This is a genomic window from Pseudorhodobacter sp. W20_MBD10_FR17 (assembly GCF_052119765.1).
In the GTDB taxonomy this organism is placed as follows: Bacteria; Pseudomonadota; Alphaproteobacteria; order Rhodobacterales; family Rhodobacteraceae; genus Pseudorhodobacter.
Genome location: NZ_JBGQOQ010000001.1, coordinates 53,235 through 110,242, shown reverse-complemented (window position 1 = coordinate 110,242; position 57,008 = coordinate 53,235). Strand labels below are relative to the sequence as shown.

The 57,008-nt window shown below is 57.2% G+C and carries 53 protein-coding genes and 1 tRNA gene (1 of these 54 only partly in view); 30 read left to right on the top strand and 24 right to left on the bottom strand.

The window, feature by feature from the left end; all coding sequences use genetic code 11:
• Positions 1–51: 51 nt before the first annotated feature.
• Positions 52–1,860, top strand: coding sequence for an autotransporter assembly complex protein TamA (locus tag ACEN2J_RS00570; RefSeq protein ID WP_442102395.1), 1,809 nt, complete (start codon positions 52–54; stop codon positions 1,858–1,860).
• Positions 1,860–5,993 carry a translocation/assembly module TamB domain-containing protein gene (locus tag ACEN2J_RS00565; RefSeq protein ID WP_442102393.1) on the top strand — a complete coding sequence of 1,378 codons (4,134 nt, stop codon included), beginning with the start codon at positions 1,860–1,862 and terminating at the stop codon, positions 5,991–5,993. The genes ACEN2J_RS00570 and ACEN2J_RS00565 overlap by 1 nt, the downstream gene beginning before the upstream one ends.
• Here the strand turns inward: ACEN2J_RS00565 and ACEN2J_RS00560 are convergent.
• The 5 genes from ACEN2J_RS00560 to ACEN2J_RS00540 form a co-directional block, all read right to left on the bottom strand.
• On the bottom strand, positions 5,987–6,826 hold the full coding sequence (locus ACEN2J_RS00560; protein WP_442102391.1) for a YihY/virulence factor BrkB family protein: 840 nt from the start codon (positions 6,824–6,826) through the stop codon (positions 5,987–5,989). The genes ACEN2J_RS00565 and ACEN2J_RS00560 overlap by 7 nt on opposite strands.
• A 113-nt stretch (positions 6,827–6,939) precedes the next feature.
• Positions 6,940–7,167, bottom strand: a complete 228-nt coding sequence (locus tag ACEN2J_RS00555) for a hypothetical protein (RefSeq protein WP_442102389.1) — start codon at positions 7,165–7,167, stop codon at positions 6,940–6,942.
• 80 nt (positions 7,168–7,247) lie between these two features.
• Positions 7,248–7,925, bottom strand: coding sequence for a YjbF family lipoprotein (locus tag ACEN2J_RS00550; protein ID WP_442102387.1), 678 nt, complete (start codon positions 7,923–7,925; stop codon positions 7,248–7,250).
• A complete protein-coding gene (locus ACEN2J_RS00545; protein ID WP_442102386.1) occupies positions 7,922–10,159 on the bottom strand; it encodes a YjbH domain-containing protein in 2,238 nt (745 codons plus the stop codon). The genes ACEN2J_RS00550 and ACEN2J_RS00545 overlap by 4 nt, the downstream gene beginning before the upstream one ends.
• Positions 10,160–10,244: 85 nt before the next feature.
• Positions 10,245–12,140 carry a polysaccharide biosynthesis protein gene (locus ACEN2J_RS00540; RefSeq protein WP_442102685.1) on the bottom strand — a complete coding sequence of 632 codons (1,896 nt, stop codon included), beginning with the start codon at positions 12,138–12,140 and terminating at the stop codon, positions 10,245–10,247.
• 231 nt (positions 12,141–12,371) lie between these two features.
• Between ACEN2J_RS00540 and ACEN2J_RS00535 the strand changes: the two genes are divergently transcribed.
• Positions 12,372–13,319, top strand: a complete 948-nt coding sequence (locus tag ACEN2J_RS00535; RefSeq protein WP_442102385.1) for a 2-hydroxyacid dehydrogenase — start codon at positions 12,372–12,374, stop codon at positions 13,317–13,319.
• A 113-nt stretch (positions 13,320–13,432) separates the two neighbouring features.
• A tRNA-Gly gene (locus ACEN2J_RS00530) sits at positions 13,433–13,507 on the top strand.
• Between the two features lie 23 nt (positions 13,508–13,530).
• Here the strand turns inward: ACEN2J_RS00530 and ACEN2J_RS00525 are convergent.
• On the bottom strand, positions 13,531–14,340 hold the full coding sequence (locus ACEN2J_RS00525; RefSeq protein WP_442102383.1) for a tyrosine-type recombinase/integrase: 810 nt from the start codon (positions 14,338–14,340) through the stop codon (positions 13,531–13,533).
• Between the two features lie 416 nt (positions 14,341–14,756).
• On the opposite strand from ACEN2J_RS00525, the gene ACEN2J_RS00520 reads away from it, so the two are divergent.
• The 4 genes from ACEN2J_RS00520 (at position 14,757) to ACEN2J_RS00505 (ending at position 19,344) form a co-directional block, all read left to right on the top strand.
• A complete protein-coding gene (locus ACEN2J_RS00520) occupies positions 14,757–15,140 on the top strand; it encodes a hypothetical protein (protein WP_442102381.1) in 384 nt (127 codons plus the stop codon).
• 1,295 nt (positions 15,141–16,435) lie between these two features.
• Positions 16,436–17,416 carry a Bug family tripartite tricarboxylate transporter substrate binding protein gene (locus tag ACEN2J_RS00515; protein ID WP_442102380.1) on the top strand — a complete coding sequence of 327 codons (981 nt, stop codon included), beginning with the start codon at positions 16,436–16,438 and terminating at the stop codon, positions 17,414–17,416.
• Positions 17,417–17,419: 3 nt separating this feature from the next.
• Entirely contained in the window at positions 17,420–17,860 is a 441-nt protein-coding gene (locus ACEN2J_RS00510; protein ID WP_442102379.1) for a tripartite tricarboxylate transporter TctB family protein, read from the top strand.
• Positions 17,857–19,344: a tripartite tricarboxylate transporter permease gene (locus tag ACEN2J_RS00505; RefSeq protein ID WP_442102377.1), complete on the top strand. Its 1,488-nt coding sequence runs from the start codon at positions 17,857–17,859 to the stop codon at positions 19,342–19,344. Before ACEN2J_RS00510 ends, ACEN2J_RS00505 begins: the two co-directional genes overlap by 4 nt.
• A gap of 81 nt (positions 19,345–19,425) precedes the next feature.
• Here ACEN2J_RS00505 and lpdA read toward each other — a convergent pair whose 3' ends face one another.
• From lpdA to ACEN2J_RS00460, 9 genes are all read right to left on the bottom strand, one after another.
• A complete protein-coding gene (gene lpdA / locus ACEN2J_RS00500; protein WP_442102376.1) occupies positions 19,426–21,159 on the bottom strand; it encodes a dihydrolipoyl dehydrogenase in 1,734 nt (577 codons plus the stop codon).
• A gap of 13 nt (positions 21,160–21,172) precedes the next feature.
• Complete coding sequence (locus ACEN2J_RS00495; protein WP_442102374.1) at positions 21,173–22,411, bottom strand: 2-oxo acid dehydrogenase subunit E2; 1,239 nt, start codon at positions 22,409–22,411, stop codon at positions 21,173–21,175.
• A gap of 24 nt (positions 22,412–22,435) precedes the next feature.
• Positions 22,436–25,093 (bottom strand): pyruvate dehydrogenase (acetyl-transferring), homodimeric type, encoded by a 2,658-nt coding sequence (gene aceE / locus ACEN2J_RS00490; RefSeq protein WP_442102373.1) that lies wholly within the window; start codon positions 25,091–25,093, stop codon positions 22,436–22,438.
• Positions 25,094–25,552: 459 nt separating this feature from the next.
• The gene (locus ACEN2J_RS00485) at positions 25,553–26,833 is read right to left on the bottom strand and encodes a TRAP transporter large permease (protein ID WP_442102371.1); all 1,281 of its coding nucleotides are present in this window, start codon (positions 26,831–26,833) and stop codon (positions 25,553–25,555) included.
• Between the two features lie 2 nt (positions 26,834–26,835).
• Positions 26,836–27,366: a TRAP transporter small permease gene (locus ACEN2J_RS00480; RefSeq protein WP_442102370.1), complete on the bottom strand. Its 531-nt coding sequence runs from the start codon at positions 27,364–27,366 to the stop codon at positions 26,836–26,838.
• Positions 27,367–27,453: 87 nt separating this feature from the next.
• Positions 27,454–28,443: a TRAP transporter substrate-binding protein gene (locus ACEN2J_RS00475; protein WP_442102369.1), complete on the bottom strand. Its 990-nt coding sequence runs from the start codon at positions 28,441–28,443 to the stop codon at positions 27,454–27,456.
• A 270-nt stretch (positions 28,444–28,713) separates the two neighbouring features.
• On the bottom strand, positions 28,714–30,024 hold the full coding sequence (locus ACEN2J_RS00470; protein WP_442102368.1) for a TRAP transporter large permease: 1,311 nt from the start codon (positions 30,022–30,024) through the stop codon (positions 28,714–28,716).
• Complete coding sequence (locus tag ACEN2J_RS00465) at positions 30,021–30,512, bottom strand: TRAP transporter small permease (RefSeq protein ID WP_442102367.1); 492 nt, start codon at positions 30,510–30,512, stop codon at positions 30,021–30,023. Before ACEN2J_RS00465 ends, ACEN2J_RS00470 begins: the two co-directional genes overlap by 4 nt.
• Positions 30,513–30,589: 77 nt before the next feature.
• Positions 30,590–31,582 carry a TRAP transporter substrate-binding protein gene (locus ACEN2J_RS00460; protein WP_442102366.1) on the bottom strand — a complete coding sequence of 331 codons (993 nt, stop codon included), beginning with the start codon at positions 31,580–31,582 and terminating at the stop codon, positions 30,590–30,592.
• A gap of 295 nt (positions 31,583–31,877) precedes the next feature.
• On the opposite strand from ACEN2J_RS00460, the gene ACEN2J_RS00455 reads away from it, so the two are divergent.
• Entirely contained in the window at positions 31,878–32,597 is a 720-nt protein-coding gene (locus tag ACEN2J_RS00455; protein WP_442102364.1) for a ribonuclease activity regulator RraA, read from the top strand.
• Entirely contained in the window at positions 32,573–33,337 is a 765-nt protein-coding gene (locus ACEN2J_RS00450) for a FadR/GntR family transcriptional regulator (protein ID WP_442102362.1), read from the top strand. The genes ACEN2J_RS00455 and ACEN2J_RS00450 overlap by 25 nt, the downstream gene beginning before the upstream one ends.
• On the opposite strand, the gene ACEN2J_RS00445 is transcribed toward ACEN2J_RS00450, so the two are convergent.
• On the bottom strand, positions 33,338–34,342 hold the full coding sequence (locus ACEN2J_RS00445; RefSeq protein WP_442102360.1) for an SIS domain-containing protein: 1,005 nt from the start codon (positions 34,340–34,342) through the stop codon (positions 33,338–33,340). It abuts the gene before it with no gap.
• A gap of 96 nt (positions 34,343–34,438) precedes the next feature.
• Positions 34,439–35,554: a cytochrome C gene (locus tag ACEN2J_RS00440; protein ID WP_442102359.1), complete on the bottom strand. Its 1,116-nt coding sequence runs from the start codon at positions 35,552–35,554 to the stop codon at positions 34,439–34,441.
• 202 nt (positions 35,555–35,756) lie between these two features.
• Between ACEN2J_RS00440 and ACEN2J_RS00435 the strand changes: the two genes are divergently transcribed.
• The 9 genes from ACEN2J_RS00435 to ACEN2J_RS00395 are packed head-to-tail and all read left to right on the top strand — an operon-like array spanning position 35,757 to position 42,609.
• The gene (locus tag ACEN2J_RS00435; RefSeq protein ID WP_442102358.1) at positions 35,757–37,010 is read left to right on the top strand and encodes a Na(+)-translocating NADH-quinone reductase subunit A; all 1,254 of its coding nucleotides are present in this window, start codon (positions 35,757–35,759) and stop codon (positions 37,008–37,010) included.
• The gene (locus ACEN2J_RS00430; RefSeq protein ID WP_442102356.1) at positions 37,007–37,783 is read left to right on the top strand and encodes an RnfABCDGE type electron transport complex subunit D; all 777 of its coding nucleotides are present in this window, start codon (positions 37,007–37,009) and stop codon (positions 37,781–37,783) included. Before ACEN2J_RS00435 ends, ACEN2J_RS00430 begins: the two co-directional genes overlap by 4 nt.
• Positions 37,776–38,573 (top strand): FMN-binding protein, encoded by a 798-nt coding sequence (locus ACEN2J_RS00425; RefSeq protein WP_442102355.1) that lies wholly within the window; start codon positions 37,776–37,778, stop codon positions 38,571–38,573. Before ACEN2J_RS00430 ends, ACEN2J_RS00425 begins: the two co-directional genes overlap by 8 nt.
• Positions 38,574–38,576: 3 nt before the next feature.
• On the top strand, positions 38,577–39,242 hold the full coding sequence (locus tag ACEN2J_RS00420) for an NADH:ubiquinone reductase (Na(+)-transporting) subunit D (protein WP_442102354.1): 666 nt from the start codon (positions 38,577–38,579) through the stop codon (positions 39,240–39,242).
• The gene (gene nqrE / locus ACEN2J_RS00415; protein WP_442102352.1) at positions 39,239–39,847 is read left to right on the top strand and encodes an NADH:ubiquinone reductase (Na(+)-transporting) subunit E; all 609 of its coding nucleotides are present in this window, start codon (positions 39,239–39,241) and stop codon (positions 39,845–39,847) included. The genes ACEN2J_RS00420 and nqrE overlap by 4 nt, the downstream gene beginning before the upstream one ends.
• Entirely contained in the window at positions 39,844–41,064 is a 1,221-nt protein-coding gene (nqrF, locus tag ACEN2J_RS00410; RefSeq protein WP_442102351.1) for an NADH:ubiquinone reductase (Na(+)-transporting) subunit F, read from the top strand. Before nqrE ends, nqrF begins: the two co-directional genes overlap by 4 nt.
• 4 nt (positions 41,065–41,068) lie before the next feature.
• Positions 41,069–42,043, top strand: a complete 975-nt coding sequence (locus tag ACEN2J_RS00405) for an FAD:protein FMN transferase (RefSeq protein ID WP_442102350.1) — start codon at positions 41,069–41,071, stop codon at positions 42,041–42,043.
• Positions 42,044–42,055: 12 nt separating this feature from the next.
• Entirely contained in the window at positions 42,056–42,220 is a 165-nt protein-coding gene (locus tag ACEN2J_RS00400; RefSeq protein WP_442102348.1) for a hypothetical protein, read from the top strand.
• Positions 42,217–42,609, top strand: coding sequence for a CBS domain-containing protein (locus ACEN2J_RS00395; protein WP_442102347.1), 393 nt, complete (start codon positions 42,217–42,219; stop codon positions 42,607–42,609). The genes ACEN2J_RS00400 and ACEN2J_RS00395 overlap by 4 nt, the downstream gene beginning before the upstream one ends.
• Positions 42,610–42,615: 6 nt before the next feature.
• Here ACEN2J_RS00395 and ACEN2J_RS00390 read toward each other — a convergent pair whose 3' ends face one another.
• From ACEN2J_RS00390 to ACEN2J_RS00375, 4 genes are all read right to left on the bottom strand, one after another.
• Positions 42,616–43,068 (bottom strand): GNAT family N-acetyltransferase, encoded by a 453-nt coding sequence (locus tag ACEN2J_RS00390; RefSeq protein ID WP_442102346.1) that lies wholly within the window; start codon positions 43,066–43,068, stop codon positions 42,616–42,618.
• Positions 43,069–43,138: 70 nt separating this feature from the next.
• Positions 43,139–43,717, bottom strand: coding sequence for a hypothetical protein (locus ACEN2J_RS00385; protein ID WP_442102344.1), 579 nt, complete (start codon positions 43,715–43,717; stop codon positions 43,139–43,141).
• A 61-nt stretch (positions 43,718–43,778) separates the two neighbouring features.
• Entirely contained in the window at positions 43,779–44,483 is a 705-nt protein-coding gene (locus ACEN2J_RS00380) for a winged helix-turn-helix domain-containing protein (RefSeq protein WP_442102343.1), read from the bottom strand.
• Positions 44,455–44,745 (bottom strand): hypothetical protein, encoded by a 291-nt coding sequence (locus ACEN2J_RS00375; RefSeq protein WP_442102342.1) that lies wholly within the window; start codon positions 44,743–44,745, stop codon positions 44,455–44,457. Before ACEN2J_RS00375 ends, ACEN2J_RS00380 begins: the two co-directional genes overlap by 29 nt.
• 224 nt (positions 44,746–44,969) lie before the next feature.
• Here ACEN2J_RS00375 and ACEN2J_RS00370 point away from each other — a divergent pair, with 224 nt between their 5' ends.
• The 3 genes from ACEN2J_RS00370 (at position 44,970) to ACEN2J_RS00360 (ending at position 47,504) form a co-directional block, all read left to right on the top strand.
• A complete protein-coding gene (locus ACEN2J_RS00370) occupies positions 44,970–45,506 on the top strand; it encodes a hypothetical protein (RefSeq protein WP_442102341.1) in 537 nt (178 codons plus the stop codon).
• Between the two features lie 142 nt (positions 45,507–45,648).
• Positions 45,649–46,287: a ribonuclease HII gene (locus ACEN2J_RS00365; RefSeq protein ID WP_442102339.1), complete on the top strand. Its 639-nt coding sequence runs from the start codon at positions 45,649–45,651 to the stop codon at positions 46,285–46,287.
• Between the two features lie 86 nt (positions 46,288–46,373).
• Entirely contained in the window at positions 46,374–47,504 is a 1,131-nt protein-coding gene (locus ACEN2J_RS00360) for a site-specific DNA-methyltransferase (protein ID WP_442102338.1), read from the top strand.
• A gap of 98 nt (positions 47,505–47,602) precedes the next feature.
• On the opposite strand, the gene ACEN2J_RS00355 is transcribed toward ACEN2J_RS00360, so the two are convergent.
• Positions 47,603–48,742, bottom strand: coding sequence for an alkane 1-monooxygenase (locus ACEN2J_RS00355; protein WP_442102336.1), 1,140 nt, complete (start codon positions 48,740–48,742; stop codon positions 47,603–47,605).
• 45 nt (positions 48,743–48,787) lie between these two features.
• The gene (mutY, locus tag ACEN2J_RS00350; protein ID WP_442102335.1) at positions 48,788–49,810 is read right to left on the bottom strand and encodes an A/G-specific adenine glycosylase; all 1,023 of its coding nucleotides are present in this window, start codon (positions 49,808–49,810) and stop codon (positions 48,788–48,790) included.
• Between the two features lie 81 nt (positions 49,811–49,891).
• Here mutY and ACEN2J_RS00345 point away from each other — a divergent pair, with 81 nt between their 5' ends.
• The 8 genes from ACEN2J_RS00345 to ACEN2J_RS00310 all read left to right on the top strand — a co-directional run bounded on the left by ACEN2J_RS00345 (position 49,892) and on the right by ACEN2J_RS00310 (position 56,852).
• A complete protein-coding gene (locus ACEN2J_RS00345) occupies positions 49,892–50,425 on the top strand; it encodes a DUF721 domain-containing protein (RefSeq protein WP_442102333.1) in 534 nt (177 codons plus the stop codon).
• A gap of 35 nt (positions 50,426–50,460) precedes the next feature.
• Positions 50,461–51,042: a DsbA family protein gene (locus tag ACEN2J_RS00340; protein WP_442102683.1), complete on the top strand. Its 582-nt coding sequence runs from the start codon at positions 50,461–50,463 to the stop codon at positions 51,040–51,042.
• A gap of 3 nt (positions 51,043–51,045) precedes the next feature.
• Positions 51,046–52,179 carry a CaiB/BaiF CoA transferase family protein gene (locus tag ACEN2J_RS00335; protein ID WP_442102332.1) on the top strand — a complete coding sequence of 378 codons (1,134 nt, stop codon included), beginning with the start codon at positions 51,046–51,048 and terminating at the stop codon, positions 52,177–52,179.
• 154 nt (positions 52,180–52,333) lie between these two features.
• Positions 52,334–52,942 carry a CDP-alcohol phosphatidyltransferase family protein gene (locus tag ACEN2J_RS00330; protein ID WP_442102330.1) on the top strand — a complete coding sequence of 203 codons (609 nt, stop codon included), beginning with the start codon at positions 52,334–52,336 and terminating at the stop codon, positions 52,940–52,942.
• A 12-nt stretch (positions 52,943–52,954) separates the two neighbouring features.
• Positions 52,955–54,145 (top strand): ABC transporter substrate-binding protein, encoded by a 1,191-nt coding sequence (locus tag ACEN2J_RS00325; RefSeq protein ID WP_442102329.1) that lies wholly within the window; start codon positions 52,955–52,957, stop codon positions 54,143–54,145.
• Positions 54,146–54,174: 29 nt separating this feature from the next.
• Positions 54,175–55,848, top strand: a complete 1,674-nt coding sequence (locus ACEN2J_RS00320; RefSeq protein ID WP_442102327.1) for an ABC transporter permease — start codon at positions 54,175–54,177, stop codon at positions 55,846–55,848.
• Positions 55,845–56,474, top strand: coding sequence for an ATP-binding cassette domain-containing protein (locus ACEN2J_RS00315; RefSeq protein ID WP_442102325.1), 630 nt, complete (start codon positions 55,845–55,847; stop codon positions 56,472–56,474). The genes ACEN2J_RS00320 and ACEN2J_RS00315 overlap by 4 nt, the downstream gene beginning before the upstream one ends.
• Positions 56,475–56,510: 36 nt before the next feature.
• The gene (locus ACEN2J_RS00310) at positions 56,511–56,852 is read left to right on the top strand and encodes a DUF2794 domain-containing protein (RefSeq protein WP_442102324.1); all 342 of its coding nucleotides are present in this window, start codon (positions 56,511–56,513) and stop codon (positions 56,850–56,852) included.
• Position 56,853: 1 nt separating this feature from the next.
• Here the strand turns inward: ACEN2J_RS00310 and ACEN2J_RS00305 are convergent, their stop codons facing one another.
• On the bottom strand, positions 56,854–57,008 hold the 3' end of the coding sequence (locus tag ACEN2J_RS00305; protein ID WP_442102323.1) for a molybdenum cofactor biosynthesis protein MoaE. It continues 289 nt past the right edge of the window; only the last 155 of its 444 coding nucleotides appear in the window; its start codon lies off the right edge, out of view — the gene reads right to left on this strand; it ends in the stop codon at positions 56,854–56,856.

Below are 57,008 nucleotides of genomic sequence, written 5' to 3'. Positions count from 1 at the left end.
AGTGCAATACATGTAGTAGTTAAGTCGTATGAACGTCGGGCAGGAGACAGGATGCAGTGGTTTAAGCACAAAGGGTTGGGCGTTGTTACGCTTTTGCTTGGCGCCACGCTTGCGTTTCCTGATCCTGTCAAAGCGTTGGATAAGTTGGACTTTAATGTCGCCGGTGGTGATAAGGATGTAGAATCCGCCCTGCGCGGCGCGTCTTTGCTGCTGGCCGCGCAAGATGAGGGCACAACCAACCCCCAAGACCTTTTGGCCTCGGCGCGGGCGGAATACGGGCGGCTGGTCGGCGCGCTTTATGCGATGGGCCGCTATTCCGGCGTTGTGACTATTCTGGTTGATGGGCGTGAGGCGGCCGATATTCCGCCTTTGGATGCTCCCAGCACGATCGGCACGATAACCCTTAACGTCGATCCGGGCCCGGTTTTCACCTTTTCCAAAGCCAACATTACGCCGCTTGCTGCTGATACCAAGCTGCCCGAAGGGTTTCGCATCGGGGGGGCTGCGGAAAGCGATGTTATTTCGGGTGCGGCCTCGGCTGCTGTGGATGGCTGGCGCAATGCAGGCCACGCCAAGGCCGATGTGACCGGCCAAGACCTGACGGCAGACCACAAGGCCAACACGTTATCCGCCGACCTGACGGTAACTGCTGGCCCGCGTCTGCGCTTTGGTGAATTGCGTGTAAGCGGCCAAGAGCGGATGCGCCTGAACCGGATCATTAAGATCGCGGGTCTGCCAAGCGGCGAACAATACAGCCCCAAAGAACTGGAAGATGCCGCTGAGCGTCTGCGCCGCACGGGGGTTTTCAGCTCGGTCGCGCTGGTTGAAGATGAAAAAATTACCGTGCCTGATGTGCTGGGGATTTCGCTGAAAGTGGCCGAAGAAAAGCTGCGCCGCTATAGCTATGGTGCCGAGATTGGCAGCAGCGAAGGCGCAAAGCTGACGGGGTATTGGTTGCACCGCAACCTGTTTGGCGGCGGCGAACGCTTTAAGGTCGAAGGCGAGGTTGCCCAGATAGGCGCACAAGATAGTGGCGTCGATTATGCGCTTGGCTTTACCATCGATCGGCCGGCAACCTTTAGCCCCGATACCACAGGTACGGCCTTTTTGAATTTCGGGCATGAGGATGAAGCGGATTACGTCTCGGATTATGTCGAAACGGGCCTTGGGTTTACCCATTATTGGTCACGCGAAATCACGGCGCGGGTCGGGCTGGAGTATTCGCAATCACGGGTGCAATACACCTCGACCACCGAAAATTACAGCAACCTTGCGCTGCCGGTTGGGGGGAATTGGGACAAACGCAATTCAAAAACCGACGCGACCCAAGGGTTTTATGTTGATGCCGAGGCCGCGCCGTTTTTGGGGTTTGGCACCACAGATTCCGGCTTTAAGCTAGAGGTGGATGCCCGTGCCTACCGTGGGTTTGGTGAAAATGACCGTGTTACCTTTGCGGCCCGTTTGCAGGCCAAAGGTGTGTTTGGGGCGTCGATCGATAACCTGTCGCCAGATTATCTATATTATTCGGGCGGCGGCGGTACAGTGCGCGGGCAGTCCTATCAATCGCTTGGCTTTACCTCGTCCGTCACGGGTGACACCACAGGCGGCACCGGCTTTTTGGGCGCGTCGTTTGAAGTGCGTGCCAAAGTGACCAACAGCATCGGCGTTGTAGGCTTTGCAGATTTTGGCCAAATCGCGAATGACGGCATGTTTGGCGGTGACACGCTTAGCCATGCAGGCGCTGGGTTTGGTTTGCGGTATGCCACCGGTTTTGGGCCTATCCGGCTTGATGTTGGGGTTCCGGTTTCGGGTGGGGGCAGCGGTGCCCAAGTCTATGTTGGCATAGGACAATCTTTCTGATGCGCAAAATATTGATTTCATTTCTGGTATTCCTGCTGCTGCCCTTTGCGGCATTGGCCCAATCCGATGATCGTGACACGCTGACCGCGTTTCTAGAAGACAACCTGTCAGGCAGTGGCCGCAAGGTAACTGTCACCGGCTTTACCGGCGCGTTTTCATCGCAGGCCCAGATTGACAGCCTGACCATCGCCGATAGCGAAGGTGTTTGGCTGACCCTAAACAAGGTCGTGCTGGATTGGAGCCGCGCGTCCCTATTGCGCGGCGTGGTGAACGTGACCGAACTGACGGCCGATGAGGTGATCGTCGCGCGCAAACCTGTTGCGGATCCGGATGCCATTCCCAGCCCCGAGGCGACAGGCTTTACCCTGCCCGAGTTGCCGGTCTCTGTTAGCATCAAAAAGCTAGAGGCCAAGCGTCTTGTGCTGGGGCCGACCGTGCTGGGCGAAGACGTCGAAGCGACACTTTCAGCCTCGTTAGAGCTGGACGGTGGCGAAGGCAGCACGGTTCTTTCGCTGGTGCGCACAGGCGATGGGCCAAGTGGCGCGCTGACGCTAAAGGCCAGCTATGCCAACGCAAACAAGCAGCTTGATATTGACCTGAACATGACCGAAGCCGCCGGTGGCCTTGCCAGTACCTTGCTTGCCCTGCCAGACAGCCCCTCTATCGTGTTGAACGTGCAGGGCACTGGCCCGCTTGATGATTTCGCGGCCAATCTGAACCTGCAAACTGACGGCCAAGAGCGCCTGTTGGGCGAGGTGGTGCTGAAGGGTCAAACCGACGGTGCGCAAAAGTTTACCGTTAGCCTGAATGGTGATGTCGCGCCGCTGTTCGTACCCGAATATGCTGAATTTTTTGGCCCCGAGGTTAACATAAAAGCCGAAGGTCAGTGCAGCACCGCAGGCCAGCTTGACCTGACTGCACTGTCGGTTGATGCGCGCGCGTTGCAGCTTGATGGCGCGGCAGTGATCGCCGCCGATGGCTTGCCACAAATGCTGACCTTGGTTGGGCGTTTAGGCCTGCCGAGCGGCGAGCCTGTGCTTTTGCCCTTTGGTGGCACGGATGAGACCCGCGTTGCCGCAGCCGATTTGCGCCTGAATTTTGATGCAAACAAAGGCGAAGGCTGGAGCGCGGCTGTGAATATGACCGAGATGGTGCGCAGCGATGTCACGGTTGGCACGGCACAAATTATCGGCTCGGGGCGGATTAACCGGCGGTCGGGTATTGGCGGTACCATCGTTGGTGGTACGCTGAACATTGCAGCCGAAAATGTGATTTTGGCCGATGCGGGGCTGGCGCAGGCTTTGGGCCAAGATATCAACGGCAAGCTGATCTTTGATTGGCAAAAGGGCGGGCTTGGTTTTCATATTGGTCGGCTGGAACTGATTGAGGACGGCTATAAAATTGCAACTTCGGCGCGTTTGGGCACCTTTGAAAGCGGCTTTCGGTCGCGTGGGATTGTTGATGCCGAATATGACGATCTGTCGCGTTTATCCATTTTGGCAGGGCGCCCGCTGGGGGGCAAAGGCGCGTTTCGCATAAGCGGCCAAATCGTGCCGTTGGGCGGCGAATTTGATGCCACGGCAGCGGTAAAGGGCACCGATATCAGCGTTGGCATTGATGAGGTTGATAGCCTGTTGCAGGGGGACTCGACGGTAGATTTTGCGATTGCGCGGTCGAAAAAGGGGACGTTCCTGCGCAGTCTGAATATCAAGGCGCAGCAGCTTGTTGCCACCGCCAAGGGGACTCTGGCGACGGATGGCAGCGATGTGAAAGGCAATTTGACCTTTGCCGATCTGGGCGCGCTGGGCGCGAAATACGGCGGCAGCCTGAACGCGGCTGCAAGCTTTACTGGCACAGTTGCCGATGGCCGCATCACGCTGGATGGCACGGCGATTGACCTGCGGGTTGGCCAGCAACAGGCCGATGCTTTGATCGCGGGGGTAAGTGAGCTGTCGGTGGCAATCGGTATTCGCGATAAGCGGTTGGAGCTGGAAAAGGCCGATATCCGCAATCCGCAACTGAACGCCCAAGCAACAGGCTATTTAGATGCGGCGGGCAGTGATGTGACGGCCAACCTGTCTTTGCCCGATTTGTCGCCTTTGGGCGCGGGCTATGGCGGCGCATTGCAAGCGGTGGTGACGGCAAAAGGGACGGTCGAAAACGGGCGTATCACGTTGAAAGGGCAGGGCAATGGGCTTGCCGTTGGTGTGGCGCAGGCTGATGGGTTGCTGCAAGGGGCCAGTATTCTTGATACAGCGGTGAACATTCGCGATGGCCGAGTTGAGATTGACACAGCCAGCCTGTCAAACCCGCAAATCAGTGCCAATCTTGATGGCTATTATGACCCCGCAGGCAGCGATATTTCGGCCAATCTGTCCTTGCCCAGCCTGTCGCCTATCGGCGGCGGCTATCGTGGCGCATTGCAGGCCGTGGTTACGGCCAAAGGCACGCTTGATGCAGGGCGCATTGAACTGTCGGGCCAAGGCGATAACCTTGCGATTGGCAATGCCGAGGCGGATAGCCTGCTGCGGGGACAAAGCACAGTTAAGGCGGCGGTGAACTTCCGCGACCGCAAGCTGGAGATTGAAACGGCGACCCTGTCAAACCCGCAACTTTCGGCAAGTGCGACGGGCTCTGTGACCGAGGCCGTGCGTACCGTGCAGCTAGAGGCGCGGCTGGCCAACTTGGCGCTGATTATATCCGATTTTCCGGGGGCTGTAACGGTTTCAGGAACAGCCATTGAAAACGGCGAAGGTGTTACGCTTGACCTTACGGGCACCGGCCCCGGTGGCATTGATGCGCGGATTGCAGGGCGGATTGCGCCAAGTTTCAATAGCGCAGATTTGGCGATCACAGGGTCGGCCCAAGCGGCACTGGCGAACGCCTTTCTTGGCGCGCGCACGATTTCCGGGCAAACCCAGTTTGATTTGCGGTTGAACGGGCCGTTTGCACTGTCGTCGCTGTCGGGGCGTGGCAGCCTAAGCGGCGGGCGGTTTTCGGCGCCAAATCTGGCGTTTAGCTTGCAAGATATTGCCTCGACCGTCACGTTGGGGGGCAATGCACTGCAACTTAGCCTGACGTCAGCCCCCAGCACCGGCGGTACGTTGGCGGTGGATGGCAGCATCGGTTTGGCGTTGCCCAATACGGCCGATCTCCGCATCACATTGCGCAATGCGGTGCTGAAAGATCCCAATCTTTACTCTGTTTCCTTGGGTGGCGATGTGACCATTCAAGGGCCGCTGACCGGTGGCGCAGTGATTGGCGGAACCATCCGCATTTCCGAAGCCGAGTTGCAGGTGCCGACGACGGGGTTTTCGTCAATCGGGTCGTTGCCGGGGCTAAAGCACATGAACGAGCCTGCTGCGGTTAAAGAAACACGCTATAAGGCGGGGCTTATTGACCTTGGGCAAAGCGATGGTGCCGAAAGCGCTGCGCGCCCCTTTGGCCTGAACCTGACGATCGATGCCCCTCGCAGTATTTATCTGCGCGGTCGTGGCATTGATGCCGAGTTTGGCGGCAATGTGGTTATCCGTGGTACCACCAACAGCCCTGCACCGAGCGGCGCGTTTGAACTGATCCGCGGCCGGCTTGACATCTTGGGCAAACGGCTGGATCTGACCGAGGCGCAAATGTTGTTGCAGGGCGATCTTATCCCCAGCTTGAATATCATTGCGACCAATGAGGGCGATGATGTGACCACCTCGGTTGTGATTTCTGGTCGCGCCGATGATCCCGAAATCACCTTCACTTCAAGCCCGGACTTGCCGCAAGAAGAGGTGCTGGCACAGCTGCTGTTCGGCCGTGACCTGTCATCAATTTCGGCGCTGCAAGCCGCGCAGCTTGCATCTGCGGTGGCCAGCCTTGCCGGTAAAGGTGGCGATGGTATCGTGGGGAACCTGCGCAAAAGCTTTGGCTTGGATGATCTTGATTTGACAACAGATTCCGAGGGCAATGTTTCGCTAAAAGCCGGTAAATACCTGACTGAGAAAGTCTATACCGAGGTTGAAGTGGATCAGCAGGGGCAAAGCCAAATCAACCTGAATCTTGACCTGAAGAAAAACGTCACCGTGCGCGGCTCGGTTTCGGCCGAGGGCGAGACGGGGATCGGGATATTCGTGCAAAAGGATTATTGAGGCGCGGGGTAACGGCGGCCTTCGATTTCGGCATCAATGGCGGCCCCTAGTAATACGGAAAATGCCGAAAGGTAGAACCACATCAGCAAGGCTACAACGGCCCCGATAGAGCCATAAACTTGGTTGTAATTGGCAAAGTTTCCAAGATAGAAAACCAACCCGCGTGACACGGCGATCCAAAGTGCGAGCGCAAAAAAGGCGCCAATTGTCAGGAATGGCGAGCGCTTCTCGCGGCGTGGGCGGTTTGGCCCAAGCCGGTAGGCAATCGCGATGCTAAGCATTACCAACAATACGCCGACAAGAAAGTTCGTCAGCCGCAACGCGTTGGCAGTGGCGGCGCCCAAGGGCAGGAAGTCGATGATTAGGGGCATTACAACGGCCAATGTCATGCCGGAAAGGACTAGGCCAATCAGGACCAGCGTGACAATAAAGGCCCTCAGCACATGATGCACGCCGCTGCGGCTTGGCAGGCCGTGAATGGCATTGATACCGCTAATCAGGGCGCTTACCCCCGCCCGCGCCGACCACAGTGCAAACACCGTAGATAAAACTGTCGCTACCCCAAGGCTCCGCGAATTCGTGGCTAAAATGCGCTGTACTTGGCCATATAGCAGATCATAAGCCTCATCCGGTAAATAGCTTGCTGCAAGGTTGAGTTCGGTTTGCACGACGGTCGGATCGGCGACAAAACCCCAAATAGTGATGACAGCCGCCAAGGCTGGAAAAACGGCAAGAAAGCCGAAGAAGGCGATACCGGCTGCAATCAGGCCAATCTGTGCATTTGACACACGGTTCCAGACCCGCAATGAGTGTTGATAAAATGCCTTGATCACTCTGGCCCTTTTGTTTGGTTAGGGCAGACATAATACTACGGGCTAAGTATAGCAAACCAATACGGCCCGCCAAAAGCGGGCCATTTCAATTTTGGGGGTATAACAGGCCAGAATTAGTGGCTGCCTGAACCGCTTTTCGACCCGGCGCTTACAACGCCCATAACAACGACTGAGCTTGCAATAATGCTGAGTGTAGTGGTCGCACCCAAGGTGCCAAAACCAACACCAACACCACCAGCAGGGACCGAAGTGACAATGGCTGGAGTTATAGTTTGAGCAATCGCTACGGTTGAAGACGCAGCAATTGCGGCGGCAGTAATTATTCCAAAACACATTTTCATAGGCGCTCTTTCTCGTTAAAAAATCCATCGTCAAGCTTGCATGGACGTAATAATGTCAAAAATCCCTGTTCAAATCAACGCTATTGTAGTTGTTCGACCGTGACATAACCGATTGAATTACTTAAAAATTGATGTGATTTTCGTATTTTTCCACCAGCTTCGATCCAAAATGTGTTTGAGAATCTGCCAGACGGACCACTACAGGTTTCGGTCGTGCGGTGGGTTGCATAATTGCGTTCAACCACTGTAATCGTTTCCGCCACTTGGCCAATCATCCTGCATTCGAATTGGAGCTGAACAGGTTTATCCTCGCCATCCAAGACAGTGTGAACGCGTAGATGTGTCGTGTTTTCGTGCTGCAGTTGCGCAACTTTCGGCACTGCGGCAGACATCAGGTCCTCACCCAAACCACGCGATGCGACTATGATACCATTGCGCATCGAAAGAGATTTTTTGTCTTGTGACGCCCAAGTTTCAACGTTGCCATTTGCACCGATTTTAAAAATTGCAGCTTGGGCGCCACGACTTTCAATCGTGACGAGTTTAAGTGGCACGGCAATACTTTGAAGTGCTGCACGCGTTACCCCAAGACTGGCGCTCGCAGGCGAATCTTTCGCACCCATGCCAGCCTGAGTTGCGGCGATCACCGCTTTATACATAACGGCTGTACCTGTACCTTCAGTTTCAGAACTGCAGGCAGACATGCCGAAGATCGCAAGCAGCAGTTGCAAGACCATCCGGGGAACGTTCAGCTTCATTTCCAGAACCTTCCGAATTGATCATTAATTGCATCGGCTTGATAGCCGCGAACGGATTCGTAGAGCCGACCATCGACGTCAAGGCGTGCGCCACCATCCCGCAGGAAAGGTCGTAATTCGATCGGTGCTGTCGTTGGTGACGGCTTGCCAAGAATCCAATTCATAGGGACAACAATTCTTATGCCCTTATCAAAGGAGCCGCTTCCAAAATCCTTTGCTGAAACATTGGTCTTGGTTGCAAAAGCGCCTACCCGCCAGCCGTTTCCAAACAGGCGGTCAATTGAAAATGTGGCACCAATGTCGCCCGCAAGATACTTGCCAAAATCTAGTTGGGCATGAAATCCTTGTCCGATTTCATAATAGGCCGAAACATGGGCGCTAACGGTGGAATACCTGTTTGGCCCATTTACGGGGCCGGAATCGGTTTCGTACATATAAGTAGGCAGTTTAAAGCCAAAGTGTTGGTTCGGCGCGCGTTGTTTTACGTAGTTCACTTCGGCCCCTAGTGCCCAGCGGGTGCCTGCTGGCTTCCACAACACTTCTGTAGAGATGCCCCCAAACATACGTTCAAGGTAGCCGATGGAAACCCGTGTAAACAGGTCACGCGAGATCTTGGAATGCCAGTGCAGTGCTAGTTTTTCAATCGCAGTGCTGCCGTCTTTATCATAGAAATACACGGCGGACCGTACGGCTTGTAGGTGCCCGCGATCTGGCAATGGTGGGCGGTCTTTCAAGTTGCCTGCGATAACATGTGTCACCTCTCCCGACAGCACCAAGCCGGGACTGAACTGATAGCTGGCTTTTGCCGAAAGCCCGACGTCGATTTTGAACGGTGCCTTTTGATCAAAGAACCTAAACCGTGCGTTGGGGGTGATCGACCATTTATACTTTGGATAGAGATCGGGGTCGTATATCATGCCTTCTGGGGGCGTATTTTCGCCAGACACAACGATGCGTTGCGACATTTGCGCAATCGAGTCAGGTGAAAATTCCAACGACTCTAAATCGGCTCGTTTAACCGTAATCTTTGCGGCCGGAACGCCGTTGGCCAAAGGCACGATCTCAAACGTTTCAACCGAGGCTGGAAGTGTTTGGCTTAACGCGCGCGCTGTGCGCCCAATGGCCTGGGCTTTGTTATAGTAACGGGTGTTGCGAATGCGAACTTGCGCCGTCGTTGCCGAGTAGGCAATCGACTCTATAACAATGCCATCATCGTCAAGAAGTTGCGCTGTATTGCTGCGCAAAATCGGCGCCGCATCATATTGTGCAATCCACCCGGTCCCCCACGACTCTGGGTCTTTTGCACGGTTGGGCCGTGGCCTAATGGGCGTGGGCGCACTGTCAAGGATCCCACCACCTGCGCGTTTCTTTGGGTTGATGAAAAATTGGCCGGTAATGCCGAGTGTACTGCCATACATGTAATAGGCGCCAAGCCTGTAACTGTCGTTTTGTTGATATTCCACGCCAAAGTTATACGAACTTTTGCGTTTGAATGTGCCTCGGGTGGCAGCCTCTTCTGTATAGTTATCCGAAGAATACTCGCCTTTCAGCGTCCACGTGTCAGCCACTTCCCACTCCGCACCAGCAAAGGGTGCTGCGGGACCGCGAAACCACTGCTTAAGGTTAAAGTTGCCGCCGTACCCAACAATGATCGGGGGGCGGGCACCAAAGGGCGAACCAATGTCGCCGTGGCTTCCCAATCGTCCCCAGCCCAAGCCGGCGGTGACCTTTATGTTGGGTGATATGTTTTTGGTTGCCGCTATATATTCGCCAGACAGAACGCCCGTGCCGGCAAAATCCTGAAGCCCAATCGTGGCCGCCGGCACATAGCGGCCTTCATTCATCACCTGAAACCGTAAATCAAAGCTTCGATCATAATAGGTTTTGAACTGGTTGACGCCTGTTGTGCAAGACGGTTGGCAAGCGGCGGTCTTGTTCCAGTCGCGTATCCCTAAAAAACGAAAACTGGCCGAAATTCGAGGTGTAATCTGAAAAGAGAGCGTATTGCGGCTGATTGGGCCAAAATGGCTACTGGTGACGGATAGCATCCCATCTGGTTGCGCCTCAGCCGAGGGCATATCGATCATGCCAGTCGCGCCATAGAGGTTTAGGGACGGTTTGACGTCGGCCTGCACCTGAGACGTGGCGATGGATACAATAATCAAAGCCGTGCTAACGCATAACAAGCAGCGCGCCGCAAATGGATGGCGGAAAAGATTAGGAATAAACTGCATTTGGCCTCATTTTCCGAGGGCGCGCGAAGTCGCCGCCGATAGGGTAAACAATGTTTCAAATAGGTCGCGCGGTTTTAGAAACGGGCTATTGCGCGGCTGCAAATTGCTCCTCTAGGTGATAGCCATCTGCAAAAGCGACGACGACATTGCGGGCTGCATCTGCATCGCCAATTGCAACAGCCGCCCGCAACGCGCGCAGGGCCGAGGCCATTTGTAATTCGGTCAAGCTTTGCTCTTGGGCGCGCAGAATTTTTGGGTGCGGTGTTTTCAAAAGTCGCTCGCCGATCAGCAGTTCTTCATGCAGCTTTTCCCCTGGGCGCAGGCCGGTCACCAAAATAGGGATGTCGCCATTGGGGTGCTCGGCATCGCGCACGGTCAGCCCTGCTTCTTCGATCATCTGCCGCGCCAGATCGCGGATTTTTACGGGTTCGCCCATATCCAGCACAAAAACATCGCCACCACCGCCGCCGTCAGAAAATGATCCGGCCAACAAAACAAGCCCCGCCGCCTCGGCTATTGTCATGAAAAAGCGTGTGACGTCTTCATGGGTCAGGGTTATCGGTTCACCATTTGCGATTTGTGCTTTGAAAAGCGGAATAACTGACCCAGAGGAGCCCAACACATTGCCAAATCGTACCATCGAAAAGTGCGTGCATTTGGAGCGCTTCGCCAAGTCTTGGATAACCAGTTCGGCCAACCGCTTGGACGCCCCCATAATATTCGTCGGGCGCACCGCCTTATCTGTCGAAATCAGCACAAACTTTTCAACGCCGGTCTCGATAGCTGCATCTGCAAGCGTGCGGGTCCCCAAAACATTGTTGGCCAGACCCGCGATTGGGTTCGCCTCAACCAAGGGGACATGCTTGTAGGCGGCAGCGTGAAACACGATATCCACTTGGTGCTGTTTCATAGTCATTCGCACCACGCGGCTATCTGTGACCGAACCAAGTACGGCGACGACGCGCGTTTCTGTGCCTGACATAAGCTTGGTTAACATGCGTTCAATCGTGTAAAGCGCGATTTCGCTTATCTCGAACAGCACAATGCAAGCGGGTTTTGCTGCCAAAAGCTGTTGGCAGAGTGCCGTGCCAACCGAGCCCCCCGCACCGGTTACCAGAACGGTTTTGCCACGATAGGCCTCGCTTGCGAAGGGCATCGACGGTTCAAGCTGTGCACGGCCCAAGAACTTTTCTGGATCAACCGGGGCCAAAGTATCCACCAGCTGTTCAACCCCAACAAGCTGCGCGAACGACGGCACGGACATGACCATCAGGCCCATAGCTTGCAGTTTTCGGGCGATTTTAACCAGCTTCATTCCGGGAATCGACGGCATGGCAAGCAAGACGCGATCAGCGTCAAAGCGTTTGGTCAGATCGGCAATGCGATCAGAGCCGTAGATGGTCAGCCCTCCGACCGACATCGACAACAGCGCTGGGTTGTCATCGATAAAAGCAACGGGCCTGATCGTGTTATGGGTGCGCAATGCGGCAAGCAGCTGCATCCCGGTTCGGCCTGCGCCATAGATCAAAACGCGCTGGCGCTGTTTTCCTGCGCGCAAAATCCACAAAAGCATATGAAGCAACGCAAAACGCGCACCCACAGCCAGCAGGAAGAATATTAACCCGAACAAAATGATGCCCAGACGTGGAAAACTAAGGTTCGACGCCGCGACCACAGCACTGAATGATAGCGTGACCAAAAGGGCCATGACCCCAGTGCGCAAAATGCCCGAGGTTTCATAGGCGTTTAGCTTGATATTCGGCATTCGCAGCGCGATGGTTCCCACCGCGGCTAAAGCCAGCAATGTGATCGCCACCGGCCAGAAGTGCTGAAATATTGCACCCGTTGGAAGGGCTTCGTACAGCAAGATCCAAGCCACTAAATATGCAATCGGCGCAAGCAACATGTCTACCAAGGCCAAGCAGAGCTTTTTTTCCTGTCTGGAAAGCCTGTCTACGAAATGAAAGAGTTGTCGCCTGATCACTGACACGAGTGCCCTCTTAGTGGTAGAATTTTTACCCGACACGCATCAGCGGTGTCTTGTTAAATGTGCCCTGTTTCCGATTGATAATTGGTTAACGCGTGCGCGATCTTTCGCTAAAAAGAGAGTCCAACGTGCGTTAACCTGTTACGAGATTGGTCCCATTTGGCTGTTGTGTGCTGCGGCGCTTTGGGTGACCATTGGGCGCAACATTCAAATAAGGACTCTGCAATGGCGCTACCCCTACTTCTTGCTGTCGGAACCTATGGCAGCGCTGATATCACTGACATGCAGGTCGGGTTTGATGTGATTGCAATGCCAAGTTTGGCGGATTTGCCGAGTATTGATGCGGCCCGTCGCGCGGCGATAAAGGCGGTGGCGTACAAAGGGCACAAAGCCTTTGGCGGCGCCGAGATGGACGCCTTACCCAGCCTGGAAATTATAGCAAATTACGGTGTGGGCTATGATGCGATTGATGTGGTGGCCGCCAGTGCGCGCGGCGTGCGTGTCACCAATACGCTCGATGTTCTGAACGATGATGTTGCCGATTTGGCGGTGGGTATGCTGCTGTCGTTCAACCGCAACATGGTGGCCAATGCTGAATGGTTGGCGCGGGGCGATTGGACAACCAAAGGCGACCCGCCCCTTGCCCGCAAGTTTAGCGGTGGTCGGGCGGGAATTATGGGGCTTGGCCGCATTGGCCGCGAAATCGCAGACCGGTTGGCCGCGTTCAAGATGGAAATTCACTACCATAGTCGCAGCGCTAAAAACACACCCGAAGGCTGGGTTTGGCACGCCACACCGCAGGCCTTAGCCGCCCATTGCGACTATCTGGTCGTGGCGCTTGTTGGGGGCACGGAGACCCAAGGCTACGTGTCGCGTGACGTGATCGCCGCCATGGCCCCCGATGCGGTGATTGCCAATATCTCTCGCGGCTCGACCATAGATGAGCAGGCCTTGCTCGAGGCCTTGGGGACTGGGCGTATTCGCGGTGCGGCATTGGATGTGTTTAGCCGTGAACCGCAGCTTGATCCGCGTTTTATGGGGCTGGCAAATGTGTTTCTTCAGCCGCACCAAGGCTCTGCCACGATCGAGACTCGCAAGGCTATGGCAGCGCTGCAACGTGCCAATATTCACGCCCATTTTGCCGGTACGGCTTTGGCGACACCTGTTAACTGAAGCGGGAAACTTTTCGCACCTGTACCGAGCCGCGACCGTACAACATAATGCAAATGCCGCCCGAAAAACGCTTGCCCCTGCTGCGAATAGCGATTAGACGGCACGAACGGAGTGCGGGCGTAGCTCAGGGGTAGAGCATAACCTTGCCAAGGTTAGGGTCGGGCGTTCGAATCGCCTCGCCCGCTCCAGTTTTGGCAGTCTTAACAAAGACTTACAAAAGGCCGCCTTCGGGCGGCTTTTTTGTTGTTGCCATCTGTTGCCATTTCCATTTCAGCTCATCTGCCAAAACATCGAGGTCCAGCACCGCATTGCGCACTGATTCCGCAGGCATATGCAGGTAGTTTGCTTCGGTGACCCGTGAGTTCGGCGAATGCCCAACCATCTTACGGATAAGCTCCAGCGGTGTCCCACGCAGCCACTGGTAGGACGTGAAAGCCTTACGTCCGAACTTGGCTGTGAACCGCATTGGCTTGCCGAACCGCTGAACTCCAGACTTGATAATGGCCGACTTCAGAGATTTGCGGTAGTTGTCCATCGGCTTGGTTGGGTCTCTGAAGCCTGGAAAGACGTGTGCTTGGTCATGACCAAGCGAAGCCAGGTCACGTGCCAGTCCGTCCCCCATATTCACCTCAAGGTTGCTATGCTCAGTCTTTGGCGTGATTCCATCGATGCTGGTAATTCGGATCAGACCTCGCGGCAGATCGACCTGTTCCCATTTTAGTTTCATTGCCTCGGACGCTCGCAACCCAGTCTCACACATCAATCGGGTCAGCACTCGGTGGCGTAATGGGAGATGCTCCAGAATGCGAAGCAGTTCATCCAACGTCGGCACCTCAGTCTGCACAGGTGGTTCTTTCAGATCGGTGATCTTTGGCCTCTGGGTGATCAGCCGCTTTTCCAGGCACCAGTTCAGCATCAGCCGCAGTTTGCGTACCTCGGTATTGATGGTGACAGCCTTCACACCCTCTTCGCGGCGCTTGCCCTGATAGCCCATGACGGCTGCGTTATCGATCTTGCCCACCTCTGCTTCGCCAAGATGGTCCAGAATGTGGGTCAGGCCATTGAGATCAGTTCGCAGCGATGCAACCTTTTTGTGACCAGCCTTACCCGAGCATTCCCCAGCCTCGGATATCTGTGCAGGCGCAGGATAGTGGCGCAGCTACCGCATCAGCAAAGTTTATGATCGGTGGCTGGGGCTCGTTGATTGGCAAGTGCCTCGAACCGAGAAGTTTGAGCGAAGTCGGTGCCTATATGCGTCCTGCAGGACAGTCGTTGGGACTGGTCGTCGATACACCGTTTCTGGATACGCAGCGACCATTCACCCAACAAATTGAAGCCGTACGCACAGGGCTTTCGGCCATTGATCGAATAAGCCACTGGTGGCGGAGTAACGGGTCGGAATTAGCAATTTGGTATAACACCGCGAAGGAAGCTTGAATGAATATTGATAGCATTATCGCAAACATCACCAAAAGCTCGACGAAGGCGTTATTGGGACAACGCGCCCGCATCTCTGCGAAACTAGGGGCCGACAGTGCCCATCAGAACACTCAAAGCATTCTCGACGCCGTAGATAACGAACTACAGCGTCGGTTCCCGACACCACGAGATGGATGGTCGACGGGAACTCAAGGTGACCCTCGCTATTTTCGCACCGGAGGGACAATTTGTGCGTTGGTGGTCCGTATGGAAACACATGGCCATGCAAAAGGAAGTTATTTGGTCGAGGTGAATGGATCGGCACTAGACGAAACCCCGCGACACATCGCCCAAGCAAGAATTTTAGCGGAGGCTAAGCTCGGGCTCGTGGCACATAACTGAAAATCAGGTCCCATTGGCGGCACCACACCCGTTATGAAACTGAAAATGGCCGCGTGAATTCTACGATCGCACCCCGTTAAAAATGGGGAGATTACCAGGGTAACGATTTGAGCGGGTTCGACCTGACCAAGCCATTTTTTCATTCAGCCGCTGCTGCAACACCCAGGGTGCATTCTGATTTTTTTGCCGAAGCATCCAGTGTCTGTGTGACAAACCCCACTATGGATGCAACCGCAGCCATAGTGCTGGCTGCAATGAATCTTGGATTGATGCATCCGCGCACAAACCCGTAGGGACTAATCCTCTGGATGGCCCATCTGCTCACGGTCTTGACGGTTGTCCTGAAAACCGTGGTCGAGGCTGCTGTAGACATTGATCGGGAACCTGATCATCATTGATAGGATAATGAAAATGCCTGAACAAAAGGGTTGGTCGGTTGGGAAATAACTTTGGGATCGGCCTGTTTTGTTTAGGGGCATTTATCGCCACTGAGACGGCGGCTGGGTGTCCGCAGGAACAAGAACCCTTCACATCCTGCCAGATTGAAGGCCGCAATGCCGAGGTCTTTGTCTGCTTCAACGATCAGGTCGCAACCTATAGTTACGGACCTAATGGGTGAGGAGATCGACTTTGATGAAGTCGTGCCAGGGTCTCAGATGCTGTTGCAAGTCTTATCGGAGGTTGCCCTTGGACAAGACGAGAATGCTTGGGCTCTCTACCATGAATTCGTAAAGCGGCAGCGCGGTGTGAAGCCAAACGATGGCGGGGACCACACGGAAACCAGATGAGCAGCCAATGATTGGTGCATCTTTCGTTGCCAAACCATTGCCAAATTTGCCAAAATGATAAGCAAACCACCCCAATTCACCCCCGTTCGAAGCACATTTGGCATTATTAGACACTCACCCAATCCAATGAAAACAATAGGTTAAGCGAACCAAAATCAGGTTAAAAGATTGCCAAGGTTAGGGTCGGGCGTTCGAATCGCCTCGCCCGCTCCAGTTATACGGGTCTTTTCAAAGACTCCGGAATATGGACGCCTTCGGGCGTCCTTTTCATTTCGTCCCAATCGTAATTCTTGCACGGCTGTTGGGCTGCCCCCCCCCTCGCGTGGTCCAGTTCGAATGCTTTTACATGCTAGGCCGCTGGCCTATCGGCATCTTACTTTCTGGTGCCGACAGTGCCGACCTAACCTGCAGATAGGACGGCTGACGGCTTGCAAAGAACAAAGTATTCAGCAATCGTGCACCCATTGAATTTTGAGCAGTGTCAGAAAACTCTGGGGAGAGACCAACATGAATATCACACGCCGGGCCGCCCTTATGGGCGCAGTCGCCCTTACGCTTGCAACACCTGTATTGGCGCAAACTGCCGCTTGGCCGACCAAGCCTTTGCATGCGTTCGTAGGTTTTCCCGCAGGCTCTTCGCCTGATCTATTGGCGCGAATCGTGACCGAGCCGCTGGCGGCCAAGCTGGGCCAACCCATTGTGATTGAAAACAAACCCGGCGCGGGTGGAGTGATTGGTATTCAGCAAATGCTGAACGCCAAAGACCAAAACTATGCCTTTGGCACCACCATCAACGGCCCGATGACCACGGCGCCGCGTTTGGTGCCAGACCTTGGGTATGATGTTGCCGCCGATATTACGCCGGTCGTGCTGATCGCAACCTCGCCATTGGTGCTGGTTGTGGCGGCAGATTTCGCCGGTACGGATTTAGCAGCCTTTATCGCAGCTGCGGGTGCTGAACCCGAGGCGCTAAGCTATGGCTCGGTCGGCAAAGGCTCGGGCGCGCATTTGACCGCCGAGCTGTTTTCGGACCGTGCGGGCATTGAAATGCTGCATGTGCCCTATACCTCGTATGCCGAGGTGACGACCGCGATCATTGGCCACGAAATTGATGCCGGTTTCATGGCACCTTCGGCGGCGATGCAATATGTACAGGCCGGTACGTTGAAAATCCTCGGGATCACCTCGCTAAAGCCGTTCGACCAGGCGCCGGGCGTGCCGGTTATGGCAGGGCAAGGCGGCTTGCCTGCTGATTTCCGGGCCGAGCTGTGGAACGCGTTTATCGCGCCCGCAGGCACCGATGCGGCGGTTGTGGCCACGCTGAACACCGATTTGAATGCGATCCTTGCCGATGCTGACGTGCAAAAGCGGCTGGCCGATATGGGGTGGCAGGTTGCCGGTGGCACAGCCGAGGAATTGCAGCAGCGCATCACCGACGACACCAAGATCTGGGGGGCCGTGCTCGACCGGATCGACGCAAAGAAGTAACCGATGAAACGCGATATTGCTGATCTGGCCGGTGGCGCGCTTCTTGCCGCCATCGGTGCGTTCGTTGCGGTTTATGCTGTGGCGCATTACGATATCGGCACATTGCGCCGCATGGGGCCGGGTTTTTTTCCGGCCCTTTTGGGGGGGGTGTTGGCGGTGCTGGGGCTGGTGATTGCCCTGCCGGCATGGGCGCGCGGCGCGGCGCCGGTTCATATCGTGTGGAAAGATGCCGCCGCCGTGTTGGCCGCGATCCTTGTGTTTGCGGCGGGTTTGGAACGTGGTGGCCTCGTCTTGGTGACCGCCTCCGCGGTGCTCATAGCTTCCATAGCCGCGCCTGACCGCCGCATCGGCTGGCGGTTTGTGCTGGCGGCTGTTGTAACCGCGCTGTCTGTTTTGATATTTCATTTTGGGTTGCGGATGACTGTTCCGATGTGGCCAGCATGAGCGGCTGGGAAGGCTTTTTGCACGGGCTTAGCGTCGCCTTGCAGCCTGGCGTGCTGATTTACTGCGTGTTTGGCGTAGTTTTGGGCACATTCGTCGGCGTTTTGCCCGGCATTGGCGCGATGGCGACGATCTCGCTGCTGTTGCCAATCACCTATTACCTTAGCCCCGAGGCCGCGCTGATTATGCTGGCGGGGGTGTATTACGGGTCGCAATATGGTGGGGCGGTGGCGTCAATTTTGCTGCGCTTGCCCGGTACGCCGCAATCGGCAGTAACCACGCTGGACGGCTATCCGCTGGCACAACAGGGCCGGGCGGGGGTGGCACTGTTCACCTCGATGACCTCCAGCTTTCTGGGGTCGATGTTTGGCATCATGGTGCTGATCGTGCTGTCAGGCGCTTTATCGCGTGCGGCCACGGCCTTTGGTGCGGCCGATTATGCGGCGATGATGGTGCTTGGCCTCGTGGCCGCGTCTACCATTGGTGCCAAGCATCCGGCCAAAGGGCTGGCGATGGTTGTGCTGGGGCTGATCCTTGGCTGCGTTGGGGTGGATGTGAACTCCGGCGCGCAACGTTTTATCTTTGGTCAGACCGAGCTGATGGACGGCATTAACCTTGTGGCCCTGGCGATGGGCTTGTTTGGCGTGGCCGAAGTGATCGCCAATATCCAAACCGCCGAACGTACTGGCGTGCCGCGCCGCGTTGCCTTGCGTGATCTGCTGCCCAGCCGCGAAGAGCTGCGGCGCATCCCCTTTCCGGCGCTGCGTGGCGCCAGTTTGGGCAGCTTTTTCGGCGCGCTTCCGGGGACTGGGTCAACCATTTCGTCCTTCCTCGCCTATGCCGCCGAGCGCCGCATTTCGCGCCATCCTGAAAAATTCGGTCACGGTGCGATTGAGGGCGTGGCCGCCCCCGAGGCCGCCAATAACGCCGCCGCCATCAGTGCCTTTGTGCCCACGTTGACGCTGGGTATTCCCGGTGATCCGATCATGGCCTTGATGCTGGGGGCGCTGGTTATTCACGGCGTTCAACCCGGCCCGATGATGCTTGAGGCGCGGCCCGATATGTTTTGGGGGCTGATCGCAAGCTTTGGTATTGGCAACCTGTTGTTGCTGGTGCTGAACCTGCCGCTGATCGGGATTTGGGTTTCAATGCTGCGCATTCCGTTCCGCTGGCTCTATCCGGCCATTTTGATTTTCGTCTGCCTTGGTGTCTATTCGGTGCGGGGGGCGGCGTTTGATATCTTTGCTGTCGCAGCCATTGGGGCGATTGGCTATGGGCTGTCGCTCGCGCGTTTTAACCCCGCGCTGTTGCTGCTGGGTTTTGTGCTTGGCCCGTTGATTGAAACCAACCTGCGCCGGGCCTTGCTGATTTCACGCGGCGACCCGATGGTGTTTTTGCAGCGCCCGATTTCAGCGGTGTTTATGGTCGCTATCGTCGCGCTTATTCTAACGTCGGTGGTGCAGGCTGCGCGGCGCCGCAACCGGTAATCGCCACAGCTTGGCGCTGGTTGAAACCTAACAAAAAAGGCGCCCCAAGTTTCGGGGCGCCTTTTGGTTCTTAAAGTCGGCTTAGTGCTTTTTCTTAGGCGGGATCAAATCGGTGATCGTGCCTTCGAACATTTCGGCCGCAAAGTTGATGGTTTCCGACAGGGTCGGGTGGGCATGGATGCTGTGCCCAAGATCAACGGCATCGGCCCCCATCTCAATCGCGACCACGACTTCGGATAGCAGCTCACCAGCGTTGGGGCCAACGATACCCGCACCAATAATGCGGTCATCCACAGGGTCAAAGATCAGCTTTGTAATGCCTTCAGACCGCCCGATAGACAGCGCACGGCCTGACGCAGCCCAAGGGAACACGCCTTTGCCGATCTTCATGCCTTTGGCTTTGGCTTCATTTTCGGTGACGCCAACCCACGCTACCTCGGGGTCTGTATAGGCGACCGAGGGGATGATTTTCGCGTCAAAGAAGCGTGGCAGACCTGCGCAAACCTCGGCGGCAACCTTGCCCTCATGCACGGCTTTGTGCGCAAGCATCGGTTGCCCCACCACATCGCCAATCGCAAAGATATGCGCCTGGCCGGTGCGTTGCTGTTTGTCGACGGCGATAAAGCCGCGGTCATCCACAGCCACGCCAGCAGCCTCGGCATTGATAAACTTGCCATTCGGGCGGCGGCCAACGGCGACCAAAACCTTGTCGAACGTATCGGTGGTGATGGCGCCTTTGTCATCCTCAAACGTCACTTTCAGTCCCGATTTTTGGGCCTCAACTGCCGTCACTTTGGTTTTCAACAAGATTTTTTCATAGCGCCCTGCAATACGGGTGTGCAGCGGTTTCACGATGTCTTTGTCGGCACCCGGAATGATCTGGTCCATCAATTCCACTACGGTGATCTTAGAGCCCAAAGCATCATAAACGCAGGCCATTTCCAGCCCGATAATCCCGCCGCCCAGCACCAACATCCGCTTTGGAATGTCGGCCAGTTCCAGTGCGCCGGTGCTATCGATCACCCGTGGGTCATCTTTCGGCAAGAACGGCAGCGCCACAGGTTCAGACCCCGCAGCAATGATGCAATTGTCAAAGCTGACGGTCTTTTTGCCATCCGGCCCGTCGACCTCAATCATCTTTGGGCCGGTGAACTTGCCATAGCCATTCACCACCGTCACCTTGCGCGCCTTGGCAAGGCCCGAAAGCCCGCCTGTCAGCTTGGTCACGACTGATGCTTTCCAGCCGCGCAGGGTATCAAGGTCAATTTTGGGCTTGGCGAATGTCACGCCATGACCACCCATTTCCTCGGCCTCGGTGATCACCTTGGCCGCGTGCAGCAGCGCTTTGGACGGAATACAGCCCACGTTCAGGCAGACGCCGCCGAGGTTGTCATCCTTTTCGATCAGCACCACGGATTTACCCAAATCCGCCGCACGGAACGCCGCAGTATAGCCGCCGGGGCCAGAGCCGAGAACAACCAGTTCGGCGTGAATATCACCTTTGCCCGTTGCCGCACCTGTTGGCGCAACGGTCGTCGGTGCAGCAGGGGCCGCCGCCACCGGGGCTGCCGCTGGTTTTTCGCCCGCAGCACTTTCCAGATCAATAATCACCGTGCCTTGCGACACCCGATCACCGACATTCACGCGAATGGCGGTGATTTTACCTGCCGCAGGCGACGGCACCTCTAGCGTGGCTTTGTCGGATTCCAGCTCCAGCAGCGGGTCTTCCTTGGCCACGGTATCACCGACCGCGACCAAGATTGTGATCACCGGAACGTCTTTGAAATCACCAATATCAGGGACTTGAATTTCCATATCCAGCGCCCCCTTACAACATCAACCGGCGCACATCGCCGAGCAGATGTTTCAGCGATGCGTTGAACCGTGCGCCCAAAGCGCCGTCAATGGCGCGGTGGTCAAACGACAGCGCCAAGGGCTGCATCAGGCGCGGTACAAATTCAGACCCGTTCCAAACCGGCGAGATTTTTGCGCGCACCAAGCCCAGAATGGCCACTTCGGGTGCGTTGACGATCGGGGTAAAGCCGGTGCCACCAATCCCGCCAAGGGATGAGATGGTAAAGGTCGCGCCTTGCATATCCGGCCCCTTCAGCTTGCCATCACGCGCTTGCGCCGACAAGCTGCCGAGCTCTTTGGAGATTTGGATGATCCCTTTGCGGTCGGCATCTTTGATCACCGGAACCATCAGGCCTTGGGGCGTGTCAGCCGCAAAACCGATGTTGTAAAAGTTCTTTTTGATCAACTTGTCGCCGTCTGGATGCAGCGAGGAGTTAACCTCCCAATGCTCTTTCAACGCCGAAACGCAGGCCTTGATGACAAAGGACAGCAAGGTCACGCGGTAACCATCGGCCTTGGCAGCGGTGTCGAGTTCCTTGCGGTAGGCGTCTAGCTCGGTGATGTCGGCTTCCTCGGACACCGTCACATGCGGGATGTTCAGCCAAGCACGGTGCAGCGCAGGGCCAGACAGTTTCTTGATGCGGGGCATTTCCACATCTTCAACAGGCCCGAATTTTGAGAAATCGACCACAGGAATTGGGGGAATGCCCATCCCACCCGAGGCTGCGGCCGCAGCAGGGGCAGCCGTTTTCTTAAAGCCCGCAGTGATGTCTTCGCGCAAGATACGGCCCTTGCGGCCCGACCCGTTAACAGCGGCCAGATCAATACCCAACTGCCGTGCAAAGGCACGGATCGAGGGCGAGGCATGCGCTTTGCCAAAGCCACTATCAACCACAGCCGCAGCGGGTGCCGCCGCTGGCGCAGGTGCCGCCACTGGAGCCGCAGCAACAGGGGCAGCAGCAGGCGCTGCCGCCTCACCCGAGGCTTCCATCATCAAAATAACCGACCCCATGGAAACCTTATCGCCTTCTTTTACGCGGATTTCCGTGATTTTACCGGCAGCCGAGGATGGCACCTCTAGCGTCGCCTTGTCGGACTCAAGTTCGATCAAAGTGTCTTCTTTGGCGACAACATCGCCAACGCTGACCAAAACAGTGATCACGGGAACATCTTTAAAGTCGCCGATGTCTGGGACTTGGATTTCAATAGCCATAATGTTTTCTCCTTTGCGTCCCGATCAAACCAAACGGGGGTTCGGCTTGGCGCCGTCAATGTCATATTTCTTTAACGCGGCCGTCAGCGTTTTCTCATCAATCGTGCCGTCGCGGTACAGATCGACCATGGCGGCGGCGGCGATATGGTTCGCATCCACCTCAAAGAACCGGCGCAGGTTTACGCGGCTATCCGACCGCCCGTACCCATCCGTTCCCAACACGGTAAACCGGCCCGGCACAAAGGCGCGGATCTGCTCGGCATAGTTTTTCATGTAGTCTGTGGCCGCGATGATCGGGCCTGTTGCGCCCTCAAGCACTTGCGTCACGTAGGGTACCTTTTGGTCACCTAGCGGGTTCAAACGGTTGTGGCGCGCGGCATCTTGGCCATCGCGGGCCAGCTCATTAAGGCTGGTTGCGGACCAGATATCCGAGGTGACACCAAAGTCGGCCAGCAGCAAATCTGCCGCCTTCATCGCCTGCACCAAAATGGTGCCCGAACCCAACAGGTTGACGTGTGCCTTGGCCGGTTTGGTTTTCTTCAACCGGTAGAGGCCTTTGATAATGCCCTCTTCCGAACCCGCAGGCATTTCAGGATGCACATAGTTTTCGTTCATCAAGGTCAGGTAGAAATACACATCTTCCTGCGCTTTGCCGTACATCCGTTCCATCCCGTGATGGATCAGTACCGCCACCTCATGCTGGAAGGTCGGGTCATAGGTGATGCAGTTCGGTATGGTCGACGCCAGAATATGGCTGTGACCGTCCTCATGCTGCAAACCTTCGCCGTTCAGCGTGGTACGCCCTGCGGTGCCGCCCAGCATAAAGCCACGCGCACGACTGTCGCCCGCCGCCCAAGCCAAGTCGCCGATGCGTTGGAAGCCGAACATCGAGTAATAGATGAAGAAAGGCACCATTTGGACGCCGTGGTTGGCATAGGACGTCGCCGCCGCAATCCAGTCGGCCATAGCGCCGGCCTCGTTGATGCCCTCTTGCAAAACCTGCCCAGACTCGGACTCGCGGTAATACATCATCTGATCGGCGTCTTCGGGGGTATAATGCTGGCCCAGCGGGTTATAGATGCCGACCGAGCGGAACAGCCCTTCCATTCCAAAGGTGCGGGACTCATCCGGCACAATCGGCACCACGTTTTTGCCCATATTCTTATCGCGCAGCAGCGTGGTCAGAATGCGGACAAAGGCCATAGTGGTCGAAATCTCACGGTCGCCCGACGATTCCAACTGTGCCTTAAACGCGGTCAGTGGTGGAAGTTCCAGCTTGGGCGTGTCTTTCCACGTCCGCTGCGGGAACGGCCCGCCAAGTTCTTGCCGGCGCTCGGCCAAATAGGCCTTTTGCGCGTTGTTCAGTTTAACAAACGGTGCCTTTGGCAGGTCTTCGTCGCTAACCGGAATTTTGAAACGGTCACGGAAGGCGCGCAGCTGATCTTCGGCCAGTTTCTTTTGCTGGTGGGTGGTGTTCTGGCCTTCGCCAGCGGTACCCATGCCATAACCTTTGACAGTTTTTACCAGCAAACAGGTCGGTTGACCCTTAACCTCGGTCGCGTGTTTGAACGCGCCATAGACCTTTTCAGGGTCATGCCCACCACGGCGCAAAGCCCAGATTTGATCATCGGTCCAATCGGCCACCAAAGCTGCTGTCTCGGGGTATTTGCCAAAGAAATTCTTGCGAATATAAGCACCATCTTTGGATTTAAACGTCTGATAATCACCGTCAACGGTTTCTTCCATCAACTGGCGCAAACGGCCGGTCGTGTCTTTTTCCAGCAGCTCTTCCCAGCCCTTGCCCCACAGCAGTTTAACCACTTCCCAGCCCGCGCCACGGAACTCGCCCTCAAGCTCTTGGACAATTTTGCCGTTGCCGCGCACAGGGCCGTCCAGCCGCTGCAAGTTGCAGTTGACGACGAAAATCAGGTTGTCCAACTTTTCACGCGCCGCCAAGGAAATGGCACCCAACGACTCTGGCTCGTCCATCTCGCCATCACCAAGGAAGCACCAAACCTTGCGGTCGGCCATGTCGATATGGCCGCGGTTGTGCATGTATTTCATGAACCGCGCCTGATAGATCGCCATCAACGGGCCAAGGCCCATCGAAACCGTCGGGAACTGCCAGTAATCGGGCATCAGCCACGGGTGCGGATAGGACGACAGGCCCTTGCCATCAACTTCCGACCGGAAGTTGACCAGCGTTTCCTCATCAATCCGGCCTTCCATGAACGAGCGCGCGTAAATCCCCGGCACCACATGGCCTTGGAAAAACACCAGATCGCCGCCATGAATCGCCGATTTGGAGCGCCAGAAGTGGTTCAACCCGATGTCATACATCACCGCCGCAGAGGCAAATGACGCAATATGCCCGCCGTATTCGCTGCTTTCCTTGTTGCGCCGCACAACCGTTGCCATCGCATTCCAGCGGTTGATCGTGCGAATGCGCCATTCCATCTCCAGATCGCCCGGGAAATCGGGCAAATCATCGCTGGTCAGCGTGTTTTGGTAGGGCGTGGTGGCCGAAAACGGCAAGCTTGCCCCCGCCGCACGCGCCTGTTGCACGGCCTTATCCAGCAAGAAATGCGCGCGGTTGGCACCGTCCCGCTCAATCACATCCGCTATGGCATCTTGCCATTCTTGGGTTTCAATCGCGTCAATATCGTTTGGCAGTTCAGGCATTCAGGCAATCTCCAGAATGGGTAGGTAAAAAAGAAGGGGCGAGGGGGGGGGCTAACGGTTTGTTCGAAACCGTAACGCCAACAACAGGCGCGGTGCAGTTTCAAGACTGTGCCTTACCGATAAGACGCGCATCTTGATGGCGTGGATACTGCTGTTTTGCATTAGCGTCATATAGAAAGGATATCCTTGGGCGGAAACCGGCGGGCGAAAATCTGCGATTCGGTCGTTTTGGCGTGTGATGACACGCTTGGTCTTTGCTTGGTGCGGGTTTCAACTTTCCTAAGAATTAGCTTGTGGTAGCGCTATCTTAGGTGATGATAACCATATTGCTTGGCTTGGCAATGTAGGTTTTGGCGTTGCTTAATGATTCCGCGTTTAGCCTTGTTGCGATTGAAAATCATGCAATCTGCCGTTTGGGGGCTCTGGGCCAAACAACGGCCCAGAGCAGATTTTCAGGCTTTAATCATAAAGCGATGGCAGCCAAAGCGAGAACTGTGGAACAAAAGTGACCAGCAACAAGGCGGCCAAAATCGCAAGGTAAAATGGCCAGATTGTCTTTAGCGCTTGTTCAATTTTGATCTTGCCCACGGCACAGCCTACGAACAAGCAGGTGCCCACAGGTGGCGTACACAGCCCAAGGCCAAGGTTGATAAGCATCATGATACCAAACTGTGTCGGGTCCATTCCAAGACCTTTGGCGATTGGCAAAAAGATCGGAGTACAGATCAAGATAAGCGCGGCCATGTCCATGATCATGCCAAGGATCAACAGGATAACGTTGATCATCAACAAGATGATAATCGGGTTATCCGAGATCGACACCAACAAGTTGCTCAGCTCGGCAGGCACTTGGTACAGCGCCAGCAAATAGGCGAAAGAGCTGGCAAAGGCGATCAGGATCATCACCATCGACGTGGTCCGCACAGCGCCCGTGACCGACCGCATAAACGCATCCCAGCTAAGGCTGCGATAATAGAACTTGGTCAATAGCACCGCGTAAATCGCACCGAACGCACCGGATTCCGTTACCGTGAATACGCCAGACAGCGTACCGCCAACGATGATGACTGCAGTCATAAAGCCGGGTAGCGCATCAACCGAACTGCGCGCAACCTCGCCCCAACCGGGAAAGGGCTCGGCCGGGTATTTGTGTTTAATCGACAGGATGTAAGCAGCGATTGCAATGCAAACGCACATCAAAATGCCCGGGATAACACCTGCCAAAAACAGCTTTGATACCGAAATGCCGCCACCGGCAGCCACAGCAAAGATGATCATGTTGTGGCTGGGCGGAATAACAATGCCGGCGATCGAAGAGGTTACCGTCACGTTCACGGCAAAATCGGGGCGATAGCCGCGTTCTTTCATCACAGGGATCAGCAGTGATCCAAGTGCCGAAATATCGGCCACAGCCGAACCGGAAATGCCGCCAAACAACATGCTGGAAAAGATGTTGACCATCGCCAAACCACCTTTGAAGTGGCCGACCAAGGCAGATGCCAGCTTAACCAACCGCTGGGCGATACCGCCGTGCAACATGATTTCGCCCGCGAAAACAAAGAACGGAATCGCCAAAAGCGAAAACACCGACACGCCCGCAGTTGCCCGCTGAAACGTGATAAGCATTGGAAAGCCTTCGTACCAAAAGGCCGCCGCAGCCGCGATGCCCATGGCGAATGCGACCGGGGCACCGACGATAACGCCAACCCCGAAAACGCAAAGCAAAATTGCCAAACCCATGTTCAAGCTTCCTTTTCGTCAGTCGAGGGAACCCAGTCCCGAAATGTCAGAATACGCAAAATCGCCCGCGAGCCCGCAAACAGCAGGACCAACGCGCCGCAAGACGTGATGGCCAGCGTGCGAAAGCTTTCAGGGATGTTCAGCATTGGCAGCATCGTCGCCCAACCGAATTTCATCAGGGCGATACCGGCGATCAACATGCTTGCCCCAAAGACGGCAATGATCGCGTCGATAACAATCATCGTAACTTTTTGCAGCCCTTCAGGCACAATGTCGCGAAACAGCGTCACGCCGATATGGGTGTCTTCATGCACGCCCGCGGCGGCCCCAAGAAAGGTGATGTAGCAAATCAAGAGCAAGGCCAGCTGTTCAACCCAAGTCGGCGTTACGTTCAGAACATAACGTCCAAAAACCAACCAGCCAAAGGTAGCGATCAGCACGACCAACGAGACGGATGCGATGAAAAAGCAAAGGCTGCTTATTTTATCTAAGAAGAATTTAACGTTTTGCACGAGAGGCGAAGTGTTTGTCATTATTACACCCGAATTTCTAAATGGGCCTATGCTGCGTGGCAAAAGGCCCGCCGTGTTAACAGCGGGCCTCTCACAAGTTGCGATCGATTAGTCCGCGTTGCGGATCATATCAACCAGACCAGCTTGGGCTGGGTTGTCAGCAATGAATTTTTCGTAAACCGGCGCCATAGCAGCCTGGAATGGGCCTTTGTCAGCGATAGTGTTTACTTCAGTGCCGCCAGCTTTCACTTTTTCCATGCTCGCTGCTTCACGTGCCTGCCACAGTTCACGCTGCAAAAGCGCGCTTGTGTGACCAGCTTTCATCACGATGGTCTGCTGTTCAGGTGTCAGCTTGTCCCAAGTCGCTTTGGCCATGCACAGGCACTCGGGGATGATCAGGTGCTCGGTCAAGGAATAGTACTTGGCCACTTCAAAGTGGTTGGTCGACTCGTAGGATGGCGGGTTGTTTTCCGCACCGTCTACAACGCCGGTTTTGATCGACTGGTACACTTCGCCGAATGCCATTGGCGTGGCGTTGCCCTTCATCGCTTCAACCATCATCACGAACAAATCGTTGCTCATCACGCGGATTTTCAGGCCTGTTACGTCGTCAGGCGTGTTGATCGGGTGCTGCGAGTTATAGAACGAGCGCGCGCCGGCATCATACCAACCAAGTGGCACCATGCCCTTGGCGATCATGCCTTCGCCGATCGCTTTGCCAACATCGCCGTCCATCAGTTTGTACATCTGCGGGATGCTTTTAAAGATGAAAGGTAAGGAAACCACGTTGGTTTCAGGGATCGCTTGGCCCATTGGCCCAAGGCTAAATTCACCGAAATCGATCGCGCCAAGACGCACTTGTTCAATCGCATCGGGCTGGTCACCCAGAACGCCGTTGTTATAAACTTTGCCGGTAATCGCACCGCCAGTTTTTTCGGTCACTTCCTTAAGGAACGATTCCATCGCGATCGAAACCGGATAGTCGTCTACGTGGATGTTCCAGCCGCGCAGGTCTGTCGCACCCGAGGCGGTGGCAACAAGGCTAACACTCAGCGCAGCGCCTGCTGCAACTGCATTGATCTTCTTAAAAAACGTCATAACGATCCTCCCTGATCTTCTGTTGTTCTGTGCGTGTCGTTCGTCCGAGCATCCTTTGATTGGCATTCCTCAGAGGAATCGACCGCTGATTTCGCGTATTCTAGTATGCCAGATTAACAAATATTGTCAAACACCACATTCCCGCTTTGGCCATTTATTTTTGTGGGCTGCACAGTTTTCAAAGCCTAATGGCTGATTTCCGTGCCGTATAGCCTTGATTGCGCGGTGCCTGAAAAAAGATTGCGGCGCCCGAAGGCGCCGCAAATCCGTTTATCTAAATGACCCAGGCATCAGCAGTTTTGGCAGCCACAGCACGATTTCGGGGAATATGATAATCAGAAGTAATATCATAAGCATAGGGATCAAAATGATGACGACATCTCGCATCACCTGCATCACGTTCATGCCACCAATCGCGGCTGATATCAGCAAACAGAGCCCGTAAGGCGGCGTCACCAACCCAAAGGCCAAAGACACAATCCCGATGATTGCAAAGCTAACAGGCTCAATCCCGGCGGCTTGGGCGACGGGCATCAAAACCGTGCCCAAAATGATGATCGTGGGGATCGCATCGATGAACAGGCCGAAAAACAAGAACAGCGCTGCAATCATCAAACCCGTGCCCAACGGGCCAAATTGGGTGGCGGTCATCGCGGTTACGATCAGCCGTGGCACGTTGTAAAACGACAGCATCCAGCCAAAGGCCGAGGCCGTGCCAATCGCAAACAAGGAAATCGACGCGAACCGCCCCGTGTCATACAAAATTGCCCCCAGATCGCGGACCGTAACGGTGCGGTACACGAACATCCCCAAAATCAGCGCGTAACCGGCCGCGATAATCGCGCTTTCGGTTGGCGTTACGATGCCGCCCACAATGCCGCCAATGACCAAGATCGGCGTGAACATCGCCAGTGCTGCGCCTTTCAGAGCGTGCCAAAACTCGGCAAATGTTGGGGTGCCAGCGGTGGGATAGTTGTAAACCTTGGCATAGCCGTAGACGGTGGCCATCAACGACAGGCCAATCAGAATCCCCGGAATAGCGCCGCCCAAGAACAGCGCACCCACGGAAACCTGCATCACGCCGCCCCAAACCACCATCAGAATGCTGGGCGGAATGATTACCCCCATCACCGAGGAACAGGCTGTAATCGCAATGGAAAAGCGGGTGTCATAACCTTCTTTGACCATCGCCGGGATCAAAATCTTGCCACAGCCCGCCGCATCGGCGGTAGAGGAGCCCGAAATCCCTGCAAACAGCATTGAAACGGCTACGTTCACATGGCCCAGACCGCCGGGCATCCAGCCTGTCAGCACGCGCGCCAGCTCAATCAACTTATCCGTTACCTTGCCCGAGTTCATAAGGTTCGCTGCCAGCAAAAAGAAGGGCACGGCCAGCAGAATGAACGAGTTATAAGACTGAAACATCCGGTCGATAATGATGAACGGCGTCAGGCGCATATCAAGCATCACAATCGGGATCGTCGCAATCCCCAAGGCAAAGGCCACCGGCACGCGGATCGCGACCAGAAAGATAAACCCGCCCACCAGAATTGAGCAGGCCATAATAGTGGAAACGATCATACGAAATCTCCCCGCGTTTTGCGGTATGTTACAATGGCCTCATACAGCCGATAGCCCGCAAACAGCGTCCAAACCACGCCGGCAATGGGAACAGAAATAAAGGTGACCATCAGGTTGGCGCGCATCATGACCGAGTTTTGGATGCTCCCAAATTTGGCATAATCAATGCCATACCAAGCAAAGAGCACCGCAAAAATAAGGATCAGCACCAGCACAACCCCGTTTTGCAGCAAAATCATCAAGGGCCGCTTGGCGTCGGGCGTTACCCGTACGTCAAAATGAATGCCATCCCAAACCGCGACCATGGCCCCGATCATCACGACCCAAACAAAGATAAAGGTCGAAAGCTCTTCGGTCCAAAGATAGGTCGGGATGACCCCCGTATAGCGCGAAATCACCTGCATCGCGACGGGGATTGCAAGCGACCCCATCAGTACCGCCAGCAAAACGCGCAGTAAATTCGCAAACTTGTCTAAGACAACGCCCATTAACGCCCCCGAAATCTAATGCCCAAAACGCGAAAAACCCCGGGGCAGCCTGCGCCGCCCCGGGGAAATTGGCTTTATTACTTCGCGCGGATTGCGTTCAAAAGGTCGGTCGCGCCCAGCTCGGCTGCATAAGCATCCTGCACAGGGACAACCATTTTCAGCATCTCATCGCGGCCCTCAAACGGGATCGCTGTGATTTGCTTGGCATCCACCATCTGTTGCAGCTTTTCGCCATCTTCGCGCGATTCCAGCTCACGGCCAAACTCGCCTGCTTCTTTACCAGCTTTCAACACAGCGGTTTGCAGCGCCTCTGGCAATGCGCGGAAGGTTTTGCCGCTCATGACAATCGGGCGCACGGTGATCGCGTGCTGGGTCAGGGTCAGGTATGGCGCCACTTCATAGAACTTCAGGTTCTGAATGCTGGCGGCCTCATTCTCAAAGCCTTGGATAACGCCGGTCTGGATCGCGTTATACACTTCGTTATAGGCAATCGCCGAAGGGGCCGCAGTCAGGGCCGCAAAGATTTGTGCCTGAATAGGGGCACCCATCACGCGCATCCGAAAACCGTTCAGCTCGGCCATGTTGTGGATAGGCGCTGCCGACAGGATGTTGCGAACGCCGCCGCCATTGTAACCGACGATCTTGATGTCGGCTTTTTCCAGCAGCTCTGCCTCAAGCGGGGCCAAAACATCGCTGGACAGAACCGCGTTCCAATGGTCCAGATCACGGAACAGGAATGGCATATCCATCAACGGGATAGAGGGCGAGAAAACCGCCATGTTCGATGGCGCAAGGATTGTATAATCCACCGCGACGCCTTGGTTCAGGTAGGTCACATAATCGGACTCTACGCCCAGCTCGCCGTTCAGGCGCAAATCAAACGTCACATCGCCGTCATAGTTTTCTTTGACCAAGTCCGCGAATTTCCGCAGCGTTTTGGTATAGGCGTGGTTTTCGTCAAACATGCTCGCGCCGCGCAGCGTGGTTTGTGCGCTTGCTGTGCTTGCCAGCAAGCTGGTCGCCACAACGGCACCCGACAGCAAGGTGATGGTTTTCTTGAAAATAGACATGGTCGTCCTCCCTAAGCTGGGCCTTTCCCCGCTGGGTGGCCCTTAACTGGCGGCATTAAGGTGTATATATTTGTTACAAGTCAACGGAAATTTGGATATTTTTGTTAAAAACATTATCCGCTATTAGGCTGGAATGGGGTTAAAAACGAACAAAAGGCAGCTAAAATCGCCATTTTTTGAAAGCTGCTGCACTGGGTGCCATTACAAGATGTTACAAATTATTGACGGCTCATGCGCGCCTTGCTACGTATAAATGGGTAGGCGGGATCCGCCACCTAAACGCAGGGGGGATGCCATGGATAAAACTGGAAAACTTTCAACATTTGAAAAGCTTGCGGGTGTCAGCACGGCGACGCTGACCACTGCCATGTTCAAACGTGGTTTTAAAAACATCTACCTGCAAGGGCCGCAACGCCTGCGCGCGGGGAAAAGCATGGTCGGGCGGGCCTATACCCTGCGCTATATTCCATCGCGAGAAGACCTCGATGTGATCGATTCCTTTGCCGATCGTGAAAACAAACAGCGCAAAGGCGTCGAGGAATGCGGCGAGGGCACTGTTTTCGTCGTCGATTCGCGGGGCGATTATACGGCGGCGTCGCTGGGGTGCATCCTCGCTACACGGCTGATGATGCGCGGCTGCCAAGGCATCGTTACCGATGGCGGCTTTCGCGACACCCCCGAAATTGCAGCACTGGACATGCCGACTTATCACACTCACCCTAGCGCGCCGACCAACCTAACCAAACACCATGCGGTTGGCATCAATGACCCTATTGCGTGTGGCGGTGTCGCGGTGTTTCCGGGTGATATTATGGTTGGCGATAACGAAGGTGTGGTGTGCCTGCCTGCGCATTTGGCCGATGAAATCGCGAGTGAAGCGGTTGAGATGACCGCGTTTGAAGATTATGTACTGTTGCGTGTGCGAAATGGCGCGTCCACCTTCGGTCTCTACCCGCCAACCGACCCCAAAACCAAAGAGGATTATTTGCAATGGCGCCAAGCGAACGGCCGATAGGCGCAAATCAGATGGGCGCTGGCCTGATAGCCAGTGACGCCGCGCGTCATGGTGACCGCACTTTGGCCGACCAAGCCTATGAGCAGATTTTGTCGATGATAATGCGCGGCGAAATCGCCGTTGGTGCCAAATTGCCCACCGAACACGCGCTGAGCGAACAGTTCGGTATGTCGCGCCCGGTTTTGCGTCAGGCCCTTCAACATCTGCGCGACGATGATTTGATCGTGTCGCGCCAAGGGTCTGGCTCTTTTGTGACCCGTAAACCCGATGGCGCGGTGCTGAATTTTGCGCCCATCAGCTCGATTGCCGATATCCAGCGCACCTTTGAATTTCGCACGGCTGTCGAAAGCGAGGCCGCCTTTTTCGCCGCCAAGCGCCGAAGCGACACCGAGTTGGCCTCTATTAAATCGGCCCTAGAGGCGCTGGATGCCTGCAACGCAGCGGGCCAATTGGGTGTGGATGCTGATGAAGATTTCCACGCCGCGATTTGCAACGCGTCGGGCAATCATTATTTCATGGCCGCACGTATGTCGATGAAGGCCAATATCCTGACCGGCCTGAACCTGACCCGCAACCTGTCGCTGACCAAGCCCAAAGACCGCCTGCAACTGGTCCAAAGAGAGCATTACGCCATTTTCGACGCCATCGCCGCAGGCAACCAAGCTGCCGCGCGGGATGCGATGCGCGCCCATATTGAAAACGCCCGTAAACGGGTGTTCGACGGTACACTTGAACCCTGATTAACGGCTCTCGCCGCTTGTTACCTTGGTTGACCACAGGGGCGTGCCGACATCGGGCACCATGCGCGCCGCTGCTGCAACAACAATTGCCTGCAATCCAACAAGCCCATTTGCCGCCGCCACCAGCCCATCGGCCGCAGGCAGTTGCAACGTGATGCAGCCCGCAATCGCAGGCTGCCCCGACAGATCAACCACAATTGGCCGCACGCCATGCGCCATCAATTCAGCGGCTAACCCTTCAATATTATCAGGTTCCGCCGATTGGGCGCGCAAGAAAACCACCGCCGTGTCTGCACCTGCCATCTCAAACGGCCCATGCCGGAATTGCCCTGCCTCTAGCCCCAAAACCGGTATCCGCGCCAATTCCATCAGGCTTAGCGCCGCCGCATCGGCCACACCTTGCAGGCTGCCCCGTGCCACGAACACCGCGTTGCGCGCCGCTGCGAGTGCATCCACCGCAGGCCCCAAGTCGCCCAAGCTGGCAGGCGTGGCCAGCGCCGCCTCTAGCCCTTCAACAGGCAGCCCCAGCCTGTGCAAAATCGCGGCATGCATCGCGATTGTGATTAATAGCGACCTTGTCGCGGCATAGGCTAGCTCTACCCCGCCGGCCCCGATAATCGGCAAGCCCACCTGCGCCAACCGGCTTTGCGGTGCCAGCGTCAGCCCGATAATCTGGCTGTCATCTTGCCCGTCCAAAAAGCGCAGCACCTCGCCCGAGGCGCCTGATTGCGATGTCACAATCAACGCCGGATCGCCGGGCAAAGGCGCGCGCATATATTCCGACAGCGCCTGTGCTGTGGCATCAATACCCGCCGCACGGTATATCGGCTCAACCATGCGGTTGGCCCAATGCGACCCGCCCATGCCCAGCAGCATCAGCCGCCCCTTGGCACGAATATGATCGGCCGCTTGCGCCACTGGCCCGCAATCCGCCAAAGTCGCGCGCGCATCGGTAAATTGCCGCGACATCTCGGCGTTCAGCAGGTCAAGCCCGGTTGGTTTCATGGCAGTAAATCCCTTTTGGTCAGAACTGCATACCAGCCCCGACCAAAAGCTGCATTATTTCAGCGGGCTACGTCAAGCCATTCGCAACACCAGCGCCTAGCGCATCATATGCCACGCCGCAAAGTCCAGACCCATCGGCTGGGCCAAATCTTGGGTGGAATCATACAGCAGCTCTAGCGCGTAATGCGGGTTATGCACGAAAGCGCCCTTGTCCGAGGTCACAAACTTCCAGTTATAGGCGGCTTGCAGCAGGCGCGGCGTCCAAGCGTTATAGGCAACAGACGCACCGTTAACCTCATCAATACGCCCATCCGCATTGGCATCGGCAAAGAAATAGGGGTGCTTTTGGGCATCATACACCATCGGCACACCGGCAACCTTGGTGGCATAGTCAATAATCAACCCGTGCAGCCGGTCCGCATTGGCCAACATATCGGCGCGGATCCCCTTTTTCAGATCGCCGCTGCCGTCATAGCTGATGCGCGACAGGCGGATATTGTCCAGCGTGCCATCTTCATGGCAAGTTGTGCACGCGTCTTGTGCCACTTTCAGGCTGTGCGGTTCGTGGCAGGAAACACAGGTTTCCACCGGCCGCGCATGAAAGAACCGACCGCTATAGTCTTTGCCCGGATACTGATACCCCGACCCGCCATAACCGCCCAACCAAGTAGATGCCGCAACGGCGTAATGCGGGTTGATAAATTTCAGCTCGGGGTTCGGCGCATCGGGTTCCAGTGTGGCGACGGCCTTGGAAATCATATTACCCGCCGCGCGGCCTTGGTGGCATGTCATGCATGATGCCTCGGCCGTGGTGGCCACGGGGTGCATCAAGCCGCTGGGAAACTTAACCTCCGTCACCTTATTCAAGGCAGGGTTGTGGCAGGTATCGCAATCGACCACGCCGCCAATCGGCGTTGGTTCTTTTTTGACGCCCGGTTCGGTGCCATCTAGCCCGTAAAAGCTACGAAACCCTGCGCCAGAATGGCAGGTCGCACAAACTGCCGGAATCTCACCGTCTTTATCCCAATGGGCAAAAGCCTCGGCATGCGAATCGGAATGCCCAGACCGTGCCCAGTTTGCGATGGCGGTTTGGTTCGCGATCTTAATCTCATCCGGCGCGAACGGTCCCGACCGCGGCATCACAAACAGCTCCATCTCTTTGGCGATCGCCTCAATTTCGGGCGATGCGCTGGTGGTTTGTGCTTGTGCCACCCCAATTGCCGGCAGCGCAGCCAGCGCGAGGCTAAAACAAACATATATCCAAAATAAATCTTTTCTTCTCAATGGCATATGTTGGTTCCTTTTCTGGGGTGGGTACACCTTGGCGCAAATATATGGTATCAGATTTTATGAAATTCTGCAACGATCTCCCCGTAGCACCCTTCGCGACACGGCCATGCCAGTTGGATTTGTAATGCGCGCCTCGCTGTTTTCTTCAGGGTTGGTTTTGCCCCGTTCAGGGCCAGTCCCAGCATGGGCCGATGCCCCAACAACCCTAACGCCCGAGGCCGCGCTTACCGCAAGCCCGAATGAGGGATTGCGGGTCGAACTGATGGTGGCCGAGGATGCCCAAGTCGCCCAAGGTCAGCCGGTTTTGCGTCTGCGCGCGGCCCCTGATGTCGCGCTTGTCGCGCCGATGGCAGGGCGGATTACGCGGGTTGATCTGTTGCCAGGCCACAGGCTGTCGCAACTTGTGGTGTTCCAAGATGAGCATAATAACAGACACGCATTTGATACCAAATCCTTAGCGCTCCCCGCGTTGCTCCAGTCCTCGGGCCTGTGGCACCGAATCCTTAGCCGTCCCTTTGGTCGTATGCCGCGCGCCACTGAAACCCCCGCCGCGATCTTTGTCATGGGCATTGATACCACCCCCGATGCGCCCCCGCCTTGGGCGGCCATTGCAGGGCGCGAGGAGGATTTCAGCCGTGGCATGGGCGCGCTGACAGATTTCGCCGCCAAGTTGTTCATGTGCGAGCCCGCCAATCAGCCTTGCCCTGCCGATCTGCCCGCAACGGTCACGCGCCTTTCCGTTGCCCCCATCCATCCACAAGGGCTGGCTGGCTGGCAAATTCACCGCCATTTTCCGGCCACACCCGCCGCCCCAGTTTGGGAGGTTCACGCCGAAGATGTCGCTGATATCGGTGCGCTGCTCGCCACGGGGTATCTGCCCGCCACACGTCTGGTCAGCATCACCGGCGATGCTTTGCACGCGCCTAGTGCTGTTCGCTGCCAGCCCGGTGCCGATCTGCGCGGGTTGTGCCAATCTCTGTTGCGCCCCGGCCCGCATGAGGTGCTTTCGGGGTCAATTCTTAATGGCCGGCCCGCGCATTGGCTTGGCCCCCACGACAGGCAAGCCACCCTGCTGGCCTGTCCCGCAGCGGCCAAATCCCCGCATTGGTTTGCCACAGCCCTTGAGCGCGCGGCCCGCCATGCGCCTATCATCCCGTCAGCGGCCCTAGATCAATCGCTCGGCGGCGCACTCCCCGCCGCTGCCCTTATCCGCGCCCTCGCCACCGCCGATACAGAAGGGTTCACCCGCCTCGGCGGTTTGTCCTTGCTTGCCAGTGACATCGCCCTTGCCGATTACGCCACCGGTGCGCGCCCACGCCTTGCGACACAGCTTCGTGCTATGCTGCATAAAATCGCCGCCGAGGAGGATGCGCTATGAAACGAGGCCTGTGGGACCGCGAAATCATCGCGTTGCTGTTGCTGCTGGCCATGCTGCCGATGCTGCTGGCATGGCTTGCCTACGGCGGGTTAGACGCCGCCAGCCGCCTTGCCTTTACCCTAGTCACATCGGGCCTTTGGCACCTTGTCTTTATGCTGGCCCGCGCACAACCGCCATCTTTTGCCGGTGCGCTGACCGCCATCGCTGTGGCCATGCTTGCCCCCCAAGACCTGACCCTGTGGCAACTTATCCTTGGTATCAGCTTTGGGTCGGTCATGGCCGAGTTGGTGTTTGGTGGCTGGGGCCGCAACGTGCTGAACCCGGCCACCGTCACGCTCGCCTTTCTCGGCTTTGGCTTTCCTACAGCGCCGTGGCATGACTTTGCGCCACCCGTGGCGTGGGCTGCCATTCCCGCGCTGGCCATTGGCGCGATGTACGGCGTTATGTCGTGGCGGCGGATCCTTGGTGCGTTGGCGGTCCTCGGGCTTGCGCTTCTTGCCGAAATGCCGGTTGCGCCGGTCCTTCCCTCCGCCACCATTGTATTTGCCTTGCTGGTCACCGACCCAGTTGCAAGCGCCTCTACTCGGGCAGGCAGCTTTCTGAACGGCGCAGTTTTTGCCGCCCTTACCACGCTATTCGCCACCCAATGGCACAGTGTCGCCCCCGCCCAAATGGCTGTCTCGGCGGCGCTTCTTACCTCACTCGCCGCCCCACTGCTGGATGAGGTTGCAATCGCATTCTGGCTTGCGCGCAGGAGAAAACGTCATGGCTAATCTGAACCCCCTGTCTGCATGGCGCAGCCTTTTGGCCCTGCCAAATGAGAGCCGTACCAAGACGATTGTTATCGCCTTCCTCGTCTCGGCCATTTGCGCGCTGTTCGTCAGCGGTGCCACCGTCATCTTGCGCCCCATCCAAACCGCCAATCGCGCGGCGGAACAGCAGGCGCGGCTGGAAACCCTGATCGCGGGCATCCCCGGCATGACCGACCTGCTGGCCCAATCGGGTGGTACGCTGTCAACCGTCGTGATCGACCTGACCAAAGGCGCTGTTGCCGACATCCCTGCTGCCGATCTTGCGACGGCGCTGGAAGATAGCAGCAATTGGACCGGCCTGACCGTCGCCCAAGACACCGCCGGTTTGGGTCAGCGCCCCAATTTCGCACAAGTCTATTTCCTGCGCGGACCGGATGGCAGCCTGTCGCTGGCCCTCTTGCCGATCAGCGGGGCGGGCTATAACGGCCCCATCGACGCCATTCTTGCCCTGCGCGCCGATACGCAAACCATCGCAGGCCTTGCGATCACCAACCAATCCGAGACCCCCGGCCTTGGTGCGCGGATCGAAGAACCCGCTTGGCTGTCGCAATTCGGCGGCAAATCGGCCATCGATCCCAGCGGCGCGGTGCGCTTTGCCGTGGCCAAAGGCAGCGCGGGCAGCGCCTATGAGGTGGACGGCATCACCGGCGCCACCCGCACCTCAAACGCGATCACCCGCATCATGCGGTTTTGGCTGGGCGATGACGGTTACGGCCCGCTGCTCGCTGCAATTCGGCGGGGGGAGTATTAGGCCATGCCCGCAACCCCCAGCCTTTGGCAGGTTCTAACCACCCCGCTGATCCGGCAAAATCCGGTGACGCTGCAAATCCTTGGCATCTGCTCGGCGTTGGCTGTGACCACGTCGATGGCAACGGCGCTAACCATGTCTGCGGCACTGACGGCGGCGCTGGTCATGTCGGCGGGCACCATTAGCCTGATCCGCAGGCACATCCCCGACTCCATCCGGCTGATCGTGCAAATCGTCATCGTGGCCTCGCTCGTCATCGTGATTGATCAGGTTTTGCAGGCTTATCTGTTTGATATCAGCCAAAAGCTGTCGGTTTTTGTCAGCCTGATCACCACAAACTGCCTTGTGCTGGGGCGCACGGAATCTTTTTCGCGCCACAATCCGCCAGTGCGGTCGATGGTCGATGCGCTGGGCAACGGGCTGGGCTATTCGCTGGTGCTAACCATCATCGGCGCGGTGCGTGAGCTGTTCGGGGCAGGGGCCTTGCTAGGGTGGCAAGTGCTGCCAACGGTTGATCAAGGCGGTTGGTACACGCCGCTAAACCTGATGTTGCTGGCGCCCTCGGCGTTTTTCCTGCTGGGCGGTTTGGTCTGGGCGATACGCACCGTTCTGCCTGACCAATCCGAGCCGCTGGAATATCTGCCCCCCGACATGCGGGGGGATAACAAATGACCGATCTTTGGAGCCTGTTCCTGCGCGCCGCCTTTGTCGAAAACATGCCGCTGACGTTTTTCCTTGGGCTGTGTACCTTTATCGCGCTGTCGCGCAAAACCGCGCCCGCGCTGGGGCTTGGCATCGCGATGATCGCGGTGATGGGCGTGACCGTGCCGCTGAACCATTTGATCTACACCACGCTGCTGGCCCCCGGTGCGTGGGCTTGGGCAGGGTTGGATACCGACCTTTCCTACCTAAAGCTGATCGCCTTTATCGGGGTCATCGCCGCTACCGTGCAACTGTTGGAAATGGTGCTTGATCGGTTCTTTCCTACGATTTACGCGTCTTTCGGGGTGTTTTTACCGCTGCTTACGGTGCAATGCGCCATTTTGGGGGGCAGCCTGTTCATGGTAGACCGCAAATATGACCTTGCCCAATCCACAGTCTTTGGCCTTGGTGCCGGCTTTGGGTTTGCCGTCGCGGTGGTTATGCTCAGCGCCATTCGGGCGCGGCTGGCCTATGCTGACCTGCCCCAAGGGCTGCGCGGGCTTGGCATTACCTTTATCCTTGCCGGTATGATGTCGCTCGGCTTTTCGGCCTTTGCGCAGATGGTGGCATCATGACCGAAATCCTGCTTGGCGCCTGTATCATCACAGCCCTTATTTTGGCGTTAACGCTTGCGCTGCTGGCGACGCGCCGCAAGCTTATCCCCGCGGGCGCGATGGCCGTCACTGTGAATGGCACCGAAACGGTGATCGCCGCGCGGGGCGATAAATTGCTGGGCGCGTTGCACGGTGCCAATATCGGCATTCCGGCGGCCTGCGGTGGTTCGGGCACTTGCGGGCTGTGCCGTGTGGTCGTGACGGGCGAAGGCGCGGGCGCACCTATTGCCACCGAAAAGGCCATGCTGTCGGCGGCCGAGCGGAAAGCCCATGTGCGGCTTGCCTGCCAAACCACGTTGCGCGGGCCTTGTGCTGTCACCGTGCCAGCCGCGTTCCTTGGGGCCACGGGTTTCACCTGCACCGTCGTGTCAAACCGCCAGCTCGCCCCTCTGATCCGCGAGCTGGTTTTAGACCTGCCCCCAGACCAGCCCTTTGATTTCCGCGCCGGTGGTTTTTTGCAACTGACCGCCCCGCCGTATGCTTTGGATTTCAGCCAGATCGACATCGACCCCGCTTTCCTTGACATCTGGCAACAGGCCGATTGGCCTGCCCTGCGTACGAGTTCGGCCAGCACTGTGACCCGCGCCTATTCCATCGCCAGCAGGCCCGCCGATGTGGGCCGCGCCGTGTTTAACATCCGCCTTGCCGTGCCGCCTGCGGGCCAAGAACACAGCCTGCCGCCGGGCGTCGTCTCGTCATGGCTTTTCGCGCTGAAACCCGGCGATACGGTTGCTGCCTCGGGCCCCTTCGGTGATTTCCACGTTCAACCCACATCGCGCGAGATGGTGTTTATCGGCGGCGGTGTTGGGATGGCCCCCCTGCGCGCGATGATCCACGCGCAGATCGGCGCGAATACCCCCCGCAAAATGGGCTTTTTCTACGGTGCCCGCACCGCCGCTGACCTGTTTTATGTGGATGAGTTTGAGGCGATTGCGCAGCAAAACCCCAACTTCACATGGACGCCCGCGCTGTCTGACCCCGCCCCCGGCGACCGCTGGCAAGGGGCTACCGGCTTTATCCACGAAACCGTCCGCGCAGCGATGCAGGGCCACCCCGCGCCCGAAGATTGCGAATATTACCTCTGCGGCCCACCCGTCATGATTTCTGCCGTGCTGCATATGCTGGCGAAACTGGGGGTCGAGCCGCACTCTATCTTTAACGACGATTTCGGAGGCTGACCTGATGCCATTTCACCCCACCCGCCGCCAAATGATCGCCCTGATCGGCGCCACACTTTGGGCTGGCACCACACGCGCCGAAACTACGGCCACCCAGACCATTCAAGGCCAAGCCTTTGCCAGCCCGTGGCGCATTACCACCCCAAACGCTACCGATGCTGAAACCCACCGCGTTGCCATCGACGCGCTGCTTGCCGAAATTGACCAGCAAATGTCGCCATGGCGCGATGACAGCGAGATCACGCGCTTCAACACTGTGGCCCAAGAGACCGCCGCCTCGCCCCAATTGACCACAGTTGCCCAAGCCGCCCTAACGCTTGCACAGATCAGCAATGGCTGGTTTGACCCGACCGTCGGCCCTCAGGTGGCCCAATGGGGCTTTGGCCCGATAAAAGGGGCAAGCATGGGCGTGGATCGGTGGCAAGGCTTGCATGCCACCGGCGACAGCCTGCACAAAAACAATCCGACCCTGACCATGGATCTCTGCGGCATTGCCAAAGGCTATGCGCTGGATCGCATGGCCGAGCACCTGCAAAACGCGGGTCTCCAATCCTTCCTGATCGACCTTGGGGGGGAGCTGAAATCCGCAGGCCAGCACCCCTCGGGCCGCGATTGGCATGTGGCGATTGAAGACCCGCGCCAAACCCGAATTGGGCCCGCTACAGCGCTGCGGCTGCCCTCGGGCCTGTCGGTGGCCACCTCTGGCCTGCGGGCCCAAAGCTATGCCTTGGGCGGCGTTGACTACGGCCATATCATCAATCCGCATTCTGCCCAGCCTGCCACAGGTACGCTCGCATCGGTCTCAGTCCTGCACAGCAGTGCGATGCTGGCCGATGGGTGGGCAACAGCCCTTGCCGCGGCCGAGGAAGCCGCCCCACAACTTGCCGCCGAGAATGGCATTGCGGCGTTGTTTCTATTCACCACAAACGGCAGTTTGCACCAAAAATCCACCGGCGGCTTTGACCGTCATTTGCTTTAAAGGGCGCGCGTAATGGAAATTCTACTGGCGCTTGGTATCATCCTGCTCGCCGTCCTTGGCCTTGCGCTTGGCAGCCTGTTCGGGCGCGGGCCGGTCAAAGGTTCGTGCGGCGGCATGGCCTGCATCAAAGACATCGCCTGCGAGGGCTGCCCCAACCGCAAAGGCGGCCAGCCATGACCGAACAAACCCTGCATGCATTGCTGCAATCAGGCGTGCCCACCCTGACGCCCGACACGCCAATCCGCCGCGCCGTGGCCTTGTTGGTGCAGCACAACCTGCCCGCCGCGGCCGTGCTGGATGATAGCGGCGCGTTGCGTGGCATCCTTAGCCAAAAAGACTGCTTTCGCCCCGCGCTGCACGCCAGCTACTATCAGGAATGGAAGGGCACGGTGGCCGAATACATGACCGCCAAGGTTATCACACTTACCGCTAGCAGCGACATTATCACCGCCGCCGAGGCCTTTCACACCCACCCCTACCGCGTGTTTCCGGTGCTGGAGGGCGCGCGTTTCTTGGGTCTGCTGACCCGTAGCGCCGTTCTGAAACGGCTGGTCGAACTGGGCTAGCGCACTTCAATCAGTCTTTTCATAGGTCACAAACGGCACCTTGGTCGCCACCTGATCATAGAGCATCCGGCCTTTGTAGTTATTCTCTTGGGTGTTCCAATAGGTCAGCTTGATGCCGCCACGCTTGGCCTCGCTATGCACGGCATTTATCAACGCGCGGGCCACGCCTTTGCCGCGCTGGCTGGGCGCGGTGAACAGATCCATCAAATAGCAGGTATCCTCAACCGTCCACATAAAGCGGTGAAACAGATAGTGCGCGAGGCCGACAATTTCGCCATCCACCACCGCCACCAGCCCTTTATATTCGCCCGCCGCCCCCGACAGCATCCGGGCAAAGGAGGTCGTATAAACCTCTTCGCTGACCGAGGTTTCATAGAAAGTCAGATAGTCCGTCCACAGCTGCCGCCACGCGTCATGGTCGTCAGCGGTCAACGGGCGGATTGCAACCTCATCACGCATCAGGCGCTCCTTTTCGCGCGATATTGGGCGGGAACGCCTGCGCGTGCAAGGCCTTCAGTGGCCGCCTCCATCAGTGATGGCGCGCCATCATCGCCTCTTGCGCCGATATAATCCCTCGCGCGGCCAAATCGGAAACCTCTGCCGCATGCTTTTGCAGGGCTGCCACGGTTTCGGCATCGTCCGAGGTTTGGATGATGATAATCCCCGTATCGGTCGGGTCTATTTCCGTCACAATCAATGCACGGTTTTTGAACAAGATATCCAGCGTCAGGCTTTGGATCGTCACCTTCGGGTCGCGGCCTTGGTCTACGCGGTCGATCATCCCGATCACATGGGTTACCAACTGGTCGCGCAGGGCAGGGTCGGTTGTTTCGGTCACCGTGCGAATGCCGTTGGGCAGGTTTTCCACCGTGCGGGTGATTTTGTCATGCCCTTCAAACATCGCCCGCAGCTCGGCTTCTTCCTCGGGGGTGGTATCGATGCCTTTGAACATATGGTCCATCCCAAAGCCGCCCATATGCCCCATGCCCATTCCCATGCCGTGCATCCGCGACATCACCATATGTTCCAGCGTATAGCGGTTGGCATAGGCTGCCCCGCCAAGCACGGCGACGACCCCAAGTGTCAGCAAAAGCGTACGGTGTTTCATGGTGGCCCCTTTATATTCAAACTGCTTGATATATGTATGGGTTGGGGCGCGTCAATCGGCGTTACATCATGCGGATCACATCCTTGCCCACCGCCAAAACATAGCCCCTGCGGGCAATCGTTTTCACCAGCAATTCAGATACCAGCTGATTCCCCAAAGCATCACGCAGGCGTTTCACCCGCGTCGCCCCTGCCGCTTCCTCACAATCCGAAGAATCGCGGCCTGAAATCACACCCTCTATCTGTGCGCCGGTCATCACATCGTCATCCATCCGCGCCTCTGCCAAAACCGACAGCGTTTCAATCGCCGCCTCGGTCAGCTTGAATTCCAGATCATTGATGTAAACCGCGTTGGTTTCGCGGCTGATCAGCAGGCTCGATACCTGAATCCCCGACCGCTGAATCGCCGAAATCCGCCGGTTCAGGGCTACAATCGTTACCAGAAAAACCAAGGCGGCGATCATCAATGCGGTCGCGAAAACCAGCAGCACGAAAATCACCACGCGGTAGCTGGACAAAACATCCGAAAACGCGGTGCCTGACTGGGCCAGAATTTCCAGAAGCTTAATCTCGGCACCCGTTGTCAGCCCGTCGTTTTCAACGAAAATCTGCTCAACCCGCGCATTAAAAGCGTTGGCATCGGGCAGGTTGATGAACAGAAAAACTGCAGCCGCCAGCAAGATCAAAACAATCGCAGCAATGCCGCCGGCAACCACCCGGTTACCTGCCCGCAAGCTATCAGAAGGAGAGGTAGTAGGCGCCCGCACTGGCTTTCCTTTCGGCAAGACCCTCAGGCCCGAAAATGGAGACGACGTTCAGAAGAGTCCAGCCGTGTTGTGCTAGCCTAGGCGCAATCACGCCCGCTGCCGCCCCTTTAGAGCAGGCATTGTCGGGCAGCGCGATCACGCCATAATGCAGCCGCAACGGGCTGTCTTGCTTGGCTTTATAATCGGCATAACATTCCGCTTGCGCAGCGCTGGCCAGTAAAAGGCCTGTCACCAAAGCGGCACATCCTTGTCTCACATTCATTGTCTGATCCTTCTGCGCTGCCGTTTGTTGCGGAGTTTGTTCCGTGGGTTGTCCTGTGGCCAACCTGCCCTGAAACTGCGTTGCTATTCAATATCAACCCCTAAAACGGGGCCTGATATCGCATAACATTGCCCTGATATTGCCTGTCAACAGCGGATGGGCCGAATGTGACCTTATCAACCTCGGCGAATCCAAGCGCTGGACCGTTTAAAAAGGATCACACCATGGCTTTCTTAAAAACAAATGCCGCCCGCCGTTTCACGGCCACTTTGGCGGCCACAGCTACAGCCTTTGCTTTGATGACTGCGACCGCCGTTCCGGCCCTTGCCGATCGTCAAAGCGATGATTTTGCCAAAGCTTTGGCCGCCATTGCCGCCATCGCAATTGTTGGATCGGCGTTGACGGAAAAAGACGATCGTCGTGCCACTGCGCCCCACCGGCCCCACCGGCCCCAAACGCAACCAAGCCATCGTGAGCCCCAGCCCCGGTATGAGGCCCCACGCCGGTATGAAGAGCCACAGCGCCGCTATAAAGAGCCACACCGCAATCGCCGTGACGCGGTTTTGCCCGCCCAATGCGCGATTGAGGTGCGCGACCGCCGCCATATCAGCGTGGCCTATGGCGAAAATTGCCTGCGCCGTGCCGGTGTTGACCAACGTCTGCCGCGCCAATGTGAGATTTCTGTTGGCCGTGGCCGCACCGCATATGACGAGAATTGCCTGCTGAACTCGGGCTTTCGTACGCAAGGCCGCCGCCGCTAAGAGCAGCCGCTAAGAGCCGCCAGTATAGGCGCGTTCTGTCCCCTCGGGTGTGCGCCTAAACTTGGGGCAGAGGTAAGCTGTGCGCAAAGCACGCAACCTCTGCCCCCTTTTCATTTGTGGCGCGATTTGCTTTGGTTGCCGCATGATAAAACAAGCCCCCAATGACCAGTTTGAGATCGCCGCCCGTAATCGGGGGGCCATGTGTATTGCCGGTGTGGATGAGGTGGGGCGTGGCCCGCTTGCAGGCCCCGTGACCGCCGCAGCCGTGCGATTGCTGCCGGGACGCGTGCCGCCGGGCCTGAACGATAGTAAGGCCCTGACGGCAAAACGGCGCGAGGCATTGTTCGGCGCGATCATGGAGATGTGCGAGGTTTCCATCGCCCATGCTTCGGTTGAGGAAATCGACGTGATGAACATTCTACGCGCCAGTCATCTTGCGATGGTGCGGGCGCTGCAAGGCCTGCCGAACGCGCCGGATTATGCGTTGATCGACGGAAACCTGCTGCCGCGCGATATGCCGTGCAAGGCCGAAGCGATTATCAAAGGGGATGCGCTAAGTTTGTCGATCGCAGCGGCCTCGATTGTGGCAAAAGTGACACGCGATCGGATCATGGTGGGATTGGCGCAACAGTTTCCGGGCTATGGATGGGATCGAAACGCCGGATATCCGACAAAAGAGCATCAGTTGGCGCTCCTAAATCTTGGGGTGACCGCGCATCATAGACGTTCGTTCAAACCTGTACACAATATCTTGTATCAAGATAAATCTGTAAGTAGTTGATTCAATAAAGAATTTGACGGCGAATCAGGAATGAATCATCTTTAGACCCAAGAAAACGACGCAAAATGCGCGGGGCAGAGGCAAAGATGATGATTAAAACCAAAACACCAACCAAGACGCCAGAATCACAAGTTCTACCATTGAATCAGATCCTTGCAGGCGACTGCATTGACCAGATGAACAGCCTGCCTGCGGGCTCGGTTGATCTGATTTTCGCAGATCCGCCCTATAACTTGCAGCTGAAGGGTGATTTGCACCGGCCTGATAATTCCAAGGTTGATGCGGTTGATGATCATTGGGACCAGTTTTCCAGCTTTGCCAAATATGACGAATTCACCCGCGAATGGTTGGCGGCGGCGAAACGGTTGCTGAAACCGAATGGCGCGCTTTGGGTGATCGGGTCGTATCACAACATCTTTCGCGTTGGTGCTACCTTGCAGGACCAAGGCTATTGGGTGCTAAATGATGTGGTTTGGCGCAAGTCGAACCCTATGCCGAACTTTCGCGGCAAGCGCCTGACCAACGCCCATGAAACCCTGATCTGGGCCAGCCGGGATGAGGGCGCGAAATACACCTTTAACTATGAGGCGCTGAAGGCGTTGAATGAAGGCGTACAAATGCGGTCGGATTGGGTTTTGCCGATCTGTACAGGGCATGAGCGCCTGAAAGATGAAGCCGGCGACAAAGCGCATCCAACGCAGAAACCGGAAAGCCTGCTGCACCGGATTTTGGTCGCGACAACCAATCCCGGTGACGTGGTGCTTGATCCGTTCTTTGGCACAGGCACAACCGGCGCTGTGGCCAAAATGCTAGGCCGTGATTTCATCGGGATCGAGCGCGAGGAAGCCTACCGCAAGGTCGCTGAAAAACGCATCAGCAAGGTCCGCAAATTTGACGCGTCGGCGCTGGAGATTACCGGATCAAAACGTGCCGAGCCACGGGTGCCATTCGGGCAGGTTGTTGAGCGCGGGATGCTGCGTCCGGGTGAGGAATTGTATTCGATCGGCAACCGCTACAAGGCCAAGGTTCGCGCTGACGGCACGCTTGTTGGCAACGATGTGAAAGGCTCTATCCATCAGGTTGGCGCTGCCATGGAAGGCGCGCCAAGCTGCAACGGCTGGACCTACTGGCACTTTAAACGTGAGGGAAAGATGGTTTCCATCGATATCCTGCGTCAGCAAATCCGGGCTGAAATGGCCGATGGCCGGCCCCACTAAGCCCCCGTTTTATAACAGTTTACCGCCTGTGTCAGGGATCGTCCCTGACACCACTTCCCGCCGTGCGTGCATGGCGGGCTTTTTGGTCTGCGTCCGTCTCATCTCGGCGCGGGATTCAGCGCCTTGTTATAGGCGTGCCAGTCGGTGATGTCGGGGTAATACTTGCGGCGCCAATCGCGGACGCGGGGGTTCATAACCCGTTTGAACAGCGGCGGGAACAGTGCGGCTGTGGTCATAATCGGATAGCCATAGGGCAGTTGCGGCGCATCCTCGGCCGTGTAGGTTTGCAGCAAGGGAAAGCGGCGGTCTGGTTTGTAGTGGTGGTCAGAATGGCGTTGCAGGTTGATCAGCAACCAGTTTGACGCGCGGTGATCGGCGTTCCATGAATGGCGGGGCATGACATGTTCGTATTTACCATCGCCGAGGTGACGACGCGTGAGGCCGTAGTGCTCAATATAATTCACCAACTCTAACTGCCAGATTGCCACGACCGCCTGATAGACAAACAGCCCAAGCCCGACCCAACCGCCAAGTGTAAAGGCAAGGGCGAGCATGCCGATTTGCAGCGCGGCGTAGCGCCAGAACGGGTTGCTGGGGTGGGTTGGGGCCAAGTTGCGGCGCGCGAGCATCGCCTTTTCGGCCTTCCAGCTGGACACAACAGATTGCCACAGAACGCGCGGAAAAAACCGGTGAAAGCCCTCATTATAGCGGGCGGTGACGGGGTCGCGCGGCGTGCCGATATAAAGGTGATGAACGCGCAGATGCTCACTGCGGAAATGGGAATAGAGGACGGAGGCGAGGAGAAGATCAGCCAGCCAACGCTCGACCGCAGATTTTTGGTGCATAAGCTCGTGGCTGTAATTGATGCCGATGGTGCCGGAAATCACGCCCATGCCGAAAAAGATCATGATGGATTCAATCATGCCAAGGTGGTCGGCGCGGGGGACGTAGTAGAGCAGCCAGACCAGCAAGGCAAATTGCACCGGAAACCAGATGAGCGTGATCGCGCGGTACCATTGCAGTCCCGACTCGGGGGTTTCCAGATCGGCGTTATTAGTGTTGCGGCCTGTGATCGCATCTAACAGCGAGAACATGCCCCAAGAGGCGAAAGGCATCAGCGCCACCCACCAGCCGCCCCAAAGCGCACTGACAACTGCCACAGGCACAAGCGCAAGCGAGAGCCAGAAGGGCAAGGCGTGGTTGATACGGGTGATATCAGCGGCGGGAATGGTTTTCATAGTGCACCTTTTGGGGGTGGATGATGGACGCCGAGGTGGGGCTGGTCAACGAGGCAAAAGTGCTGCGGACGCAAGATCATAGGCTTTGCGCATCAAAGTTGGCAGATTTTCAGGGTTAACGGGCTGAAACATCCCGTGATCTGGTTGCGCCGAAGTGGTGGCGGCAAGCACAGTCAGGACCGCGTGAAAATGGGTAAAAGTGTGTTTGATCTGACCCATATCTTGCCAGTTGGCGGTGATGGGGGCGGCATCGTGGTGCGATTTGGTATCCCACCCATTGCCCGGAAACCCGATCGTGCCACCCAGCAGGCCCTTGGTGGGGCGCTCTTCGACCAACCATTTTCCATCAGGGGCGCGGGCCAGCCAAAGCGTGCCTTGCCGCGTCGGCTTTTCCGGTTTCGGGGTCTTAAAGGGCAGGGAGGTCTGGGTGCCTTGCGGCTGCGCCGCGCAAAAGGGGCGTAGCGGGCAGATGCCGCAGGCAGGGTTGCGCGGGGTGCAAATTGTGGCACCCAAATCCATCACGGCTTGGGCGTAATCACCGGGGCGCGACTGCGGCGTCAGCGTCGTCGCCAACGCTGTCAGTTCGGGTTTCGCGCTGGGCAGGGGGGTGTGGATGTTAAACAGCCGCGCGATGACGCGTTCGACATTACCATCAACCACTGTCGCGGGCTCATCAAACGCAATTGAGGCCACGGCGGCGGCGGTATAGGGGCCGATACCAGGGAGCTTGATGAGGTCGGCGTAGGTCGCCGGGAAGCTGCCCAAATCATGGACCGCACGGGCGCATTTTAGCAGGTTACGGGCGCGGGCATAATAGCCAAGGCCAGCCCATTCGGCCATGACATCGGCATCCTCAGCCATCGCTAGCGCGGTAACGGTCGGCCAGCGCGTGGTGAAGCGGTTAAAATAGTCGCGCACGGCGGCCACTGTGGTTTGTTGCAGCATCACCTCGGACAACCAGATGCGGTAGGGATCGGGGCGCTGATCGCTGTGCGGCGGGGTGCGCCACGGCATTTTCCGCGCATTGGCATCGTACCAGTTCAGCAGGGCTGCGGCCTCTTGTTGCATTATGGCTGCCTTTTTATGGTGTTTCTTGCTGGCACGCGGGGCCATCTGCGCTAAGATAGGGGGAAGTGGGGAAATGACCAGATGAAGCAGCCAAGAGGCAGCCAGTTTAGATCGAGATCACGTGGGTTTCAGGCGGCGTCAACGCTGTTGAAAGAGCGTATCCGCACGGCGGGTGAGGCACGGGGATTCGCGGTGACGCGGTTGCTGACGGCTTGGGCTGAAATTGTCGGCACTGATTTGGCGGCGGTGACGCGGCCGGTGAAAGTGGGCTATGCCAAGGGCGGGATGGGGGCGACGCTGACGCTGCTGACGACATCTGCGAACGGCCCGATGTTGCAGATGCAACTGCCTGCGATCAAGGAAAAGGTAAATGCCTGTTACGGTTATGCCGCGATTTCGCGCATAATGGTGACGCAAACCGCACCAAGCGGGTTTGCCGAAGGGCAGGCCGAATTTGGCCATGCACCCAAGAAAATAGTGCCGCCTGACCCCGCGATAAAGGCCCAAGCCCATAAGGCCGCTGAGGGTGTTCACGATAATGCGTTGAGAGAGGCCCTTGAAAATCTAACAGAAAACTACTTATCTCGGGCGAAATCACAAAGAGGCAGAACATGAACCGTAGAGAATTTTCCATCGCCCTTGCTGCTGCTATGGCTGTTGCTGCGGCCCCGGTTTGGGCACAAGATGCTGCGGCGCCTGTGGTGCCAGACGTGCCGGATATGATGATCGGCAACCTCGATTCGAAGGTCGTGTTGACGGAATATGCGTCCTACACCTGCCCGCATTGCGCAAATTTCCACACTGAAGTGTTCAAGGACCTAAAGCGCGATTACATCGACACTGGTAAGATCAAGTTCGTCTACCGTGAGGTGTTCTTTGATCGTTATGGCCTCTGGGCGGCGATGATTGCGCGCTGCGGCGGTGATCTGCGCTATTTTGGCATTCAGGATTTGATCTATTCGACCCAGAAAGAATGGGCCTCATCGCAAGACCCAGCCGTGATTATTGAGAATTTGCGTCGCTTGGGCCGGACTGCCGGTTTGGATGATGCGGCCATGGACGTGTGCCTGAACGATGCTGCAATGGCCCAAGCGATGGTGGCCAAGTTCCAAAAGGATAGTGAGGCGGATGACATCAACTCGACACCGTCTTTCGTTCTGAACGGGGTCAAGCACAGCAATATGAACTATGCCGACCTGAAGGCGCTGCTTGACGCCGAATTGGCAAAGTAAGGTATGGATGCCCCGCTCAAAGGCCTGAAAGTCATCGAACTGGCGCGGATTTTGGCTGGCCCTTGGGCTGGTCAAACGCTGGCCGATTTGGGCGCGGATGTGATTAAGGTCGAGGCCCCGGAAGGCGATGATACCCGCCGCTGGGGCCCACCCTTTGTCGACCGTGAGGGCGACCGTTCGGCCGCCTATTTCCACGCAACCAACCGTGGTAAAAAATCAGTAACGGTTGATTTTCGTACCCCTGCGGGGCAGGAAACCGTGCGCCGCCTGATCGCCGATGCCGATGTGGTGATTGAGAATTTTAAGGTCGGCGGCCTTGCGAAATACGGGCTCGACTATGCCAGCCTTGCCGCCGTGAACCCGCGTTTGATTTATTGCTCGATCACCGGATTTGGCCAAACCGGCCCCTATGCGCATCGTGCGGGCTATGATTTCATTATCCAAGGCATGTCGGGCCTGATGTCTGTAACTGGCGAACCCGATGGCCAACCGCAGAAGGTGGGGGTCGCGGTAACCGATATCTTTACCGGCATTTATGCGGCGACCGCGATTTTGGCGGCGGTGCATCAGCGGGACACATCGGGCACAGGCCAGCATATCGATATGGCCTTGCTTGATGTCGCTACGTCGATCATGGCGAACCAAGCGATGAATTACCTGACCACGGGTAACGCACCTGAAAAGATGGGCAACGCGCACCCCAATCTTGCGCCCTATGCAGTTTTTGATTGCGCCGATGGCTGGATTATCATCGCCACGGGCAACGATGGTCAATACCGTCGCTTGTGCGAACTTTTGGGCCTGCCCGCCCTCGGTACTACGCCCGAATTTGCGACCAACGCCGACCGTGTCGCCAACCGTGTGGCCCTGGCCGAGGCCCTGACCCGCGCCACCAAACAGCGCTGCAAATCCGATCTCTTGGCGGCTTGCGAAGCTGCGGGTGTGCCCGCCGGCCCGATCAATGACTTGGCCGAAGTGTTCGCGGACCCCCAAGTCATTGCGCGCGGTCTGCAAATTGAGCCTGAGGGTTTAACAGGCGTCCGCTCGCCCATGACCTTCTCGGGCGCAGATTTGGCGCTGAACCGTGCGGCCCCCAAGCTCGGCGAACATCAGGATGAGATTTTGGGCAAAGCCTAACGTCATCATCTGTTTCCAAATATCCTCGCCGAAGGCTCTGCCCGTTTTTCACACGCGCTTCTGACAGGATTGTGCGCTATTGTAACACTGTCAGGGGCTGACAAACGGGGCTGCGTTGGGCTAGTCATTGGGACCCGTGTAAAAGGTGAACCCGATGATTGATGCTGCTCTTCTTCCGCCGTTGCGCGCTGTGCTGGATGCGCCGGCGCGGGCGTTGGTGGCGCGGGGTGTGGCAGCGGATCAGGTTACGTTGGTAGGGTTTGGCATCGGGTTGTTGGCGCTGCCTGCGCTGTGGCTGGGGTGGTACGCCTTGGCCTTGGTACTGATTTTGGCCAATCGTTTGGCGGACGGCTTGGATGGTATCATGGCGCGGCATGTCGGGGCTACCGATCGCGGCGCGTTCCTTGATATCGCGCTTGATTTCTTTTTCTACGCAACAGTGCCTTTGGGTTTTGCGCTGGCCGCGCCTGAAAACGCTGTGGCGGCGGCAGTGTTGATCTGTGCGTTCATCGGCACAGGGTCCAGCTTTTTGGCCTTTGCGGTGATCGCGGCCAAGCGTGGGATGCAGTCGGATGCGTTTCCGGCCAAAGGTATCTTTTATCTGGGCGGGCTGACCGAGGGCTTTGAAACCATCATGGTTCTTACAGTGATGTGTCTGTTTCCTGCGTGGTTTGTCCCGCTGGCTTTTGCTTTTGCAGGGGCTTGCATGGTGACGACTGTTTTGCGTTGGCTGCAAGGCTGGCGTGCTTTTTCTGATGTTTAAGGAGGATACTCTATGCGTTCCCTATTGATCGCGGCGCTTGGGCTTGGGCTTGGGCTTGCGACGCCTGCGCTGGCGGATTGGCAACAAACCGTGGACGCGGCACGCGGCCAGACGGTGTACTGGAACGCGTGGGGCGGCGATGCGCGCACCAATGCGTTTATCGCCTGGGTTGGTGAGCAGACCGAAGCAAGATATGGTGTTAAGGTCGAGCAAGTTAAGCTGACCGATACCGCGACCGCTGTGACGCAGGTGATTTCGGAAAAGGCGGCGGGCAAGGATAGCGGCGGCTCGGTCGATATGATTTGGATCAACGGCCCGAATTTTCTGTCGATGAAAGAGCAGGGTTTGCTGCACGGGCCGTTTGCGGCCGATCTGCCGAACGCAAAATATCTCGATTTGGGGCCGGACGCGGCGGCGGCGGTTGATTTTACCGTACCGGTTGAGGGGTATGAGAGCGCGTGGCGTTTGGCGCGGTTTGTGTTCACCTATGACAGTGCCGTCGTCACTGATGTGCCGCGCGACATGGCCGGGTTTTTGGACTATGCCCAAACCTTTCCGGGCCGGGTAACGCACCCCGATGTCAGCAATTTCATGGGCGCTACGTTTTTAAAGCAAGCCTTGGTTGAATTTGCGCCCGATAAGGCGGCCTTGCAGCAGCCTGTCACCGATGCGGCCTTTGCGACGGCAACTGCGCCTTTGTGGGAGTGGTACGATGCGATGCGCCCCTTTATGTGGCGTGAGGGTAAAACATTCCCAGAAAACGAATCCGTGCAGCAACAGTTGTTGAATGACGGCGAGGTTGATTTTGGCGTCTCGTTCGACCCTGCCTCGGCGGCGGGTGCGATTGCCGAAGGTCTGTTGCCCGATACCGCGCGGGTGTTTGTACCGCAGGGTGGCAGCATCGGGAATATTTCCTTTGTGGCGATCCCGTATAATGCCGCAAACCGTGAAGGGGCCGAGGTTGTGGCGAACTTTTTGCTAGACCCCGCCACACAGGCGCATCAGCAAAACATCGATGTGCTTGGCAGTTTCTCGGTGCTTGATCCTGCCAAGTTAAGTGCGGATGAGGCGGCAGTCTTTGCGGCCTTGCCGTCTTCACCCGCTTTGCCAAAATTGCAGGATTTGGGGCCGACTTTGCTGGAACCACATGCAAGCTGGATGACCAAACTGGTCGCGGCTTGGGGCGAACGCTATACAAAATGAAGGGTGACGGCCGCGCGCTAAGGGCTGTCGTGGCCGTTATTCTATTGGGCGGCGTTGTGCTGCCCATTTTGGCGGGGTTCGCGCAAACAGCGCAGGCCGCCTTTGGGGTTTTGCCTGCGATTGGCGCGGTCGATTGGTCTTTTGCGCCATGGATGCAGTTGCTGCATTTGCCGGGGTTTAGCACCAGTTTGCGGCTTACCTTGGTGACGGGCTTGGGCTCGACCGTCTTGGCGCTGGTGCTGGCGGTTGGGTTTTGCGCCTTGATGCATGGGCGGTTGCAGCATGCGGCGATGGGGCGTTTGCTGATGCCATTTTTGGCAGCGCCGCATGCCGCGTTGGCGATTGGGCTGGCGTTTTTGCTGGCACCCTCGGGTTGGATTGCGCGAATGGTCTCGCCCATGCTGACCGGTTGGGTGCGGCCGCCGGATTTGGCGACGGTGAATGACGGTTGGGGCGTGGCCTTGATGATCGGTTTGCTGATCAAAGAGGTGCCGTTTTTGTTGTTAGTGATTGGTTCGGCGCTGGGGCAGTTGCCGGTGCGCCAGCATTTAGCGGCGGGGCGGGCGCTGGGCTATGGGCGAGGGGTGGTTTGGGTAAAGGTCATCATGCCGCAGGTTTACCCCTTGATAAAATTGCCTATTTTTATCGTTCTGGCCTTTGCTTTGTCGGTGGTGGATATGGCGATTATCCTTGGGCCATCGAACCCGCCGACCTTGGCTGTGGCAATTGTGCGGTGGTTTTCATCGCCCGATATTGCGTTGATCTTGCCTGCCTCGGCAGCGGCACTGTTGCAGGCCGGCATCGTGGCGGCGGCCATTGCTGCGTGGATCGGGGCCGAAGGTTTGGCCAAGCATTGGGGCCTTTGGTGGCTGCGGCGCGGTGGGCGCGGGCATCGGGCCGAACCTGGGCTGTGGGCGGCAAGCGGCGTGGTGATGGGGTTGATGCTGCTGGGGGCGCTGGCCTTGTTGGGGTTGGTTGTGTGGTCTTTTGCGTGGCGCTGGTCGTTTCCGCAAGCCTTGCCGCAAAGCTGGTCGTTAAAGGGCTGGATGGCCCCCAGTGGCGGTTGGGGGCGGGCGTTGCAAGCAAGCCTGATCATCGGGGTTTGCACGACCGCCGCGTCACTTTTGCTTGCAGTCGCATGGCTTGAGGGCGAGGACCGCGCGCGCAGGGCGCGGGCAGGCTGGGCGCAGGCATTGATTTATTTGCCGCTGTTGGTGCCGCAGATCGGGTTTCTGTATGGGTTGAACGTGCTGTTTTTGCACATCGGCATTAGCGGCGGGATGGTGGCGGTGATTTGGGCGCAAATGCTGTTTGTGTTTCCCTATGTAATGATTGCGTTGTCGGACCCGTGGCGTGCGCTGGATTGCCAACATGTGCGGGCGGCAGCCGCGCTTGGGGCGGGTCCATGGCGGCGGTTGTTTGCGGTGAAATTGCCGATGCTGGTGCGTCCGGTCATGGTGGCAGCGGCGATCGGGTTTTCGGTGTCGGTGGCGCAATATTTGCCGACGTTGTTTATGGGCGCCGGCCGCGTGGCTACTCTGACGACCGAGGCGGTGACGCTGGCGTCGGGTTCGGACAGGCGCGTTGTAGGGGTTTATGCGGTATTGCAGGCGGGCTTGCCATTTTTGGCCTATGGCGCGGCACTGTTGGTGCCCGCCTTTGTGTACCGTAACCGCCGCGGCTTATTAGGAGGGGCGGGATGAGCCTTGAGTTAAAAGATGTGACTGTCGGGCCAAAGGGCGGCAAGCCGTTGTTTAAAGCGATTACTTTGCAGGTCGCTGCGGGTGAGGTTGCCACGCTGATGGGGCCTTCGGGTATTGGCAAATCGACGCTGCTGGATGCGATTGGCGGGCATTTGGCGCATGGGTTTGTGGTATCGGGTGCCGTGCGGCTGGATGGGCGCGATGTGTTGGCGCAGCCTGCCGAGGCGCGGCGAATCGGGGTTTTGTTCCAAGATGCGCTGCTGTTTCCACATTTGTCGGTCGGCGATAATCTGGCCTTTGGGCTTGCGCGGTCGGTGCGCGGTGCGGCGCGGGCGCAGGCGGTTCTCGAAGCGTTAGGGCAAGCAGGGCTGGCAGGTTTTGCAGACCGCGACCCTGCTACGCTGTCAGGCGGGCAACGGGCGCGGGCAGCGTTGATGCGGGCGTTGTTGGCAGAGCCGCAGGCGTTGCTGTTGGATGAGCCGTTCTCAAGACTGGATGCCGAACTGCGGGCCGAGATCCGTGGCTTTGTGTTTGAGCATTTGCGCAGCCGCGCCATTCCGGGGCTGATGGTGACGCATGATGCCTCGGATGCCGAAGCCGCGGGCGGCGTGGTGGTGCAGCTTTAACTTGATTTGCAAATTTTCAAGGCTAGGCTGGTGCGCATGAGTGCAGAGCCGCCAATTCCGTTTCACCCACATATTACCGAGCAGGTCAGCTTTGATCGGCGCGAGTTGGGCGTGATTTTGTCGCTATATGGCCGGATGGTCGCCTGTGGCGAGTGGCGCGATTACGGCATTTCGGCGCTGCGTGAATTTGCCGTGTTTTCGGTGTTTCGGCGTACGGCGGAAACACCTTTGTACCGGATTGAAAAACGGCCCAAGCTGCGCAACCGGCAGGGCATGTATTCGGTTGTCGGTATGGACGGGAAAGTGTTGCGGCGCGGCCATGATCTGGCGATGGTGCTGCGGGTGTTAGAGCGCAAGCTGATCCGCCCCATTGATTAAGTTACCAACGTTTTAACGCTGCCTCATCCTCGGCACGGGCGGCGACCCAATCTGTGCCCGATTTGGTGATTTCTTTTTTCCAGAACGGCGCGCGGGATTTCAGGTAATCCATCAAGTATTCGGCGGCGGCAAAGGCATCGGCGCGATGGCGCGATG

Coding starts and splice junctions, on each gene's coding strand:
- ACEN2J_RS00565 (WP_442102393.1), top strand. CDS start 1,860: ATGCGCAAAATATTGATTTCATTTCTGGTATTCCTGCTGCTGCCCTTT.
- ACEN2J_RS00515 (WP_442102380.1), top strand. CDS start 16,436: ATGAATATCACACGCCGGGCCGCCCTTATGGGCGCAGTCGCCCTTACG.
- ACEN2J_RS00375 (WP_442102342.1), bottom strand. CDS start 44,745: ATGAATGTGAGACAAGGATGTGCCGCTTTGGTGACAGGCCTTTTACTG.
- ACEN2J_RS00480 (WP_442102370.1), bottom strand. CDS start 27,366: ATGACAAACACTTCGCCTCTCGTGCAAAACGTTAAATTCTTCTTAGAT.
- ACEN2J_RS00570 (WP_442102395.1), top strand. CDS start 52: ATGCAGTGGTTTAAGCACAAAGGGTTGGGCGTTGTTACGCTTTTGCTT.
- ACEN2J_RS00445 (WP_442102360.1), bottom strand. CDS start 34,342: ATGAAACCAACCGGGCTTGACCTGCTGAACGCCGAGATGTCGCGGCAA.
- ACEN2J_RS00390 (WP_442102346.1), bottom strand. CDS start 43,068: ATGCGTGATGAGGTTGCAATCCGCCCGTTGACCGCTGACGACCATGAC.
- ACEN2J_RS00425 (WP_442102355.1), top strand. CDS start 37,776: ATGGCTAATCTGAACCCCCTGTCTGCATGGCGCAGCCTTTTGGCCCTG.
- ACEN2J_RS00395 (WP_442102347.1), top strand. CDS start 42,217: ATGACCGAACAAACCCTGCATGCATTGCTGCAATCAGGCGTGCCCACC.
- ACEN2J_RS00555 (WP_442102389.1), bottom strand. CDS start 7,167: ATGAAAATGTGTTTTGGAATAATTACTGCCGCCGCAATTGCTGCGTCT.
- mutY (WP_442102335.1), bottom strand. CDS start 49,810: ATGCAACAAGAGGCCGCAGCCCTGCTGAACTGGTACGATGCCAATGCG.
- ACEN2J_RS00345 (WP_442102333.1), top strand. CDS start 49,892: ATGAAGCAGCCAAGAGGCAGCCAGTTTAGATCGAGATCACGTGGGTTT.
- ACEN2J_RS00310 (WP_442102324.1), top strand. CDS start 56,511: ATGAGTGCAGAGCCGCCAATTCCGTTTCACCCACATATTACCGAGCAG.
- ACEN2J_RS00470 (WP_442102368.1), bottom strand. CDS start 30,024: ATGATCGTTTCCACTATTATGGCCTGCTCAATTCTGGTGGGCGGGTTT.
- ACEN2J_RS00465 (WP_442102367.1), bottom strand. CDS start 30,512: ATGGGCGTTGTCTTAGACAAGTTTGCGAATTTACTGCGCGTTTTGCTG.
- ACEN2J_RS00340 (WP_442102683.1), top strand. CDS start 50,461: ATGGCTGTTGCTGCGGCCCCGGTTTGGGCACAAGATGCTGCGGCGCCT.
- ACEN2J_RS00455 (WP_442102364.1), top strand. CDS start 31,878: ATGGATAAAACTGGAAAACTTTCAACATTTGAAAAGCTTGCGGGTGTC.
- ACEN2J_RS00360 (WP_442102338.1), top strand. CDS start 46,374: ATGATGATTAAAACCAAAACACCAACCAAGACGCCAGAATCACAAGTT.
- ACEN2J_RS00385 (WP_442102344.1), bottom strand. CDS start 43,717: ATGAAACACCGTACGCTTTTGCTGACACTTGGGGTCGTCGCCGTGCTT.
- ACEN2J_RS00510 (WP_442102379.1), top strand. CDS start 17,420: ATGAAACGCGATATTGCTGATCTGGCCGGTGGCGCGCTTCTTGCCGCC.
- lpdA (WP_442102376.1), bottom strand. CDS start 21,159: ATGGAAATTCAAGTCCCTGATATTGGTGATTTCAAAGACGTTCCGGTG.
- ACEN2J_RS00495 (WP_442102374.1), bottom strand. CDS start 22,411: ATGGCTATTGAAATCCAAGTCCCAGACATCGGCGACTTTAAAGATGTT.
- nqrF (WP_442102351.1), top strand. CDS start 39,844: ATGACCGAAATCCTGCTTGGCGCCTGTATCATCACAGCCCTTATTTTG.
- ACEN2J_RS00460 (WP_442102366.1), bottom strand. CDS start 31,582: ATGTCTATTTTCAAGAAAACCATCACCTTGCTGTCGGGTGCCGTTGTG.
- ACEN2J_RS00475 (WP_442102369.1), bottom strand. CDS start 28,443: ATGACGTTTTTTAAGAAGATCAATGCAGTTGCAGCAGGCGCTGCGCTG.
- ACEN2J_RS00330 (WP_442102330.1), top strand. CDS start 52,334: ATGATTGATGCTGCTCTTCTTCCGCCGTTGCGCGCTGTGCTGGATGCG.
- ACEN2J_RS00400 (WP_442102348.1), top strand. CDS start 42,056: ATGGAAATTCTACTGGCGCTTGGTATCATCCTGCTCGCCGTCCTTGGC.
- ACEN2J_RS00370 (WP_442102341.1), top strand. CDS start 44,970: ATGGCTTTCTTAAAAACAAATGCCGCCCGCCGTTTCACGGCCACTTTG.
- ACEN2J_RS00335 (WP_442102332.1), top strand. CDS start 51,046: ATGGATGCCCCGCTCAAAGGCCTGAAAGTCATCGAACTGGCGCGGATT.
- aceE (WP_442102373.1), bottom strand. CDS start 25,093: ATGCCTGAACTGCCAAACGATATTGACGCGATTGAAACCCAAGAATGG.
- ACEN2J_RS00405 (WP_442102350.1), top strand. CDS start 41,069: ATGCCATTTCACCCCACCCGCCGCCAAATGATCGCCCTGATCGGCGCC.
- ACEN2J_RS00365 (WP_442102339.1), top strand. CDS start 45,649: ATGATAAAACAAGCCCCCAATGACCAGTTTGAGATCGCCGCCCGTAAT.
- ACEN2J_RS00450 (WP_442102362.1), top strand. CDS start 32,573: ATGGCGCCAAGCGAACGGCCGATAGGCGCAAATCAGATGGGCGCTGGC.
- ACEN2J_RS00535 (WP_442102385.1), top strand. CDS start 12,372: ATGGCGCTACCCCTACTTCTTGCTGTCGGAACCTATGGCAGCGCTGAT.
- ACEN2J_RS00485 (WP_442102371.1), bottom strand. CDS start 26,833: ATGGGTTTGGCAATTTTGCTTTGCGTTTTCGGGGTTGGCGTTATCGTC.
- ACEN2J_RS00325 (WP_442102329.1), top strand. CDS start 52,955: ATGCGTTCCCTATTGATCGCGGCGCTTGGGCTTGGGCTTGGGCTTGCG.
- ACEN2J_RS00430 (WP_442102356.1), top strand. CDS start 37,007: ATGAAACGAGGCCTGTGGGACCGCGAAATCATCGCGTTGCTGTTGCTG.
- ACEN2J_RS00435 (WP_442102358.1), top strand. CDS start 35,757: ATGCGCGCCTCGCTGTTTTCTTCAGGGTTGGTTTTGCCCCGTTCAGGG.
- nqrE (WP_442102352.1), top strand. CDS start 39,239: ATGACCGATCTTTGGAGCCTGTTCCTGCGCGCCGCCTTTGTCGAAAAC.
- ACEN2J_RS00520 (WP_442102381.1), top strand. CDS start 14,757: ATGAATATTGATAGCATTATCGCAAACATCACCAAAAGCTCGACGAAG.
- ACEN2J_RS00550 (WP_442102387.1), bottom strand. CDS start 7,925: ATGAAGCTGAACGTTCCCCGGATGGTCTTGCAACTGCTGCTTGCGATC.
- ACEN2J_RS00545 (WP_442102386.1), bottom strand. CDS start 10,159: ATGCAGTTTATTCCTAATCTTTTCCGCCATCCATTTGCGGCGCGCTGC.
- ACEN2J_RS00315 (WP_442102325.1), top strand. CDS start 55,845: ATGAGCCTTGAGTTAAAAGATGTGACTGTCGGGCCAAAGGGCGGCAAG.
- ACEN2J_RS00420 (WP_442102354.1), top strand. CDS start 38,577: ATGCCCGCAACCCCCAGCCTTTGGCAGGTTCTAACCACCCCGCTGATC.
- ACEN2J_RS00355 (WP_442102336.1), bottom strand. CDS start 48,742: ATGAAAACCATTCCCGCCGCTGATATCACCCGTATCAACCACGCCTTG.
- ACEN2J_RS00505 (WP_442102377.1), top strand. CDS start 17,857: ATGAGCGGCTGGGAAGGCTTTTTGCACGGGCTTAGCGTCGCCTTGCAG.